The sequence below is a fragment of the Hydrogenophaga sp. RWCD_12 genome (genome assembly GCF_046604225.1).
Lineage (GTDB): Bacteria > Pseudomonadota > Gammaproteobacteria > Burkholderiales > Burkholderiaceae_C > Hydrogenophaga.
On record NZ_JBKIXC010000005.1, the window covers coordinates 1 to 56474 of the forward strand.

52 protein-coding genes (1 of these 52 running past the window's edge) are annotated in these 56474 nt (G+C 65.6%); 35 read left to right on the forward strand and 17 right to left on the reverse strand.

Features of this window, described 5'->3' with window-relative positions; translation table 11 throughout:
- The coding region (locus tag ACLIJ1_RS18550; RefSeq protein WP_411367039.1) for a hypothetical protein at positions 1 to 352 on the forward strand (352 nt) is incomplete at its 5' end.
- A gap of 26 nt (positions 353 to 378) precedes the next feature.
- Here the strand turns inward: ACLIJ1_RS18550 and ACLIJ1_RS18555 are convergent.
- From ACLIJ1_RS18555 to ACLIJ1_RS18565, 3 genes are read right to left on the reverse strand one after another with little or no spacing between them, the layout of a single operon-like run.
- On the reverse strand, positions 379 to 1317 hold the full coding sequence (locus ACLIJ1_RS18555) for a metal ABC transporter substrate-binding protein (protein WP_411367040.1): 939 nt from the start codon (positions 1315 to 1317) through the stop codon (positions 379 to 381).
- Positions 1318 to 1333: 16 nt separating this feature from the next.
- A complete protein-coding gene (locus ACLIJ1_RS18560) occupies positions 1334 to 2206 on the reverse strand; it encodes a metal ABC transporter permease (RefSeq protein ID WP_411367538.1) in 873 nt (290 codons plus the stop codon).
- Positions 2203 to 2889, reverse strand: coding sequence for a metal ABC transporter ATP-binding protein (locus tag ACLIJ1_RS18565; protein ID WP_411367041.1), 687 nt, complete (start codon positions 2887 to 2889; stop codon positions 2203 to 2205). The genes ACLIJ1_RS18560 and ACLIJ1_RS18565 overlap by 4 nt, the downstream gene beginning before the upstream one ends.
- A gap of 83 nt (positions 2890 to 2972) precedes the next feature.
- On the opposite strand from ACLIJ1_RS18565, the gene ACLIJ1_RS18570 reads away from it, so the two are divergent.
- The 5 genes from ACLIJ1_RS18570 to ACLIJ1_RS18590 are packed head-to-tail and all read left to right on the forward strand — an operon-like array spanning position 2973 to position 6191.
- Entirely contained in the window at positions 2973 to 3485 is a 513-nt protein-coding gene (locus ACLIJ1_RS18570) for a Fur family transcriptional regulator (RefSeq protein WP_411367042.1), read from the forward strand.
- Positions 3482 to 4144 (forward strand): ABC transporter ATP-binding protein, encoded by a 663-nt coding sequence (locus ACLIJ1_RS18575; protein ID WP_411367043.1) that lies wholly within the window; start codon positions 3482 to 3484, stop codon positions 4142 to 4144. The genes ACLIJ1_RS18570 and ACLIJ1_RS18575 overlap by 4 nt, the downstream gene beginning before the upstream one ends.
- Positions 4141 to 5352 (forward strand): FtsX-like permease family protein, encoded by a 1212-nt coding sequence (locus ACLIJ1_RS18580; RefSeq protein WP_411367044.1) that lies wholly within the window; start codon positions 4141 to 4143, stop codon positions 5350 to 5352. The genes ACLIJ1_RS18575 and ACLIJ1_RS18580 overlap by 4 nt, the downstream gene beginning before the upstream one ends.
- Positions 5353 to 5357: 5 nt before the next feature.
- The gene (locus tag ACLIJ1_RS18585) at positions 5358 to 5600 is read left to right on the forward strand and encodes a hypothetical protein (protein WP_411367045.1); all 243 of its coding nucleotides are present in this window, start codon (positions 5358 to 5360) and stop codon (positions 5598 to 5600) included.
- 6 nt (positions 5601 to 5606) lie between these two features.
- On the forward strand, positions 5607 to 6191 hold the full coding sequence (locus tag ACLIJ1_RS18590; protein WP_411367046.1) for a DUF3299 domain-containing protein: 585 nt from the start codon (positions 5607 to 5609) through the stop codon (positions 6189 to 6191).
- Here the strand turns inward: ACLIJ1_RS18590 and ACLIJ1_RS18595 are convergent.
- Entirely contained in the window at positions 6184 to 7404 is a 1221-nt protein-coding gene (locus ACLIJ1_RS18595; RefSeq protein ID WP_411367047.1) for an ABA4-like family protein, read from the reverse strand. The two genes, ACLIJ1_RS18590 and ACLIJ1_RS18595, sit on opposite strands and share 8 nt — an antisense overlap.
- A gap of 89 nt (positions 7405 to 7493) precedes the next feature.
- Between ACLIJ1_RS18595 and ACLIJ1_RS18600 the strand changes: the two genes are divergently transcribed.
- Positions 7494 to 8108, forward strand: a complete 615-nt coding sequence (locus ACLIJ1_RS18600) for a TetR/AcrR family transcriptional regulator (RefSeq protein ID WP_411367048.1) — start codon at positions 7494 to 7496, stop codon at positions 8106 to 8108.
- A 23-nt stretch (positions 8109 to 8131) separates the two neighbouring features.
- The gene (locus ACLIJ1_RS18605) at positions 8132 to 9088 is read left to right on the forward strand and encodes an AEC family transporter (protein WP_411367049.1); all 957 of its coding nucleotides are present in this window, start codon (positions 8132 to 8134) and stop codon (positions 9086 to 9088) included.
- A gap of 100 nt (positions 9089 to 9188) precedes the next feature.
- On the opposite strand, the gene ACLIJ1_RS18610 is transcribed toward ACLIJ1_RS18605, so the two are convergent.
- Positions 9189 to 9644 (reverse strand): NINE protein, encoded by a 456-nt coding sequence (locus ACLIJ1_RS18610; protein WP_411367050.1) that lies wholly within the window; start codon positions 9642 to 9644, stop codon positions 9189 to 9191.
- Positions 9641 to 10180 (reverse strand): N-acetyltransferase family protein, encoded by a 540-nt coding sequence (locus ACLIJ1_RS18615; protein ID WP_411367051.1) that lies wholly within the window; start codon positions 10178 to 10180, stop codon positions 9641 to 9643. Before ACLIJ1_RS18615 ends, ACLIJ1_RS18610 begins: the two co-directional genes overlap by 4 nt.
- Positions 10181 to 10346: 166 nt before the next feature.
- Here ACLIJ1_RS18615 and rpsP point away from each other — a divergent pair, with 166 nt between their 5' ends.
- From rpsP to ACLIJ1_RS18645, 6 genes are all read left to right on the forward strand, one after another.
- Positions 10347 to 10601 carry a 30S ribosomal protein S16 gene (gene rpsP / locus ACLIJ1_RS18620; protein WP_411367052.1) on the forward strand — a complete coding sequence of 85 codons (255 nt, stop codon included), beginning with the start codon at positions 10347 to 10349 and terminating at the stop codon, positions 10599 to 10601.
- A 48-nt stretch (positions 10602 to 10649) separates the two neighbouring features.
- Complete coding sequence (gene rimM, locus ACLIJ1_RS18625; protein ID WP_411367053.1) at positions 10650 to 11240, forward strand: ribosome maturation factor RimM; 591 nt, start codon at positions 10650 to 10652, stop codon at positions 11238 to 11240.
- A 12-nt stretch (positions 11241 to 11252) separates the two neighbouring features.
- A complete protein-coding gene (gene trmD, locus ACLIJ1_RS18630) occupies positions 11253 to 12029 on the forward strand; it encodes a tRNA (guanosine(37)-N1)-methyltransferase TrmD (protein ID WP_411367054.1) in 777 nt (258 codons plus the stop codon).
- A 123-nt stretch (positions 12030 to 12152) separates the two neighbouring features.
- On the forward strand, positions 12153 to 12509 hold the full coding sequence (gene rplS / locus ACLIJ1_RS18635; protein WP_411367055.1) for a 50S ribosomal protein L19: 357 nt from the start codon (positions 12153 to 12155) through the stop codon (positions 12507 to 12509).
- A 66-nt stretch (positions 12510 to 12575) separates the two neighbouring features.
- On the forward strand, positions 12576 to 13262 hold the full coding sequence (locus ACLIJ1_RS18640) for a CoA pyrophosphatase (protein WP_411367056.1): 687 nt from the start codon (positions 12576 to 12578) through the stop codon (positions 13260 to 13262).
- A 38-nt stretch (positions 13263 to 13300) separates the two neighbouring features.
- On the forward strand, positions 13301 to 14224 hold the full coding sequence (locus ACLIJ1_RS18645) for a CobD/CbiB family protein (protein ID WP_411367057.1): 924 nt from the start codon (positions 13301 to 13303) through the stop codon (positions 14222 to 14224).
- Between the two features lie 19 nt (positions 14225 to 14243).
- Here ACLIJ1_RS18645 and rsgA read toward each other — a convergent pair whose 3' ends face one another.
- Together rsgA and ACLIJ1_RS18655 are read right to left on the reverse strand one after the other, a co-directional pair.
- Positions 14244 to 15221 carry a ribosome small subunit-dependent GTPase A gene (gene rsgA / locus ACLIJ1_RS18650; RefSeq protein ID WP_411367058.1) on the reverse strand — a complete coding sequence of 326 codons (978 nt, stop codon included), beginning with the start codon at positions 15219 to 15221 and terminating at the stop codon, positions 14244 to 14246.
- The gene (locus ACLIJ1_RS18655; protein ID WP_411367059.1) at positions 15218 to 16486 is read right to left on the reverse strand and encodes a M48 family metallopeptidase; all 1269 of its coding nucleotides are present in this window, start codon (positions 16484 to 16486) and stop codon (positions 15218 to 15220) included. The genes rsgA and ACLIJ1_RS18655 overlap by 4 nt, the downstream gene beginning before the upstream one ends.
- Positions 16487 to 16558: 72 nt before the next feature.
- Between ACLIJ1_RS18655 and orn the strand changes: the two genes are divergently transcribed.
- A complete protein-coding gene (gene orn, locus ACLIJ1_RS18660) occupies positions 16559 to 17164 on the forward strand; it encodes an oligoribonuclease (RefSeq protein WP_411367060.1) in 606 nt (201 codons plus the stop codon).
- Positions 17165 to 17239: 75 nt separating this feature from the next.
- Here the strand turns inward: orn and ACLIJ1_RS18665 are convergent, their stop codons facing one another.
- Complete coding sequence (locus ACLIJ1_RS18665) at positions 17240 to 18250, reverse strand: anion permease (RefSeq protein WP_411367061.1); 1011 nt, start codon at positions 18248 to 18250, stop codon at positions 17240 to 17242.
- A gap of 16 nt (positions 18251 to 18266) precedes the next feature.
- Positions 18267 to 18914, reverse strand: a complete 648-nt coding sequence (locus ACLIJ1_RS18670) for a DUF47 domain-containing protein (RefSeq protein WP_411367062.1) — start codon at positions 18912 to 18914, stop codon at positions 18267 to 18269.
- Between the two features lie 456 nt (positions 18915 to 19370).
- Between ACLIJ1_RS18670 and ACLIJ1_RS18675 the strand changes: the two genes are divergently transcribed.
- Positions 19371 to 21200 (forward strand): DEAD/DEAH box helicase, encoded by a 1830-nt coding sequence (locus ACLIJ1_RS18675; RefSeq protein WP_411367063.1) that lies wholly within the window; start codon positions 19371 to 19373, stop codon positions 21198 to 21200.
- A gap of 83 nt (positions 21201 to 21283) precedes the next feature.
- Here the strand turns inward: ACLIJ1_RS18675 and ACLIJ1_RS18680 are convergent, their stop codons facing one another.
- From ACLIJ1_RS18680 to ACLIJ1_RS18700, 5 genes are read right to left on the reverse strand one after another with little or no spacing between them, the layout of a single operon-like run.
- Positions 21284 to 22420 carry a hypothetical protein gene (locus ACLIJ1_RS18680; protein ID WP_411367064.1) on the reverse strand — a complete coding sequence of 379 codons (1137 nt, stop codon included), beginning with the start codon at positions 22418 to 22420 and terminating at the stop codon, positions 21284 to 21286.
- Between the two features lie 30 nt (positions 22421 to 22450).
- Positions 22451 to 24379, reverse strand: coding sequence for a polysaccharide biosynthesis protein (locus tag ACLIJ1_RS18685; protein ID WP_411367065.1), 1929 nt, complete (start codon positions 24377 to 24379; stop codon positions 22451 to 22453).
- Positions 24380 to 24395: 16 nt separating this feature from the next.
- The gene (locus ACLIJ1_RS18690; protein ID WP_411367539.1) at positions 24396 to 24956 is read right to left on the reverse strand and encodes a sugar transferase; all 561 of its coding nucleotides are present in this window, start codon (positions 24954 to 24956) and stop codon (positions 24396 to 24398) included.
- Positions 24956 to 25897, reverse strand: coding sequence for a UDP-glucose 4-epimerase family protein (locus ACLIJ1_RS18695; RefSeq protein ID WP_411367066.1), 942 nt, complete (start codon positions 25895 to 25897; stop codon positions 24956 to 24958). Before ACLIJ1_RS18695 ends, ACLIJ1_RS18690 begins: the two co-directional genes overlap by 1 nt.
- A complete protein-coding gene (locus ACLIJ1_RS18700; protein WP_411367067.1) occupies positions 25894 to 26943 on the reverse strand; it encodes a hypothetical protein in 1050 nt (349 codons plus the stop codon). Before ACLIJ1_RS18700 ends, ACLIJ1_RS18695 begins: the two co-directional genes overlap by 4 nt.
- Positions 26944 to 27174: 231 nt before the next feature.
- On the opposite strand from ACLIJ1_RS18700, the gene ACLIJ1_RS18705 reads away from it, so the two are divergent.
- From ACLIJ1_RS18705 to ACLIJ1_RS18730, 6 genes are all read left to right on the forward strand, one after another.
- Positions 27175 to 29739 (forward strand): hypothetical protein, encoded by a 2565-nt coding sequence (locus ACLIJ1_RS18705; protein ID WP_411367068.1) that lies wholly within the window; start codon positions 27175 to 27177, stop codon positions 29737 to 29739.
- A gap of 8 nt (positions 29740 to 29747) precedes the next feature.
- The gene (locus ACLIJ1_RS18710) at positions 29748 to 30647 is read left to right on the forward strand and encodes a glycosyltransferase (protein WP_411367069.1); all 900 of its coding nucleotides are present in this window, start codon (positions 29748 to 29750) and stop codon (positions 30645 to 30647) included.
- Positions 30644 to 31642, forward strand: a complete 999-nt coding sequence (locus ACLIJ1_RS18715) for a GNAT family N-acetyltransferase (protein WP_411367070.1) — start codon at positions 30644 to 30646, stop codon at positions 31640 to 31642. Before ACLIJ1_RS18710 ends, ACLIJ1_RS18715 begins: the two co-directional genes overlap by 4 nt.
- A 34-nt stretch (positions 31643 to 31676) precedes the next feature.
- A complete protein-coding gene (locus tag ACLIJ1_RS18720) occupies positions 31677 to 32651 on the forward strand; it encodes a glycosyltransferase family 2 protein (protein ID WP_411367071.1) in 975 nt (324 codons plus the stop codon).
- A gap of 290 nt (positions 32652 to 32941) precedes the next feature.
- Positions 32942 to 34828: a hypothetical protein gene (locus ACLIJ1_RS18725; protein WP_411367072.1), complete on the forward strand. Its 1887-nt coding sequence runs from the start codon at positions 32942 to 32944 to the stop codon at positions 34826 to 34828.
- Between the two features lie 11 nt (positions 34829 to 34839).
- Complete coding sequence (locus ACLIJ1_RS18730; protein ID WP_411367073.1) at positions 34840 to 37473, forward strand: hypothetical protein; 2634 nt, start codon at positions 34840 to 34842, stop codon at positions 37471 to 37473.
- A 25-nt stretch (positions 37474 to 37498) separates the two neighbouring features.
- On the opposite strand, the gene ACLIJ1_RS18735 is transcribed toward ACLIJ1_RS18730, so the two are convergent.
- Positions 37499 to 37879 carry an EamA family transporter gene (locus ACLIJ1_RS18735; protein WP_411367074.1) on the reverse strand — a complete coding sequence of 127 codons (381 nt, stop codon included), beginning with the start codon at positions 37877 to 37879 and terminating at the stop codon, positions 37499 to 37501.
- A 15-nt stretch (positions 37880 to 37894) separates the two neighbouring features.
- The gene (locus ACLIJ1_RS18740; RefSeq protein ID WP_411367075.1) at positions 37895 to 38893 is read right to left on the reverse strand and encodes a glycosyltransferase family 2 protein; all 999 of its coding nucleotides are present in this window, start codon (positions 38891 to 38893) and stop codon (positions 37895 to 37897) included.
- A 195-nt stretch (positions 38894 to 39088) separates the two neighbouring features.
- On the opposite strand from ACLIJ1_RS18740, the gene rfbC reads away from it, so the two are divergent.
- The 13 genes in view from rfbC to ACLIJ1_RS18805 are tightly spaced (at most 59 nt apart) and all read left to right on the forward strand, a layout consistent with a single transcriptional unit that may run on beyond the window.
- Positions 39089 to 39634 carry a dTDP-4-dehydrorhamnose 3,5-epimerase gene (rfbC, locus tag ACLIJ1_RS18745; RefSeq protein ID WP_411367076.1) on the forward strand — a complete coding sequence of 182 codons (546 nt, stop codon included), beginning with the start codon at positions 39089 to 39091 and terminating at the stop codon, positions 39632 to 39634.
- 7 nt (positions 39635 to 39641) lie between these two features.
- Positions 39642 to 41120: a mannose-1-phosphate guanylyltransferase/mannose-6-phosphate isomerase gene (locus ACLIJ1_RS18750; protein WP_411367077.1), complete on the forward strand. Its 1479-nt coding sequence runs from the start codon at positions 39642 to 39644 to the stop codon at positions 41118 to 41120.
- Positions 41120 to 41911: an ABC transporter permease gene (locus ACLIJ1_RS18755; RefSeq protein WP_411367078.1), complete on the forward strand. Its 792-nt coding sequence runs from the start codon at positions 41120 to 41122 to the stop codon at positions 41909 to 41911. The genes ACLIJ1_RS18750 and ACLIJ1_RS18755 overlap by 1 nt, the downstream gene beginning before the upstream one ends.
- Before the next feature lie 17 nt (positions 41912 to 41928).
- On the forward strand, positions 41929 to 43173 hold the full coding sequence (locus ACLIJ1_RS18760; protein ID WP_411367079.1) for an ABC transporter ATP-binding protein: 1245 nt from the start codon (positions 41929 to 41931) through the stop codon (positions 43171 to 43173).
- A complete protein-coding gene (locus ACLIJ1_RS18765) occupies positions 43170 to 46244 on the forward strand; it encodes a glycosyltransferase (protein WP_411367080.1) in 3075 nt (1024 codons plus the stop codon). The genes ACLIJ1_RS18760 and ACLIJ1_RS18765 overlap by 4 nt, the downstream gene beginning before the upstream one ends.
- Positions 46241 to 47971, forward strand: a complete 1731-nt coding sequence (locus ACLIJ1_RS18770) for a glycosyltransferase (protein ID WP_411367081.1) — start codon at positions 46241 to 46243, stop codon at positions 47969 to 47971. The genes ACLIJ1_RS18765 and ACLIJ1_RS18770 overlap by 4 nt, the downstream gene beginning before the upstream one ends.
- A gap of 31 nt (positions 47972 to 48002) precedes the next feature.
- The gene (locus ACLIJ1_RS18775; protein ID WP_411367082.1) at positions 48003 to 49010 is read left to right on the forward strand and encodes a glycosyltransferase family 2 protein; all 1008 of its coding nucleotides are present in this window, start codon (positions 48003 to 48005) and stop codon (positions 49008 to 49010) included.
- Positions 49007 to 49654, forward strand: a complete 648-nt coding sequence (locus ACLIJ1_RS18780) for a class I SAM-dependent methyltransferase (RefSeq protein WP_411367083.1) — start codon at positions 49007 to 49009, stop codon at positions 49652 to 49654. Before ACLIJ1_RS18775 ends, ACLIJ1_RS18780 begins: the two co-directional genes overlap by 4 nt.
- Positions 49655 to 50557, forward strand: coding sequence for a hypothetical protein (locus ACLIJ1_RS18785; protein ID WP_411367084.1), 903 nt, complete (start codon positions 49655 to 49657; stop codon positions 50555 to 50557).
- Positions 50550 to 53204, forward strand: coding sequence for a hypothetical protein (locus ACLIJ1_RS18790; RefSeq protein WP_411367085.1), 2655 nt, complete (start codon positions 50550 to 50552; stop codon positions 53202 to 53204). Before ACLIJ1_RS18785 ends, ACLIJ1_RS18790 begins: the two co-directional genes overlap by 8 nt.
- 59 nt (positions 53205 to 53263) lie before the next feature.
- Positions 53264 to 54298, forward strand: a complete 1035-nt coding sequence (gene gmd / locus ACLIJ1_RS18795; RefSeq protein WP_411367086.1) for a GDP-mannose 4,6-dehydratase — start codon at positions 53264 to 53266, stop codon at positions 54296 to 54298.
- The gene (locus tag ACLIJ1_RS18800; RefSeq protein WP_411367087.1) at positions 54295 to 55143 is read left to right on the forward strand and encodes a GDP-mannose 4,6-dehydratase; all 849 of its coding nucleotides are present in this window, start codon (positions 54295 to 54297) and stop codon (positions 55141 to 55143) included. Before gmd ends, ACLIJ1_RS18800 begins: the two co-directional genes overlap by 4 nt.
- Positions 55144 to 55156: 13 nt before the next feature.
- Positions 55157 to 56474, forward strand: partial view of a hypothetical protein gene (locus tag ACLIJ1_RS18805; RefSeq protein ID WP_411367088.1) — the 5' portion only. It continues 863 nt past the right edge of the window; 1318 of the gene's 2181 nt are visible here — the first part of the coding sequence; the start codon lies at positions 55157 to 55159; the stop codon falls past the right edge of the window.

Here is a 56474-nt window from a genome sequence, read left to right on the forward strand (position 1 = left end):
CACGCCCGAAGGGGTCGCGGTGGCCAAGCAGACGGCAGAAATCGGTCTGATCGCACACGCGGACATCGCGACCAAGATGGCGCCGTCGGGTGGTGCTGCGGGCCCACTCGGCGGGAGCGGCGTCCTGGTGGCGTCGGGCGCCGTCCGGGCAGACGCGTCCGGCACCCACAGCATCCAGGCGGATCTCTGGGCTCTGGGCGACAGCCATTCGAGCTACTCGGCACTTGGCGCGGCCGACGACCTGGCCAACGGTGCCACCGGGGGGGCGGCGCTGGGCCTGCGGGCACAGCTCTCGCGCTGGTCCGCGGGCTTCGGCCAGCGGCCGCTGACCCGCGGCGCCCTGCGCGCCTGAGGCGGTTGCTGGACGGGCGCGGCTTTTCAGCGCCCGCGCACCGCCTGCACCAAGGCGGCGGTGTTGGTCCGCATCATGGCCACGTAGGTCGCGGCCGGGCCTTTTCCGTCGGACAGCGAGTCGGAAAACAGCTCGCCCGCGGGCTTCACGCCTGTCTCGCGACCGATCTGCTCGATCAGGCGGGGATCGGAGATGTTCTCGACGAACAGGGCCTTGATGTTTTCCCTTTTGATCTGGCGCACCAGCTGCGCCACGCCCTTGGCCGAGGCCTCGCTCTCGGTGTTCACGCCTTGCGGGGCGAGGAACTTCACCCCGTAAGCCTTGGCGTAGTAGCCGAAGGCGTCGTGCGAGGTGATGACCTTGCGCTGCGCGACCGGGACCGTGGCCCAGGCGGAACGGATGTCGGCGTCCAGTAGCTTGAGCTGGTTGATGTAGGCACCGGCATTGCGCTGGTAGGAGTCGCAACCTGCTGCGTCGGCTTCGCACAGGCCCTTGGCGATGTTGCTGACATAGACCATCACGTTGGACACCGACTGCCACGCATGCGGGTCGCTCTCATCGCGGTGGTGACCTCCCTCGGCCGTGTGGTCGTGCCCGCCTTCGGTGTGCATGGGCTGGATGCCCTGGCTGGCGACGAGCTGGCGGCCCTTGTAGCTGGCGGCGTTCAGCAGCCGGCCCATCCAGCCTTCGAAGCCCAGACCGTTGGAGAACATGATCTGCGCCTGGCCTACCAGCCTGGCCTGCGAGGGCGTGGGCTGGAACACGTGGGCGTCACTGCCCGGGCCGACCAGCACATCGACCACCACGCGATCTCCGCCCACCTGCTGGACCAGGTCTCCCAGGACGCTGAAGGAAGCCACCGCCTTGACCCGTGTCGTGGTCTGGGCCAGCAGCGCGGGGCTGAGGGACAGGGCGGCGAGGCCGATGGCCGTGGCGATGAAAGGGCGGCGCAGCGTGGCGTTCATGGAGCTTCCTTGTAGATCAGGCTTGTAGATGGGAATAGGCGGGGCGCTGGTGGCGCATGGCACCGTGCGGAGCGGCGATCAGCGACAGCAGGTAGGTCGCACCCAGGCTGAGCACGATGGCGGGACTGGTGGGCAGGTCGGCGTGGTAAGAGAGCAGCAGGCCGGTGAGGCTGGCGGCCAGCGCGAGTGCGGTGGCCAGCAGCAACAGGGGGCCGAGGCGGCGCACCCAGAAGCGGGCGGTGGCAGCGGGCAGCACCATGATGCCGACCGCCATCAGCGTGCCCAGCGCATGGAAGCCGGCCACCAGGTTGATCACCAGCAGGCCCAGGAAACCGTAGTGCGCCACCGGGCTCCAGCGGCTGACCTGCCGCAGGAAGCCCGGGTCGAGGCATTCGAGCACCAGCGGCCGGTAGAGCAGGGCGAGCGAGACCAGCGTCACCGCGCTGATGCCGCCGAGCAGGGTCAGCGCCGCGCCGTCCAGCGCCAGCACGGTGCCGAACAGCACGTGCAGCAGGTCCACGCTGTTGCCGCGCACCGAGACGATGAGTACGCCCAGCGCCAGCGACAACAGGTAGAAGGCAGCGAGGCTGGTGTCCTCGCGCAGCACCGTGTTGCGCGAGACCAGCCCCGAACCCACCGCCACCGCGAGGCCCGCGAAGATGCCGCCGATGGTCATGGCCGTCAGGGACAGGCCTGCGACCAGGTAGCCGATGGCGGCGCCCGGAAGAATGGCGTGAGCCATGGCGTCGCCGGTCAGGCTCATGCGCCGCAACATCAGGAACACGCCCACCGGCGCCGCGCTCAGCGACAGCGCCACGCAGCCCAGCAGGGCGCTGCGCATGAACTCGAACTCCAGCAGCGGACCCAGCAGAGGGCTTGCCAGGATCAGGTCGTGCATGACAGGACCTCGTCCGTGGCGCCGTATTCAAAACCCTCGGGCTGCAGCAGCAGGGTGTGCGGAAAGTGGCGGCGCACCTGGTGCTCGTCGTGCAGCGCGACGATCACGGTCTTGCCCTGCTGTTGCCAGCGGCGCAGCAGGGCCAGCAGGTCGGCACAGGTGCCGCTGTCGACGGCGGCGAAGGGTTCGTCCAGCAGCACCACCGAGGCGTCCTGCAGGATCAGCCGGGCAAACCGCGCACGCTGCAACTGGCCTCCGGAGAGCGTGTCGAGACCTCGCGACGCCAGGCCGCTGAGACCGACCACCGCCAGGGCGCCGTCACAGAGTCGGCGGTGTTCCTGGGAGAAGCGGCCGAGGGCACTCACCTGGTGCCACAGGCCCATGGACACCAGGCCGCGCACGTCGATGGGGAAGCTGGCGTCGAGACCGCTGTGTTGCGGCAGCCAGGCGATGCGCTGTCCTGCCAGGCCGCGGATGGCACCCCCGAGGGGGCGCAGTTCGCCCGCCAGACTCTTGATCAGCGTGCTCTTGCCTGCACCGTTGGGTCCGACCAGCGCCACCAGCGAACCCGGCGGGATGCACAGACTCAGGATGGGACCGACCGGGCGTTCATAGCCCATCGTGAGAGCGGTCAGTTCGATCGGCAGCGGAAGAATGGCGCGGGGGAGGGGCATGTTGGGTGTCGATTTACACTGTTGCAACTGAATTGCAGTTACTTGATATTAACGCAACTTTGTTGCGATAATGAGGTGTGACCATGTCCGTTCGCTCCAACAAAGAACCCGCGACCGTGCCACCGGAGATCCAGGCCCGCCTGGAGTCCGCGGGACTGCGCCGCACGCTGGCGACCCGCGCGGTGCTGGGGTTGTTCCTGGCGAATCCGCAAGGCACCGTCAGCCATGCGCAGGCGCTGGCGTCGCTGCAAACGCGCGGGCTGGACATCAACCGCGTCACGCTCTACCGGCTGCTGGACCGGCTGGCCGCCTGTGGTGTGCTGCAGCGCCACGCCGACGACGGTGCCCGCACCTGGCGTTACAGCCTCGCCGATACTGGCGAAGGGCTGGCGCCGCGCTTCGAATGCGATGCCTGCCATCGCCAGTTCCGGCTCACCGAAGCGAGCGCGCCGACCCAGGCCGTGGCCAGCGACCTGCTGCGCACACTGGCCGGGCTGGGCCATCAGGGGATGCGTGTGGATGTCGCGATCCACGGCACCTGCGCCAGCTGCGTGCCCGGCGCTGGCGCGACCACGGAACAGGAGCCTCGGCCGTGATCGAGGCGCGGGACCTGTGCCACGCCTATCCGGACGGAGCCACGCTGCGCTTTGGCGACGTGTCGGTGCCACAGGGCGGCACGCTGCTGCTGCGCGGCGCTTCCGGCAGCGGCAAGTCCACCTGGCTGGCGCTGGCGGCCGGTCTGCTGACACCGCAGTCCGGCGAGCTGGTGGTGGCCGGGCAGGCGGTGGCGGCGCTGCGGGCCGGCGAGCGCGACCGCTGGCGCGCGCGCTGCATCGGTTTCCTGCCGCAGAAGCTGTTTCTCAGCGAGGCGCTCAGCGTGGCCGACAACCTCGCGCTGGTGTACTTCGCCAGTGGCCTGGGCGTGGACCGGGCAGCCATCCACGGGGCGCTGGAGGCGCTGGATCTGGGGACCCTCGCCGGGCGCAAGCCCTCGCAGCTTTCGGGCGGCCAGGCCCAGCGGGTGGCGCTGGCCCGGGCACTGCTGTTGCGCCCCCGTGTGCTGCTGGTGGACGAGCCGACGGCGAGCCTGGACGATGCGTCCTGCGCCGCGGCGCTGGCCCTGTTGCAGGACGGTGCCCGCACGACGGGCGCCACGCTGGTGATCGCCACCCACGATGCGCGGGTGGTCCGGGCACTGCCGGACACCATGACGCTGGCCTTTCCCGCACCGGTGCCGGAGGCCGCAACCGCATGAATGTGTTCAGCCTGTCCTGGCGCTACCTGTGGTCGCGGCCGCTGGCCACGGCGCTCAATCTGCTGCTGCTCACGCTGGGCCTGGCGTCGATGGCCTTCGTGCTCATCGCCCGGGACCAGATCGACCGCGCCTTCGAGCGCGATCTGCAGGGCATCGACGCGGTGGTCGGCGCCAAGGGCAGCCCGATGCAGCTGGTCCTGGCGGGGGTGTTCCACCTGGATGTGCCGCCCGGCAACATTTCGCTCGAAGAAATGAAGAAGCTGCAGGCGCTGCCGCAGGTGGCACAGGTGATTCCGCTGAGTCTGGGTGACAACCTGCAGGGCTTTCGCATCGTCGGTACGACGGCGGACTATGCAGCGAACTACGGTGCCGTCGTGGCGCAGGGCTCGCTCTGGGCAAAGCCCATGGAAGCCGTGCTGGGCGCACAGGTGGTGCGCGCGACCGGGCTGGCCGTGGGACAGCGTTTTGCGGGCGCACACGGACTGGGCAGCGGTGGCGCCGTGCATGGCAATTCGCCGTACGTGGTGACCGGCGTGCTGGCGGCGTGCGGGTGCGTGCTCGACCGCCTGGTGCTGACCGCGACCGAGTCGGTCTGGAAGGTGCACGACGACATGCACGCGACCGAAGACATGGACGAAGAGGACCGCGCCGCCATCGAAGCCGACCGCGAAGTCACGCTGGCGCTGGTCCGCTATGCGAGTCCGCTGGCCGCGGCGACCTTCCCGCGCTACATCAACGACAGCACGGACATGCAGGCCGCGGTGCCGGCGGTCGAAATCACCCGGCTGCTCAGCATGGTGGGGGTGGGAACGCGCGTGCTGCAGGGACTGGGAGCGGTGCTGCTGGGTGTGGCCGGGCTGTCGGTGTTCATTGCCTTGTGGAGTGCCGTGCGCGAACGCCGCGCCGATCTCGCGATGCTGCGCATGCTGGGTGCGCCGCCGCTGAAGGTGGGTGCGCTGCTGTGGTGTGAAGCGCTGTGGCTGGCGCTGATGGCCTGTGCGCTGGGTCTGCTGGCGGCGCATGCCCTCACGGCGCTGACGGGATCGATGTTGATGGCCGAGCAGTCGCTGGCCATCTCGGGCTGGCAATGGGTGTCCACCGAGTGGTGGGTGCCGGTGCTGGCCTTTGTGGTGGCGGTGGTGGCGGCGCTGGTGCCGGCGGTCACTGCCTATCGGGTCGATGTGACCCAGCTGTTGAACTCAAGGTGAACCGGATGAAGAAATCTGCCCTGTGGCTTGCTGCCATCGCTTTCATGACCACCGCGGCCATGGCCCAGCACTCCGACAAGGAACTCAAGGAAGACATCGCGCGCCACCGCGCCATGGCCGCCGCGCACGAAGGTGCCGCGAAGTGCCTTGAATCGGGCAAGAAGGAAGAAGTGTGCGAGGCGGAACTTCTGAAGTCTTGCAAGGGTCTGGCCATCGGGAAATACTGCGGCATGAAGCACCAGCACTGATCCGACATGAACCTCTTGATCCGACCACTCTGTGCCGCCCTGGCGTGGCTGCTGCTGGCGCCTGCATCGGCGCAGGTGCTGACGTCCCCGCTGGGAACGCCATCAGCGCCGCCGGCGGCAACTGGTGGTGCTGCCGCTGGCGCCGCGCCGGCCGCCGTGCCGCAGTCACCGGCCCAGGGCCAGGGGCCTGGCGTGCACAGTCCGCTGTCGCCGTTTGCGCCGCTCAAGCCGCGAGACGACATCGTTGCGTGGCCGGTGCTCACGGATCTCAAGACCGAGGTGAAGAACCGGCGCATCGTTCCGGTGTACCCGGCGGCGGTGAATGCGCTGAACCAGAAAACGCAACGGGTCCAGGGCTTCATGCTGCCGCTGAGTCCGGGCGAGCAGCAGCGCCATTTCCTGCTCGCCTCGGTCCCGCCGACCTGCCAGTTCTGCACCCCGGGAGGCCCGGAGAGCATGGTCGAAGTCCGCACGCGCGAGCCGGTCAAATACAGCCTCGGCGCGGTGGTGGTCGAAGGCAAGTTCCACGTGCTGCAGAACGACCCCTACGGTCTTTACTACCGCATGACCGAGGCGGTCGGCGTCAAGTGAGGGCCATCGGCGGTGCGGTCAGTACCGCGCCGTGCAGGCCCTGCACCATGGCCCAGGTCCACAGCGCCGCGTAGACCGCGACAAACGACCACAACACGGTGCGGCCCCGCGAGGGCGCCCAGGCGACCAGCAGCGCCCCCATCCAGGGAAAGAACTGTTGTGTGTGCATGCCCAGGAAGTGCGCCGGCCGCAGGTCGCCGCCACCCAGGTGCCAGCCGAACACCGGCAGGCCGACACCCGCCGGTGGCTGGAACGAGCCGAGCAGGCCCCCCGCTCCAGCGCCCAAGACGAAGGTCGCCACCAGGCCGACCACCACCGCCTCGCGCCACAGCGGATTCAGGTCGCTGCGTCCTTGGCGCGCAATGCGCCAGGCCAGCACCGGCTGCGTCGCCGTCATTGCCAGTGCGCCCAGTCCCATCAGCGTGTACATGACCTGGTGCCCCAGGCTGCTGAAGTTGAAGTGCGAGGCCTCGCCGCGCGCGGCCTGCCAGGTGATGTAGACGATCTCGAACAGCCCGGCCGCAATGGCGACCGCGGCGAGCCGGCGCACCACAGGGTGGCGCCGCTGCTCGTCGGGCAGCAGACCGAAGAACCAGGCGGTGCTGATCCAGAACAGGCCGATCGAGGCCATGAACTTCAGCGGCTTGACCCAGACATTGACGCCGCGCACCAGACGTTCGTCCATGCCCCAGGCCAGCAGCGTGGGCAGCATCGCGGCCCAGATCAGCATGGCGGCGAGTGTGAGCGCGCGCTGCCGCGTGAGCGCCTCCCGCAGCCAGGCCATCGGCTGGAAGGAAGGGCTGCGCAGCGCCCGCAGAACCGCAAACGCCAGCAGCCCGAGCGGCCCGAACAGGAAACACAGCAACAGCACCGGCACCAGCAGCGCGTGCGGCCATTGCAGGCGGGTGCTCTCGCGGGAGATCCAGCTGCCGACGAACAGGTCGAAGGCCAGGTAGTGCACCCAGCCCGCGACCAGCACACCCGGCACGTCGAACAGCGCCCTGACTTCTGCGGGCGTCCCGAAGCCGCCTTCGCCCCGCCAGTGGGTCAGCAGCATCCCGCCGTACACCGCACTCAGCAGCACGGGCAGGACATACCCGGTCAACTGGCGCACACGGTCGCTCCAGCGGGTGCTGCCCGGCGACAGGATCAGCGCGATCCAGCCCATGAGGGCCAGGCTGTTGCACAGCCGAAATACGAGGTCGGGCGTCATTTCTGGTCCTCCGAAGTTGACTAGACACTGTCAAGTGGGCGAATGCTAAAGTCCGGAGTAGACAGTGTCAAGTCGCACGCACTCCAATCATGTCCCCGCGTTCCCCCAGCCCCACACCCGATCTGCGCCAGCGCATCCTTGACGCCGCCGAACGGCTGATCGAGACCGAGGGTCTGGCCGCCTTGTCCATGCGCGAAGTGGCGCGGCGCAGCGGCGTCACGCACCAGGCCCCGTACCACCACTTCGCCGACCGCGAGGCGATCCTGGCCGAGCTTGTGGTGCGGGGGTTTGACGAGCTGGCATCGCGACTGGCCAGGGCCAACGACCTGAGCCCGGCGGTGGGGCGCATGGAGGCGGGCATCGCGTCCGGTCTGGCCTACGTGGGTTACGCGATCGACCACCCCGGCGTGTTCCGGGTCATGTTCCGGCCCGAGCTCTGCGACGTGACGCGCTACCCCCAGGCGCAGCAGGCGGGCACCTCGGCCTATGCAGAACTGGAGCGCCTGGTGGCCGGCATCCACGGGCCGGCGCTGGTGGCCTCGCTCTCGATGGTGTACTGGTCGCAGGTGCACGGCCTGGCCTGCCTGATCGTCGACGGGCCGGTCGGCGAGCAGTTGCCGGACGCGGACGAGCGGCGGGCGTTTGCGCGGTCGGTGCTCGAGCCGTTCGCGCGGCAGATGCTGGCCACGCCGCCGCAAGGCTGAATGCGCGCGGTTAGCATCGGCCGGTGAATCTCGCCAGCCACCCCGTCGTTGCCTCGCTCACTCCGGTCTTCATCCTGATCGCGCTCGGCTATCTGGCCGGTCGCGTGAACTGGATCCGGGACGAGGCGGTCCGCGACCTCTCCAATCTCGTCTTCCTGCTGCTGATCCCGGCGCTGTTGTTCCGCACCATGAGCGCGGTGCATGTCGAGACGCTGGACCTGCGGCCGCTGGCCGCCTATTTCCCCGCCGCGCTGCTGCTGTTGATGGGGTCGATCGCCTGGCGCGGTTTCAACCGGGCGAGCGTGGTGATGGCGCTGGGCGGCGTGTTTTCCAACATGGTGATGATCGGTGTCACCCTGGTGGATCTCGCCTATGGCAAGCAGGCGCTGGTGACGCTGCTGACCCTGGTCTCGGTGCACGCGCTGATCCTGCTGACGGTGGGCTCGGTGGTGCTGGAGCTGGTGGTGGCGCGCGAGGCCCGCGAAGGCGGACAGCAGGCCCCCCATGTCCTCGCAACCGCCTGGTCGGCGTTCAAAGGGGCGCTGATCCATCCGATTCCCCTGCCGATCATGAGCGGCTTGCTTTATGCGCAGACCGGCTGGGGGCTGCCCGCAGTGGTCGACAAGCCGATGCAACTGCTGGGCAATGCGTTCGGTCCGATCGCACTGGTACTGGTGGGGGTGACGCTGGCCCGCACGCCGCTTTCAGGGCACCTGCGGGCATCGCTCTGGATCAGCCTGTCCAAGAACCTGCTGCTGCCCCTGATGGTGGGCATTTCAGCCTGGCTCTGGGGCATCACCGGGCTGCCGCTGACCGTCATGGTGGTGGCGGCGGCCCTGCCGATGGGAGCCAACGTGTTCCTGTTCGCGCAGCGCTATGAGGTGGCACAGGGCCTGACCACGGCGGCGATGGGCCTGTCGACCGTGCTGGCCCTGTTCACGCTCAGCATCGTGATGCTGCTGATGTCCTACGTCGGTTGAAGCGGGCTTGATGTCCGGAACACCGCGGAACCGGCTTTGCCGGGCCGCAGGTGTTGCCCCTTGAGGGGTGACGCGCGCAGCGCGGCGCGGGGTGGCTCAGCTACTGGCTGAGTTTCCTGGCTTCCTCGACCTGGTACTCGTAGTAGCGCTGAAAGCCGAACGCCAGGCTGCTCATGAAGGCGATGGTGCCGACCAGCAGGCTCAGGATCAGAGCGCCGATGGTGAACCAGTTGGTGGCACCTGCAGCGTGTTCGCCATCCAGCGCCGGGTTGAACCAGCCGTTCCAGCGTTCTCGCGGCGCCAGTGCGTAGACGATGCCGGCCAGACAGCTGATCGCGATGCTCATGCCCAGGAACGGAATCAGCACCCACGACAGCGGATCGTCCTGCCCGAGTTCGCGCACGCGCTCGATGCCCCACCAGCCCAGCGCCGAAGCGATGGGGTGCAGCCAGCCGATCCAGTCACCGAGCCCGCGCAGGTAGAAGCGGTGCAGACCCATGTGGCCGCCGAGCAGGGCCAGCCAGACCGTGAGGGTCTTGTTCTTGGGCCGGCTCATGCCTGGCCTGCGGTTTCTTCGGGTGGCGTGCGGTCGCCGTGTCCCAGGCTGCGCTGCATCATCACGATGTCCAGCCAGCGGCCGAACTTCCAGCCGCAGGAGGGCACCACGCCCACCAGTTCGAATCCCAGGGCCTTGTGCACGCCAACCGAGCCGGCATTCGCCGAGTCGCCGATCACCGCCATCACCTTGCGGATGCCGCCACGCTCCAGCGCTGCCAGCAGCTCGGCCAGCAACGCGCGGCCCAGGCCTTTGCCGGCGGCTTCAGGGGCCATGTAGATCGAGTCTTCAACGGAGAAGCGGTAGGCCGGGCGCGGTTTGAACCAGTTGCCGTAGGCGTAGCCGAGAACCTGTCCGCCATCCTCGACCACCAGCCAGGGAAGGCCTTTGGCAAGCACGTCGGCCCGGCGGGCGGTCATTTCCGCCAGTGGGGGCGGCGTGGTTTCGAAGGTGCCGGTGCCGTGCAGCACGTGGTGGCCGTAGATGCGGGTGATGGCGTCGAGATCGTGGTCGGTGCTGGGGCGGATCAGTGGCATGGTGCGGGCGGGCTATAATCGACGGTTTCGTGGCGTTTCGCTGATCGGGTGGTCAGTCGTGTGTCTCAAGCGCTGCAATGAGCCCCGGGTTGTTCATCCCAAGAAACCCGTCGAAGACCCGAGCCGGATTCCCCGTGTGCGGGCTTCATCCACCGAAGGATAAATCATGGTCGTCATTCGACTTGCCCGCGGCGGCGCAAAGGCCCGCCCGTTCTACAACATCGTGGTTGCCGACAAGCGCAACCGCCGCGATGGCCGCTTCATCGAGCGCATCGGTTTCTACAACCCGCTGGCCCGCGGTGGTGAAGAGCCCCTGCGCATCGCCCTGGACCGCCTGACCTACTGGACCGGCGTTGGCGCCGAGCCGTCGGACACCGTGGCCCGCCTGGTCAAGCAGCAAGCCGCCAAAGCCGCTGCCTGATCCCGCTTCGGCCAGCCCCTGCGGGCTGGCCAGCCGGTGCTCCCGCGCATGTCCAGCAGCCCATTTGTCGCCACGTCCTTGCCGGACGACGCCGTCGAACTGGGCCGCATCCAGGAAGCGTGGGGCATCAAGGGCTGGGTCCGCATCCAGCCCCACAGCGCCGATACCTCGGCCCTGTTTGAATCACGAGAATGGTTCCTGCAACCGCCCGAAGCCCGCTTCGCGCGCGGTTTTTCGTCGTTTTCCGGCCAAGTGCAGGTGCAGATTGCGGAAATCAAGACGCATGCCGACGGCATCGTGGCGCGCCTGGAAGGTGTGGACGACCGCAATGGCGCCGAAGCCCTCAAGGGTGTGCGCATCAGCCTGCCGCGCAGCGCCTTTCCGGCGGCCGCCGACGGCGAGTACTACTGGGTCGATCTGATCGGCCTGGAAGTTGTCAACCGCGAGGGTGTGTTTCTGGGTGTGGTGCGCGACCTCATGCCCACCGGCCCAACCTCGGTGCTGGTGATGGAATACAACGAAACGGTGGACGGCGTCGAAAAGGCTGCCGAACGCCTGGTTCCCTTCGTCGGCGCCTACATCGACGACGTCGACCTCAAGGCGCGCCGCATCACCGCCGATTGGCAACCCGACTACTGACCGGAGCGCGCCATGCGCTTTGATGTCATCACCCTGTTTCCCGAGCTGTTCGAGCCGTTCTTCGTCAGCGGCATCAACCGCCGTGCGTTCGAATCGAAGCTGGTCGACGTGCGTCTGTGGAATCCACGCGACTTCGCGGAAGGCAGTTACCGCCGCGTCGACGACCGGCCGTTTGGTGGCGGCCCAGGCATGGTCATGATGGCCGAGCCGCTGTGGCGTTGTCTCCAGGCCATCCGCACCGACCGCGCCGAGCCGGACCAGGGCAGGGCGCCCGTGGTGCTGTTCTCCCCCATCGGCCAACGGCTGGACCACGCCATGGCCACCGGATGGTCGGAAAGCGTGGGCGCTGTGCTGGTCTGTGGCCGTTACGAAGGCATCGACCAGCGCTTCATTGACGCCTGTGTGGACCGCCAGATCAGTCTCGGCGATTTTGTGCTGTCGGGTGGCGAGATCGCGGCTCTGGCGCTGCTGGATTCGGTCGCGCGCCTGATGCCGGGCGTGCTGGGCGACGAAAGCAGCCACCAGCAGGACAGTTTCAATCCGGCACTGGACGGCCTGCTCGACAGCCCACACCACACCCGGCCCGAAGTCTGGGTCGGCCCGCAGGGCGAGTTGCCGGTTCCCGAAGTACTGCTGGGCGGCCATCACGAACGCATCGCCCGCTACCGGCGCGAACAGAGCCTGTCGCTCACCGCCAGCCTGCGTCCCGACCTGCTGGCACAGGCGCGGGCGGACGGTCGATTGAGTCGGGTCGATGAAGCTTTCCTGCACTCGCAGAAAAAGCTATAATTCAAGGCTTTTCGATCCTCTGTCCGGCCGCTTCGACCGGTGATCGCACGACATTCGTGTCCATGCTGATCAGGGAATCGCAGCCTTTAGTGCAGCGCGGACACGATCGTTGAACAGGAAACCATGAACCTCATCCAGACCCTTGAGCAAGAAGAAATTGCTCGCCTGAACAAGACCATTCCGGCATTCGCCCCTGGCGACACCGTGATCGTCAGCGTGAACGTGATCGAAGGCACCCGCAAGCGCGTGCAGGCCTACGAAGGCGTGGTGGTGGCTCGTCGCAACCGCGGCCTGAACTCCAGCTTCATCGTGCGCAAGATTTCCAACGGCGAAGGCGTGGAGCGTACGTTCCCCCTGTACAGCCCGTTGATCTCCGCGATCGAAGTCAAGCGCCGCGGTGATGTCCGTCGCGCCAAGCTGTACTACCTGCGCGAGCGCAGCGGCAAGTCGGCCCGCATCAAGGAAAAGCTGGGCGCCTGATCGCCCGCTTCCAGGAAAGCCGCTCTACCGAGCGGCTTTTTTTTGCCCGATCCATACTCGCCCGTCATGTCCCAGCGTTTTCCGCCTGCTTTTGACCCACGCCAGATCCCGGTGCTGCCAGGTGCCGCATCGCAGGGACTGCGCGCCGCGCCGGCCGAGCGCCTGACACCGGATGGGCTGCGCATGCACTTTGCCCACCCGCCTACGTGGATGCCCGAACTGGTGAAGGAGCGGAGGTTCACCGACCGGGCGCCGGCCGAAGCCGCCGTGCTGTTGCCGCTGGTGCAGCGCGACCGCCTGAGCCTGTTGCTGACGCAGCGCACCGCGCACCTGTCGACACATTCGGGACAGATTGCCTTTCCGGGCGGCAAGGTCGATGCCGACGACCGGGATGCCACGGCGGCCGCCCTGCGCGAAGCAGAAGAAGAAACAGGCCTCCCGCCCTCCCATGTGGAGGTGATCGGAACACTGCCGCAGTACGTGACTGGCACGCAGTTTTTCATCACACCAGTGGTGGCGCTGGTGCGGCCTGGATTCACGCTGCAACCCAACCCGGATGAAGTCGACGACGTGTTCGAGGTGCCGCTGGAGTTCCTGATGGACCCCACCAACCACCGTCGGCACGGCTTCGAGTGGGACGGTGAACTGCGCGAGTGGTACTCGATGCCTTACCAGGACGGTGCGACGGAGCGCTTCATCTGGGGCGCCACCGCCGGCATGTTGCGCAACCTATACCGCTTCCTGAGTGCCTGAGTGGGTGCTTCTGTGGCGGCGCTGGCTATGATCGGACCATGAGCTTTTTTGCCATCCTGCTGGCCCTGATGATCGAACAGGCGCGACCCCTGTCGATCGGCAACCCGGTCTTTGCCGGTCTGCGCAGCTGGGCGCGCCTGGTCCGGCGCAACCTTGACACCGGGCAGGTCGCGCATGGCTGGCTGGCCTGGGTCCTGGCAACGGCGGTGCCAGCGTTGGTCGCGGCGCTGGTGTACTGGGGGCTCTGGCCGTTCAGCACGGTGCTGTCGTTCGCGTGGCTGGTGGCGGTGCTCTACGTCACGCTCGGGTTCAGGCAGTTCAGCCATCATTTCACCGACATCCGTCAGGCGCTGGAGGAGGGCAACGACAACCTGGCCCGCGAAAAGCTGGCGCAGTGGCTGCATGTCGACACGGCCAGCCTGCCGCGGGCTGAACTGCTGCGGCAGGTGATCGAGCAGTCGGTGCTGGCCGCACACCGTCACGTCTTTGGTGTGCTCGCGTGTTTCGTGGTGTTCTGGCTGTTGGGTCTTGGTCCTGCAGGCGCGGTGTTCTACCGCATGGCCGAATACGTCTCGCGCAACTGGCGCGGACGTCCGGATGGAACGCCCAGCGCGGCCCTTCGGCGCGCGGCAGCCAAGGGCTGGGAATGGGTGGACCATTTTCCTGCGAGTGCCACCGCGCTCGGCTTTGCCGTGGTTGGCAACTTCGAGGAAGCCGTCGCGAGCTGGCGCGGCGAGGCAGAGCGATTTGCCGAAGGCAGCGACGGCGTGGTGCTGGCGGCAACCTCGGGAGCGATCAATGTCCGGCTGAACGCCCGCGACGGGCTGGGGGAGGATGCCGTCTCGGCGCGCCCCGAGCCCCAACTGGCCCATCTGGCCAGCGCGGTGGGGCTGGTCTGGCGCAGTGTCGTCCTGTGGCTGCTGCTGCTGGCGCTGCTGACGCTGGCGCGCCTGCTGGCCTGAGTTCCGGCTTTGCGCCGCCTCAGTAGGTCCGCTTCGAGGACAGCTCGGCGAACAGTTCCTGGTAGATGCGGTAGCGGTTGGCGGCGATGCTGCCGACGGCTTGCGCGTCCGTCGTCCGCACTTGGGCGCGGACCGCGCAGCCGGGTTCGTGCAGGTGGGTGCAGTTGTAGAAACGGCATTCGCCCAGGTGCGCGCGCAGGTCAGGCATGAGCGCGGCCAGCTGAGCTGCGTCGATGTGGTTCAGGCCGAATTCCTGGAAGCCCGGAGAGTCGATCAGCGCGGTCGTGCGGGCGTCGTCCATCCAGTACCAGGTGGTGCTGGTGGTGGTGTGTTTGCCGGAGTTCAGCGCCTTCGAGATTTCGCCGGTCAGGGCTCTGGCCTGGGGCACCAGCCGGTTCACCAGCGTGCTCTTTCCGGCGCCGGACGGGCCGAGCACCAGCGTGGTCTTGCCGTGCAGGCGTTCGAGCAGCTCGTCCACTCCCGACTCCTCGCCATCGCCGCCTTTGAGGCACAGTGGCAGCACGGGCGCACCCATGTCGCGGTACGGCGTCAGGCGCTGCCAGGCGCGCTCGAATGGCGCTCCGAGGTCGGCCTTGTTGAGCACGATCAGCGTGGCGATGTTCTCGGCTTCCGCGGCGACCAGGGCCCGGGTCAGCTGGCTCTCGGAGAACTCGGGTTCGGCCGCCAGCAGCACCAGCACTTGGTCCAGGTTGGCGGCAAACGACTTGGTGCGCAGTTCATCCTGCCGGTAGAACAGGTTGCGGCGGGGATCCACTGCCTCGATGCTGCCTTCGTCACCGGTGGGCATCCAGCGCACGCGGTCACCGACGACCGACTGGCTCTTCTTGCCACGCGGGTGGCAGATGCGCCGCTGGCCATCGGGGCTCTCGACCAGGCAATGGCGCCCGTGGGCGGCAACCACCAGACCCAGGTCCAGCGCGCCTTCGGATTCCGGGGCCCGTCCGGCGGCCTGCGCGCGGCTGCGCGAATGGTTCATGCGGTGGCACCCTGCAGGCGCGCGATGCGCTCGCTGGCCGGCGGATGCGAGTAGTAGAAACGCGCGTACACCGGGTCGGGCGTCAGCGTGCTGGCGTTGTCCTTGTAGAGCTTGAGCAGCGCACTGGCGAGGTCTGCGCCATTGGTGTGGCTGCTGGCGTAGGCATCGGCCTCGAACTCGTGCTTGCGCGAGAGCTGGGCCAGCAGCGGCGAGAGGAAGTAGGTGAACAGAGGCACGACCATCATGAACAGCAGCAGTGCCAGCGCATCGTTGGGAGCGTCCAGCGAGGGCTGCACACCCAGGCCGGTGTAGAACCAGGCCTGTCTCGACACCCAGCCCAGCAGTGCAAAGCCGACCAGGCTCAGCGCGAACATCAGCACTGTACGCTGCAGGATGTGGCGGCGCTTGTAGTGGCCCAGCTCGTGGGCCAGCACAGCGTCGATCTCCGGCGGACTCAGCTGCTGCAGCAGGGTGTCGAAGAACACCACGCGCTTGGCCGCGCCGAAGCCGGTGAAGTAGGCGTTGGCGTGCGCGCTGCGCTTGCTGCCGTCCATCACGAACAGCCCTTTGGCCGCGAAGCCGCAGCGCTGCATCAGCGCATTGACGCGCGCCTTGAGGTTCTCGTCCGGCAGCGGCTCGAACTTGTTGAACAGCGGCGCGATGAGGGTGGGGTAGAGCACCAGCAGCAGCAGGTTGAAGGCCATCCAGGCGCCCCAGGCCCAGAGCCACCAGGCCGGACCGGCCGCGCCCATGAGCCAGAGCACCAGCGCCGCGATCGGCAGGCCAATCACGGCGCCGACCACGCCACCCTTGACCAGGTCGGCGAGCCAGAGGCCCAGGCTCATCTTGTTGAAGCCGAACCTCTCCTCCAGCCGGAACGTGGCCCACCAGCCCATGGGCAGCGTGAGCAGCGCGCCGATCACGGCAAATGCGCCGAGCAGCACCAGCTGCTGCGGCAACCCGGGCGCCATCCAGGACAGCAGGGCCCGGTTCAGGGCATCCAGTCCACCCAGCAAGGTCCAGCCCAGCAAGAGAGCGGCTTCGACGGCAGCCTCGACCATGCCGAAACGAGCCTTTGCGATGGTGTAGTCCGCCGCCTTGCGGTGCGCTTCGATGTTGATGGTGGCGGCGAACGGCGCAGGCACCTGTCCGCGGTGGTGGGCGACGTGGCGTATCTGCCGGCTGGTGAGCAGCGTACGCACCACGAGCCCTCCCACCAGAAGGGCACAAAAAACGTAAGTGAAGGCGAGAGAGCTGCTGTCCATGGCGAGAGTCTATCGAAGCGGCGCCATTCCCCGGCGCCCGAGGTCATGCAGGGCTTCGGCGAAAATCACGCCATGACTCCAAATTCCACCGACGAAACCGAACTTTCCGCCCCCACCGCGCCCGCGACGCTGACCCGGAGCGACCAGAACCTCGTCTGGCTCGACTGCGAGATGAGTGGGCTGGACCCCGAAAAGGAGCGTCTGCTGGAGATCGCCGTCGTGATCACCGGCCCGAACCTGGAGCCCCGCGTCGAAGGTCCGGTATTCGCGATCCACCAGAGTGACGCCGTGCTCAACGCCATGGACGCCTGGAACAAGGGCACACATGGCAAAAGCGGGCTGATCGACAAGGTCAAGGCCAGCACCATCGACGAGGAGCAGGCGCAGGCCGAGTTGCTGGCCTTCATCGGGAAGTACGTGCCGAAGAACGGCTCACCGATGTGCGGCAACAGCATCGGGCAGGACCGGCGCTTTCTCGTCAAGTACATGCCCAAGCTGGAGGCGTATTTCCACTACCGCAATCTCGACGTCAGCACGATCAAGGAACTGGCCAAGCGCTGGAAGCCGGCGGTGTACGACAGCTTCAAGAAGCACCAGAAGCACACGGCACTGGCCGATGTGCACGAATCGATCGACGAACTGGCCCATTACCGCGAGCACTTCCTGCGCATGGAATGAGTTGTGCTCTGGCGCCAATAGGGAAGGGGCCATGCGGCCCCTTCCCTATTCGGAACACTGAAACGGAACTGTCGGTCAGAACACCTTGAGACTGATCCAGTAGGCCACCGCTGCCACGAAGGCCGAAGCGGGAATGGTCAGCACCCAGGCCCAGACGATGTTGCCCGCCACGCCCCAGCGAACCGCGCTGGCACGCTGTACCGATCCGACGCCAACGATCGCGCCAGTGATGGTGTGCGTAGTGGAGACCGGGATACCCAGCGCTGTCGCCAGGAACAGCGTCATGGCACCGCCGGTTTCGGCGCAGAAGCCTCCCACCGGCTTGAGCTTGGTGATCTTCTGGCCCATGGTGCGAACAATGCGCCAACCACCGAACATGGTGCCCAGGCCGATGGCCAGATAGCAGCACACGATGGTCCAGGTGGGCGGTGACTTGTCGGCCGACGAGGCATAGCCGGTCGCGATGAGCAGCATCCAGATGATGCCGATGGTTTTCTGCGCATCGTTGCCGCCATGACCCAGACTGTAGGCGCCCGCAGATACCAGTTGCAGCCGCCTGAACCAGCCGTCGACCCTGAGCGGACGCGCGCGCCGGAAAACCCAGGCCACCAGCACCATCATCAGCGAGCCCAGCAGGTAGCCGAGCAGGGGAGAGACGAAGATGAAGGAGACGGTACGGAAAACGCCGGTCGCGATGAGGGCTCCCGCGCCTGCCTTGGCGATCACGGCACCCACGATGCCGCCGATCAGTGCGTGCGACGAACTGCTGGGAATGCCGTAGTACCAGGTGATCAGGTTCCAGGTGATGGCGCCGGTGAGGGCGCCGAACACCACGTGTGTGTCGATCACCGACGGGTCGGCGATCCCCTTGCCGACGGTGGCCGCCACGCTGAGCTTGAAGATGAAGATCGCGACCACGTTGAAGAAGGCCGCGAACACCACCGCCTGGGCCGGCTTGAGCACCCCGGTGGAGACGATGGTCGCAATCGAGTTGGCGGCATCATGAAACCCGTTCATGAAGTCGAAAATCAGCGCCAGCGCCACCAGCATGACCACGACCCAGAGGGCCGTCTGAACGGTCGTCATGAGAAGACCCTTCCGATCAGGAGTTCTCGAGGACGATGCCCTCGATCAGGTTGGCGACGTCCTCGCACTTGTCGGTGATGGTTTCCAGCAGCTCGTAGATGGCCTTGAGCTTGATCACTTCGCGGACCTCGGGCTCTTCGCGGAACAGCTTGCTCATGGCCGAGCGCATCACGCGGTCGGCGTCCGATTCGAGGCGGTCGATCTCTTCGCAGGTCTTGACCGCGGCTTCGGCGGTCTTGGGATCGTTGACGTCCTTGAGCAGGCTGACGGCGTGCTTCAGGCGCTCGCAGCACTTGACACCCAGGTCGGTCAGGCGCGTGATCTCTTCGGTCATGTGGCGAACGTCGTACAGCGCCATGGTTTCGGCCGAATCCTGGATCAGGTCGGCCACGTCGTCCATCGTGTTGATCAGCGAGTGGATCTGCTCGCGGTCGATCGGGGTGATGAAGGTCGTGTGCAGCAGGCGGTTGACCTCGTGGGTGATCCGGTCCGCAGAGCGTTCGGCGTGGTCGACTTCCTGGTTGTATTTGTCCCGAAGGTGGGGGTCTGCGTAGTGGGCCACCAGTTGCGAGAAGGCGTGGGCGGCCTTGACGATCTGCTCGGCATGCTGGTTGAACAGCTCAAAAAAATTGCCCTCTTTGGGCAACAGCTTGCCAAAAAACATGGCGTCTCCAGTACGGAATGTTGAAGTTTTGATGACAGTAATGTGTCAAGTCGTCGGATTTTATCCCCCGGCACCTGAGGTTTTCGCCCGGCTCGGTGTGTCTGGCCCCAGCCCCGAAATCAAAACTTGGGGAAAACCCGGATCTGTGTGATAATCGCAGGCTGCTCTTCAAACGAAGGGCAGTTTTTGTGCATCTGCCTCACACAAGAGGTCTCCCGAATGCCTTCGGTCGCCAGTCAAGGCGCCTGGTGCAAAAGCCCAAACAGCTTTTGCCGGCACGGATGAGATCACTCGCTGAACCGGACAGGGTCTTCCCTGCGGAACTGCGCGGACCGTTTGTGGTTGATGTTTTGTAACCACGAACGGACCAGACGCCAGCGGGTTCCAGCTTTCAGGCTGGGGAGCCTCCCTGCGTTTGTTCTGCTCAATGACGCCTTTGATGGCGCCAGGACGAACATGAGCGACGCTTTTGAAGATCGCGGCGAATTCACGCCCGAGACCCTTTCCCCCGAACAGGTGACCGACCAGACGGTCGCAACCGAACCCAATGCCTTCGAGGTGCTGGGTCTGGCTCCCGAACTGATCCAAGCCACAAGCGACCTGGGCTACACCCAGCCGACCCAGGTGCAATCCCTGGTCATCCCCAAGGCCATCCGCCTGGAACACCAGGCCGACGAGCGTTACGCCGACCTGATGGTGTCCAGCCAGACCGGCAGTGGCAAGACCGCAGCGTTCCTGCTGCCGGTGCTGCACACTCTGCTCAAGCAGCAGGATGCGCGCGCCGAAGCCGAGCGCGTGGCCTTCGAGCAGGAGACCGCCGAGGCCCTGGCCGCCGGCAAGCCTGCACCCAAGCGCAGCAAGCGCAAGGACCCGACCAATCCGCGCAACTTCAAGGCCGCCACACCGGGCGCCCTGGTGCTTTGCCCGACGCGCGAACTGGCGCAACAGGTGGCGCACGACGCCATCGACCTGGTGCGTCATTGCCGCGGCCTGCGCATCGCCAGCGTGGTGGGCGGTATGCCTTACCAGCTGCAGATCGCGAAGCTGCAGAACGCCGACCTCGTGGTGGCCACGCCCGGCCGCCTGCTGGACCTGCAGCGCTCGATGCAGATCAAGCTCGACCAGGTGCAGTTCCTCGTGGTTGACGAAGCCGACCGCATGCTCGACCTCGGCTTCTCCGACGACCTGGCCGAAGTCAACCAGCTGACCAGCCAGCGTGACCAGACCATGATGTTCTCGGCGACCTTCGCCCCGCGCATCCAGCAACTGGCCATGCGCGTGATGCACGACGGCGGCAAGCACGTCCAGAAGGTGCAGATCGATTCGCCCCAGGAAAAACACGCCAACATCAAGCAGGTGCTGTTCTGGGCCGACAGCTCCGAGCACAAGCGCAAGCTGCTGGACCACTGGCTGCGTGATGCTTCGATCAACCAGGCGGTGGTGTTCTGCAGCACCCAGGTGGAATGTGACGGTCTGGCCACCGATCTGCAGCAGACCGGATTCCATGCAGTGGCCCTGCACGGCGCCCTGAGCCAGGGCCTGCGCAACCGCCGCCTGATGGCGCTGCGCAGCGGTCAGGTGCAGATCCTGGTGGCCACCGACGTGGCCGCCCGCGGCATCGACGTGCCGACGATCACCCACGTGTTCAACTTCGGCCTGCCGATGAAGGCCGAGGACTATACCCACCGCATCGGTCGCACCGGACGTGCCGGCCGCGACGGCCTGGCTGTCACTTTCGCCGAGTTCCGCGACCGTCGCAAGATTGGTGATATCGAGGCCTACACCCACCAGCGCCTGACGGCAGAAGTGGTGCCTGGTCTGGAGCCGCGTCAGCGTCCGCCGCAACCGGAGTTCAATGGCCGTGGCCGCCCCGGTGGCCGCCCGGGCGGTGACCGCTTCCAGCGCCCTGGCGGCGACCGTTTCGGCGACCGCCCGCCCCGTGGTCCTCGCGTCGAAGGCCGTCACGAAGCACCCCGTTTCGAGGGTCGCCATGACGCCCCCCGGTTTGAAGGTCGCCAGGATGCGCCCCGTTTCGAAGGTCGCCGCGAAGCACCGCGTTTCGAGGGCCGCGATTCGTTCGCGCCCCGCGGCGATGTGCGCTTCGAGCAGCGTCCGGACGCACGCCGTGACCGCGACACCGCGCGTCCGGCCGGTCGGTTCGGTGATGACCGTGGTCCCCGCAGCGCTGCTGCGCCCCGTCCGCACCAGGGCAACGGTGGTGGCAGTTGGTCGAACAGCGAACGTGCACCCGGTCGGCCGGCTGGTCCGCAGCGCCGTCCCCGCTAAGGCAGACAGCCAATAAGAAGCCCCCGCACTGCGGGGGCTTTTTTCATGGCGCCGTCTTCACGCCGTGTGACGTGGAGGTGGGCTCAGGCGTAGAGTTCGCGCGCGATCTTCAGCGCCAGAGTGTCCGGCAGTTCGACGTCGTCGAAGCTCAGCGTCTGCCCGGCGCTGACGGGGCGCGTGATCACGGCATCCTGGATCAGACCGATTGGCACGTGTCCCTTTGCATCGGCGATGCGGGCGGCCTCACCGCGCACCTGGAAGCCGCCGATGGCGCGGTCGACGCGGGTGCCCACCGGCAGGTCGGTCTTGGCAATGCCGACAATGGAAATGGTCGGTTTGCTGGAGTTGTTCAGCAGGACGCCGCCTCCACCCAGGACACGGCGGACCGTCTTGATGATCTCGTACTGGCACAGGTGGAACGGGCGCACCAGTACATAGTACGGACCGTCGCCGAGCTTCAAGTAGTTAAGTGCCTTCCATTCGGATTTGTCGTGCGTGCCGACCACGAACACACCGGCATTGCCCGGCGCGAGCACGTAGTCGGAGATCGCCTGGCCGCGCTCGGCGGCAGTGCGCGCCAGTTCGATGGCGGCCTTGGTCACGTCGGTGGCCTTGGGTCCTTCCATGCCCTGGCGGGTGATGGTGCCGCCAAAGCCGTTGGCCACCAGCGCCTGCTCGATCTGGATCTTGGTGCCGTCGGTGAAGGAGGTCGTCTGCTCTACGCTGATGCCTTGCTTGCCGGCCCAGTACGCCATTTCTTCGGGCGTGGGGTGGTGGTTGAGGAAGCCCTTCATGTTGCCGTAGACGAGCGGCTTGAAGCCCATCATCACCGCCTCTTCGCGCAGCGCGGCGATCGAACCGGGCTGGTCGCCCTCGGCCTCGGTGAGCAGACCCTTGTCGGCGAACCAGGAGCCGGTGGTCACGTGGAACTCGGAGTTCATCGTGACCACGGGTTTGCCGGCGCGCAAGGCGATGTCGATGATGCGCGTGGCGTGCAGCACGTCACCGCTGCACTCGACGATCAGGTCCGACTTGTCCAGCAGCTCCTGTTCGGAGTGGGTGAAACGGTCGGTCCAGGGGAAGAAGTCGACGCTGCCCTGGCGGCGGGTGAGCACGACACTGAGTTCCAGGTCGGGGGCATGGTTGTGCACCAGCCGGGCGAAGCCGCTGGCGATGAATCCTGTGCCGACGAGGCCGATCCGTTTTTTCGGGCTGTTCATTCGATGTGACTTTCTGGGGGAGCTTGCGTATCAGACGCTGTAGCGCAGCCGGCTGTCCGCGGCTTCAAAGTTCTGGTCCTGCGGGGCATAACCGGACACCAGCTCGACCAGCAGCAGCTTGGTGCCGTCCACGTCGCGGTGGTCCAGCACGGCTTCGAGCTGGCGCAGCTTCTCCTGCAGGACTGGCCAGGCGAGGAATTCCTCGTGGGCCTTCATGATCCGGGGATGCGAAGTCGGCCGCGGGTTGTTGCCGATCAGCAGTTCCTCGAACAGCTTTTCGCCCGGACGCAGGCCGGTGATCTCGATGGCGATGTCGCCTTCCGGATTGGTTTCGTCCTTCACGCACAGACCCGAGAGTTCGATCATGCGGGTCGCCAGATCGAGGATCTTCACCGGATCGCCCATGTCCAGCACGAACACGTCGCCGCCCTTGGCCATGGCACCTGCCTGGATGACCAGCTGCGCGGCTTCCGGGATGGTCATGAAGTATCGGGTCATGTCCGGGTGCGTCAGCGTGATCGGCCCGCCATCGCGGATCTGGCGCCGGAACTTGGGCACGACCGATCCCGACGACCCGAGCACGTTGCCAAAGCGCACCATCGAGAAGCGCGTCCGGGGCGAGGTGTCGGCCAGGGCCTGCAGTGCCATCTCGGCCAGGCGCTTGCTCGCGCCCATGATGTTGGTCGGACGCACCGCCTTGTCGGTGCTGATCAGCACGAAGTCGGCGACAGCGAATTCGGCGGCGATCTGGGCAGCGGTCAGCGTGCCCAGCGTGTTGTTGCGGATGCCCTCGATCGGGTTGTGTTCCACCAGCGGCACGTGCTTGTAGGCGGCGGCGTGGTAGACCGTGTCGGGTTTCCAGTCGGCCATGACTTCGCGCAACCGCTGGCCGTCCCGCACGGACGCAAGCACTGGGACGATCAGGACACTTTCCGATTCCAGCCGCTCCTGCAGTTCCTGCTGGATCTCGTACAGCGCGAACTCGCTCTGTTCGACCAGCACCAGGGTGCTGGGGCCGACCGCAAGGATCTGGCGGCACAGTTCGCTGCCAATGGAGCCACCGGCGCCGGTCACGAGCACGACCTTGTCGGTGATGTTCTTGCCCAGCAGGATGTGGTTGGGGCTGACCGCTTCGCGACCCAGCAGATCGTCGATGTCCAGCTCGCGCAGGTCCGAGGTGCTGACCACGCCCTGCGCCAGTTCGCTCACGGCCGGCAGGGTGCGCACCTGCACATGGGCACGCTGCATCTGGGCGATCAGCTCGTTGCGGCGGTGGCGGCTGAGCGACGGGATCGCCAGCAGCACGGTGCTGACCTGCAGCGAACTCACCAGGCCCGGCAGGTCGGCCGGGCTGTAGATCGACAGGCCGTTGAGCACGTGGCCGTGCAGGCGGTCGTCATCGTCCATGAAACCGACCACACGCATTTCATGGCTGTTGGCCATCGCAGCCGCAAGCTGGCGCCCGGCATTGCCAGCGCCATAGATCAGCACGCGGGGCAGGGCGATCAGGCGCAGCTGGTTGCGGTACAGGCCACCCAGCCAGAAGCGGGCGAGCATGCGCGACGCGCCGACGGTGAACAGCAGCAGCAGCGGCTGGATCAGGCCGACGGTGCGGGGCACACCGTCGATACCGAAGGCGGTGAACACGGTTGCGAACAGCAGGGCGTAGACCGCGCAGGCCTTGAGCACCGTCATCAGCGCTGCCATGCCCGAGTAGCGGAAGATGGCGCGGTAGAAGCCGTTGACGATGAAGATCGGCAGGGCCAGCACCAGCGAGACGCCGACCGCCGACATCGGCTGCCAGAAGCTGTCGCCGGACAGCTTGACCCATTCACCCAGCCGCAGGTAGTAGGCCAGCCAGACGGTCAAGACACACAGCGCGGCATCCACGGAGAGCACCACCACGCGCTTGGCGGGGCGGGGCATGGCCAGGATCGGAAGGGCAACTCGGTTGAGCATGGGTGTCGGAGGCGCCTCAGTGGGTCACGCCATCACGGCGCAGCACGCGCCACGCCGTGAGGAAGATGATCTTCAGGTCGAACCAGAACGACTGCTTCGCGAGGTACTCGGCGTCCAGTCGAACCTTCTGCGGGATGGGCAATTCGTCGCGTCCGTTGATCTGGGCCCAACCTGTGAGGCCCGGTGGCAGGCGGTGCACGCCAGCCTGAGTACGGGCTTCGATCAGATCGGTCTGGTTGAACAGCGCCGGCCTGGGGCCGACCAGACTCATGTCGCCTTTGAGGATGCTCCACAGCTGCGGCAATTCGTCCAAGCTGGATTTTCGCAGAAAGGAGCCCGCAGAAGTCAGATACTTTTCAGGATCTGAAAGAAGGTGGGTGGCCACGGCGGGGGTGTCCAGCCGCATGCTGCGGAATTTGGGCATCTTGAACAGCTGGTTGTCCCTTCCGACCCGGTCACTCCAGTACAGGGCAGGGCCGGGGGAGGAGCGGCGCACCCACAGCGCGATCAGCCCGATCGGCAGCAGCAGCACCAGTCCCACGAGCAGCGCAAAAGTCACATCGAAGGCACGCTTGATCACCGGACGTCCCGTGTCGCTGATTGCAGGCCCTGTTGCACCGTGCAAACAGGCGCCCACTGCAAAACCCGGCGAGTATGCCCGATGTCCGCCTGCAGGCTGCCGATCAGGCGCTCGATCTGGTCGGCGCGTCCCGTCAGGCGGCCGGCCAGCCGCAGCCCGGCTGGCGGGAAGGGAATCAGTCGGGCGGGGCGTCCCAGCGCCAGGGCCATGCCGCGGATCAGGTCGGGTGTCGACAGGTCCTGTCCGTCGGAGACCAGGAAAGTCTCGCCCGCAGCGGCCGGGCGCACGGCACAGAGCGCCAGCAGGTCCGTCAGGTTGTCCAGTGCCACCATGGAGCGCAGATTCCGGATGGAGCCCAGGGGCAGCGGAACGCCCCGGTGAACGGCCTGCATGAGGCGCAGGAAGTTGGCCTTGACGCCCGGGCCGTAGACCAGCGGCGGGCGCACGATCACCGTCTGCAGCGAGCTTTGAGCCGCCACGGCTAACAGTGCCTGCTCGGCTTCCCACTTGGATATCCCATAGGCATCCTCCGGGGCGGGCGGGCTGTCGGCGCGCAAGGGTTCACCGGGCCGCGACCGCTCGCCCAGCACCTTGATGGAGCTGACATGCACCAGGCGTTGCACGCCGCAGCGCACCGCCGCCTGCGCGAGGGACCGGGTGCCCTCGACGTTGATGCGCCGGCAGATCTCCAGATCCTGCGGGCCGGGACGCAAGGCAATGTGCGCGCGCGCCGCGCAATGGACGACGACATGGACACCTTCCAGAGCGTTCGTCCAGTCTGTGTCCGGTCCGAGCTCACCCACGATCCGGGCCTCGGGCCATTCAGGACGTGGAGTCCGCAGCATCGGGACCACAGGGTGCCCGAGGGCCTGCAGGTGGCGGCACAGGGCGCTGCCCACAAAGCCGCTGGCGCCGGTGACCGCAATCACCGGCTTCATGCGGTCAAAGGGCCCGCCAGGCCGGACAGCTGGTCGGCATACCAGGTGATGTGCTGCTCCGACACCCTGTGGTGCGTCGGCAGGAAGCTTGCTTCCATGACCGCACGGGCACCTGGGAACGTGCGCCGTGAGGACTCTTCCGCGCGCTGCACGACCTTCTCGTACATGCGCCCAGAGCTGATGCCCGGCCCTTCGAGGCTGGCACGCACGGGGTATCTCAGATAGGGAAGCACGGCCGGCATGTCGAACCGGAGGGCTTGGGGAATGCTGCGGTGGTAGAGGTCCGAGATGCGGGTCCGACCGGCACCGTCCCAGGTCTGCAGGCTGTGGGTGATCCAGCGGGCGCGGTCTTCGCACAGGGAGCGGATGTCGATGGAGCGCGATTCCTTGTCGATCGCATTGGCCGAATGGCGTCGCGTCACCTTCTGTCCGACCAGCGACCAGGCGGGGCCGAGCAGCACGCTGCCCACCAGCGACAGGGCCACCTGCCGTACCGCACCGCATTCCATGTCGAGAGCCGAGTACCCGCTGCGGAAGGCCTCACCGCCCAGCAGGGCGCCGCCGCCCATGCCGGACGCCTGCTTGCCGGGACCGAAGCTCAGCACCTGGAAATCCGCCCTGCTGTCCCGGTCGGGCAGGGTCTGGGCACGGTCCTCGATCACGAGGCAGTCCGGAAACAGCTGTTTGTAGGGGCGCACCGGGGCGCCGAACAGTGGCGTCGGCACCAGCGCGATCTTTCTGCCCGCCGACCGTTCAAGCCAGCCGCTCACGGCGGCCAGATCGAGATCCAGGTCGGCAGCGACGTCGACAAACACCATGTCCGCCCCGGCTTCGTCCAGCGCCTGCACCACGGAGTCGCAGGTGTAGGCAGGAACGATGAACAACAGGGACGGGTGCTGGCGCAGCAGGTTCTGCGCCAGGAACTTCATGGCCTGACGGCCCGCTCCGAAGAACAGCCATCCGGGCTCGCTGGGCCGGCTGCCATAGCGCACGTGGGGAATCAGCGGGGGAATGGGCAGGGGCGGGTGCATGGTGGGGGACGACATACAATTTGCCGTTTGTCCGCCCGGTCACCCGGCGCGTGCTTCACAGCGTCTGTCCACGCCGATTTTCCCCCATCTCCTGCGGGTGCCTTTTTCCGCAGGACCTCGGGCGATCCGGTTTCCAGTATTCACAGTCCTTTGCGCCACTCTCGCCCGCTTTCCCTGTTATTGCGCTCACAAGCGCTCCTGGCGTGGTGCCTGACGGTGCTGCCCCGGTGGAGGGGTGCGCTCCAGGTGCTCCGGCTGGTGCTGCTCAGCGGCCTGCTGACGTTCAACCTGGGCCTGCGTTCCAAGCCCTACCAGCTCGATGTGGTGCTGGACGCCAGCATTCCCGTGACCGCCACCGCGCAGGTGTTCTATTCGCTGGACGGGCTCTCGTATTACCCCGAGAACAGCCAGATCATGGCGCACAAGGTGGTCGACGGCCGCATGGCCATCGTCTTCCGGCTGCGCAGCGCCAGGCCGGTCAAGACCATCCGGCTGGACCCGCTGAACGAGGTGGGTGCGCTGACCTGGTCGGGCCTGACCCTGCATGGCAACGCCGGGACCTGGACACGCCGGGGTGCCGAGCTGCAGGGCCTGTTGCACCACCTGGACCAGTTGAAGATCGTGTCGTCGGACGACACTGGCCTGCGGCTGGAAGCCACGGGCATCGACTCGAAGCTGCTGATCGATGTGCCGGACGGACTGATGCGTCTTTCGTGGGGCCAGCGCGCGCTGCCCTGGCTGAAGTCGCTGGGGGTGAGTCTGCTGTTGGCCGGCCTGCTGGAACTGCTGATCTGGCTGTTGCGCCCCGGACACCGGTTCCGCCGCGCGGTCGATGCCGGGTTGGGCCGGGTGGCGAAGGCGGTGAGCGATCCCTCGGTGCTGACCGTCCCGGCGTCGGCCATCGGTGTCTATGCCGTGCTGCTCCTGCTGGCCAGCGTCTGGGTGGGCGGTAAGCTGCACCAGTCCTCGATCGGTCTGTGGGATGGCATGTACCCGCCCGAACACGTGGAGCGCACGGTGAGCCTGGGGTCGCCCAAGCCCATCCGCAGCGACGAATGGGGGACGCTGACGCCCTGGATCCTGAACCAGGCCCAGACGGGCATGAAGAACGACAACGCCAACATCGGCGCGCCCGGTTCGCCCATGCTGGCGGGGGCGCCGGTGCTGTCGCCGGTGATGGTGGCGCAGCCCAAGTACTGGGGCTTCGTGTTGCTGGACATCGAGCGCGGCTTCTCCTGGTACTGGGCCTACAAGTCGTTCGGTCTGGTCGCCGCGTTCTTCACCTTGCTGCTGCTTCTGACCCGGGGCGATACCGTCGTTTCTTTGGCGGGAGCGCTGGGCATGTTTGGCGCGTCCTATGTCCAGTGGTGGTACTCCAGCGTGCCCTCCGAGGTGATTTCCGGCTTCGTGATGGCGGTCGTGGGCAGCGTCTATCTGCTGCAGGCGCGCGGGGCCAAAGGAATGGCGGTCGGTGCCGTGCTGGCGGCGCTGTCGGTGCCCAATCTGCTGCTGCAGCTGTACCCGCCGTTCCTGCTCCAGATGGGCTATCTCGCGGCTTTCCTGCTGTTGGGGCTGCTGGGCAACAAGGCCGCACTGGAGAACTTCCGGTTCCGCCAACCGCAGCGCTGGGTAATCATGGGCCTGTCGGTGCTGATCGTGGCGCTGCTGGTGGGTTCCTGGTACCTGCAGGTGCGCGACGCGGCGCAGGTCATGATGAACACTGCCTATCCAGGCAAGCGCGTCAACCTGGGCGGCGACTATCCCTGGTACGCGATCTTCTACGGTGTGTTCGAGTCCTGGAAGATCGACGACTCGGTGATTCCGTTCCCGCCGGTCAATCCGTCGGAAGCCAGCACCTTCTGGATCCTTTTCCCGCTGGTGGCTGTGATGGTGCCGTGGCAACGCTGGCGGCAGCCGACCCTGCGCGTCGTGGCGTTGCTAATGGCCTACTGTCTGCTCCTGCTGGCCTGGACCTGCCTGCCTCTGCCGCATGTGCTCAAGTCGCTGCTCTCCAGCCTGGGCTGGTCGCTGGTGCCGGCCTCGCGCACGCAGATCGGATTTGCCGTGGCCTCGGCCCTGATGATGGCCATGCTGGTGTCGGCAACGGCACGGGGGGAACTGAAGCTGGTGAAGGTGCCGGGGGCGGTGCTCGCCGTCGGGCTGGCGCTGGTGGTGGCTGTGTATGGCAAGTACCTGGCGACCCACGATCCGGTGTTCTTCTCCAACGGCCGGATCGCGCTGGGCGCTTCGGTGGTCGGTCTGCTGGTCTATGCGGTGCACCGCGGGCTTCGCTGGATGTATCTTGTGCTGATGGTGCTGGTGGCCTTGCCGACGATGTACGTCAACCCTGTGCAGAACGGCCTGGGGCCGTACCTCAACAAACGCAGTTTCCAGCTGGCCAAGCAGTTCGGCGGTGAAACGCAGGACAAGTGGGCGGTGTTTGGCAATCTCCGCCTGGCACAGGGCTACCGTTCGCTGGGGCTGAGGGTCATCAACGGGACGTACTATTCGCCGCGGGCCAACCTGCTGGAACAGCTCGATCCGGACGGCCAGTACAAGGAAGTCTGGAACCGGTACGCACACGTGGAGCTGGTCAGCGGCGAGCCAGGCCTGGAGCCGCGGTTCGACCTGAAGTACGCCGACCACTACCGGATATTCCTGGACGTCTGCGGGCCCCACATCCGCGCTGCGGGAGTGACCCACGTGGCCTACACCTACGCGCCCAGTGCGCGCGAAACAGCCTGCATGGAGCCGTTGATCGTCAACGACTTCAGTGGCGAGAGTCTGTACCGCCTGCGGGCGCTGAACTGAGGACAATCTTGACTTCTCTGGACATTCTGGTTCCCTACTGGGGCGATCCGCGCCTGATGCGGGAGACCGTGGAAAGTGTGCTGGCGCAGGACTGCGACCGCTGGTTCCTGACCGTGCTGGACGATTGCTATTCCGATCCGGCCATCGGCGACTGGATGAAGACCCTGAACCACCCCCGGGTCAAATACCTGCGCAACGAAAAGAACCTGGGCATCGTCGGCAACTACCAGAAGATGCTGACCATGGCCACGCGCGAGCTGGTGATGTGGCTGGGTTGTGACGACGTGCTGCTGCCCAACTACGTGAGCACGGTGCTCAATGCACACGAGAAATTCCCCGACGCAGCCGTGATCCATCCCGGCACGCAGACCATCGACGAAAACGGCAAGGTGGTGTCGACGCTCACCGACTGGGCCAAGACGAAACTGGTCATGCCGCAGAGCAAGGAGCCGCAGCTGCTCAGCGGCGAATCGCTGGCGACCAACCTGCTGGTGGGTGACTGGATGTACTGGCCGGCGCTGACGTTCCGCGCCGACCGCCTGCACAAGGCGCAGTTCAACCCCGAGCTGAAGATCACCCACGACCTGGCCTTCGTTCTGGAGCTGGTGTTCTCCGGCGAGTCGCTGCTGGTCGATCCGACAGTGTGTTTCTCCTACCGCCGACATTCCAACAGTGCCTCGACCAACAGTCTGTTCGACGGGCGCCGCTTCAAGGAAGAGCGCCAGTACTTCGCGATCGCGCGTGCGCAGGCCGAGAAGGCCGGCTGGAAGAAGGCCGAGCGCGCGGCTCGATGGCACCTGACCTCGCGCGGCAATGCGCTGTGGATCCTGTGCAATGCCGTCGTGCAACGTCGCTGGTCGTCGGTGCCGATCCAGCTCGAACACATCTTCAACCGGGTGGGACCGTGAACGGCTTCGTGACCGAATTGCCACCGCTGCCGCCACCCCGGAACGTGCGTTCCCGGGCCGCGCGGCACCGCTCGCAGACGCAGGCCGACGTGGTGCCGGAGTCGCAGGTGTCGACCGCGCTGCACAGTGCCGATTTCGTGGCCCGCTGGCGCAACATGCTGGTCGAGCTCTATGGCTACCAGCAGCGCGAGGGTGTGCTGCTGGTGCCGGGTGTCACCGGCGGGCGCACGGCGGTGCATGTGCCACTGCTGAGCTACTCGGAGCTGTCGATGGACGAGGCCCGGGCGCTCCAGGGCCGGCTGGACAGCGGCAGCTTCCAGATCCGTGTGCTCGACGGCAGTGTCCAGTCGTTCCAGCCGAACGAGACGGTGACCATGCGCCTGAACCTGGCGTCGGGCTCCGAAGACGAGGTCTTCAATGGGCTCATTCCGTCCAAGTGCCGCAACCACATCCGCAAGTCGGAGAAGTCGGGCATCCAGATCCGCGTGGGTGTGGACGAAGACCTGATCGACGACTTCTACCGGGTCTGGGGCACGACCATGCACCGGTTCGGCACGCCGGTGTTCGCGCGGCGCCTGTTCTCGCTGCTGCCCAGACACGTCGACACCCGCTACCTGGTGGGTTACCTGGACGGCAAGCCGGTGTCTGGTGTCTGCCTGGTGCTGGATGAGAAGGTGGCGTGGGTGCCGTGGGCCGGGTCGTTGATGGAGTACCGCAACGTCAGCCCCAACCACATCCTGTATTGGCACGCGATCCGGATGTCGCTGGAGGCCGGTCGCCCGGTGTTCGACTTTGGTCGCTCGGGTTATCAGGCGCCGACCTTCGTCTTCAAGGAAGAGTGGGGCGCCGAGCCGGTGCGGGTGGTGACCCTGTCTTCGAGCCAGTCGGACGTGTATTCGAAGTACACGCTGGCGGCCAATGTGTGGAAACGCCTGCCGCGCGTGCTGGTCGATGCCGTGGGGCCGCGACTGTGCCGTTTTCTGCCGGACCTCTGACGGGCCGGTGCGGATTTGAATTGAGGTGATGTGAATGCAGGATTCTCTGAACAGGCCCTCGGGTGATCGCAAGGACGTGGCGGTCGTCTTGCCGGCGTACAACGAAGAGCTGACCATCGAAGCGACGGTCCGCGACTTTCATTCGGCGTTGCCCGAGGCCAGCATCTGGGTGATCAACAACCGGTCGGCCGACCGGACCGAAACCATTGCGCGCGAGACGATCGCCTCGCTGGGTTGCCGTGGTGGCGTGATCAACGAGATGCGACCGGGCAAGGGCAACGCGGTGCGGCGTGGTTTCCTGGAAATCGATGCCGACGTCTACATCCTGGCCGATGCGGACATGACCTATCCGGCCAGCGAGGTCGTGACCCTGATGGAGCCGGTGGTCTCGGGCAATGCCGACATGGTGGTGGGTGACCGCCACTCGGCCGGACACTACGCGGCCGAAAACAAGCGTGCCTTCCACGGTTTTGGCAACAAGATCGTGCGTGATCTGGTCAATGTGCTGTTCCGCAGCAAGCTGGCGGACATCATGAGCGGCTACCGCGTCTTCAGCCGCCGCTTCGTCAAGAACTACCCGATCCTGGTCGAGGGCTTCGAGATCGAGACCGACATGACCCTGCACGCGCTGGACAAGCGCTTTCGCATCATCGAGCTGCCGGTGAACTACAAGGACCGGCCCGATGGCAGCGTGTCCAAGCTCAATACCTTCAGCGACGGTCTCAAGGTGCTGTTCACCATCGGGAACATCCTGCGCTACTACCGCCCGATGCTGTTTTTCGGCGCCGTCGGATGCCTGATGGCGCTGGCCGGTCTGCTGGCTGGCCTGCCGGTGCTGCTGGAGTTTCTGGAGTACCGCTACATCCTGCATGTGCCGCTGGCCATTCTGGCGACCGGGCTGGAGATCGTGGCGGCCGTCGTGTTCGCCATTGCGCTGTTGCTCGATTCGATCGCGCACCAGGACCGCCGCAACTTTGAGCGCCAGCTGCTGAACCAGGAACAGCACTGAGCGATGCGCGGACTCCACCCCTGTCGGCTCGGCGGGTCATGAGCACTCCGGCGTTTCCGCGGTCTGTGCTCCGGGCGGGGCTGGCCGCAGGCGCGCTGTTTCTGCTGACGCTGCTGCTGTTGCGGGGGCTGTCCTTCGGTTGCAGCAACACCGTTTGCCATCCCTGGGGTTACCGCTTTGGCGCAGCCCTGTTGCTGGGGGGTCTTGCACTCGCTCTGCCGGGGTGGGTGCTTCTGAACCACTGTTGGCCCCGGGGTGGCCAGGGGCTTGGGTTCCCTTTGTTCACGTCCATGGCCGCCGGGCTGGTGACGGTGATGGTCTATGTGTACGTCCGGTCGCTGTTCAACCAGCTTGTGCGGGATGTGCCGGTGACGCGCTGGGAACTGGTGGGACTGGTCATGGTGGCGGGAGTCCTTGCGCTGCGAGGTGCGAGGCAACAGTGGTCTTCCCGTGGTGAGGGCGCGCGGGACGTCTGGCACCTGGTCCTGGAAGTGGTGCTGCTCGCGGTGGTCTGCGTGGTGATTGCCGGCCGGGAACTGCCGCGCACTGTGTTGCTGTCCAGCGATCCCGACTACCACGTGTTCTTCGGTCTGCAGGTCGAGCGCTTTGGCGGGGTTCCCTACCACCAGCGCGACTGGGGCGACCAGCCCTTCAACTATCCGGCCGGTTCGGGTGTGCTGCTTTTCGTCTGGCGCCAGATCAGCGGGCTGGACCTGCGCAATCTGGTGACGGCCCTGCCGATCCTGTTCCAGGTGGTGGCGGCCTTCGTGGTGGTCGAGCAGTTCATGACCCGGGTCGAGAGGACCTCCCACCGGGTCATCCTTCTGTTGTGCGCGCTTTGCATGACCGTGGCCGGATTCCTGTTCCCGCTGTTTGTCCAGTACGCCCACATGGAAAGCGGTGCGCGGCAGATGGCCATCCTGGTGGTGGCGCTGTTTCTGGCCTGGGTGATTGCCAGTGTGCGCGAACCCGGTGCGGGAACAGGCCGCTGGCTGGTGCCGCCAGCGCTCGCCTTCTTTGTCCTGATGGCGCTGAATCCGGCCCATGCGGCCTTGCCCGCCTGCGTGCTGGTGGCACTGGCGGTGTACGGCTTCTTCACCGGCAAGAGAAGCTGGATCCTGCTGCTGGTCCTGCTGGGTGGTTTGGCCATGGGCGTGCTCGACCCGTTCTATCAGACGATGGTGGGCTACACGCAGGGCGCGCGCACCGACACCGTCATCTACGGCCCGGCGCTGACCATCAAACCCTTGCCCGTCATCGTGCGCGACACGGTCGATGTCCTGTTGCACGGCTATCCGGGATTCTTCCGCCAGCTCTCCGTGCTGCTGACCGAGCAGCAATGGAAGATCTTCCTGTCCCTGCTCGTGTTCTATGCCGCCTGCCTCTTCGGGTTGTCGCCCGGGGCCAGGGTCTCCAGGGCGGCATTCCTGTCGCTGCTGGCGCTGCTGCTGTCGATGTACGGGGTATATGCCTTCACACAGGCGCTGGCGACCGACATCCGCACCTTCCTGCTGGCGCCCTACATCTTTTTCAATCTGGCCCAGTACAAGGCCTTGCTCCTGACCTTCATGGCCGCTTGCGTGCTGGGCACCCTGATGCAGGCCCGACGCCATGTGGTCTGGCTGGTGCTGGCCGGCGTCTGCCTGGTGTTGCCGGTCTGGTGGCTGGTGCGCGGTGCGCAGCCGATGGTGCTGGAGCCGCGGCGGGATGACTGTGGCGCCCTCGGCTGTATTGAAGACGATGACCTGGGGCTGCTGCGCCAGTTCGAACAGCTGGTGGCACGGGGCGAGCTGACGCTCCCGTCCGGAAAGACACCCAAGGTGCTGATTCCGAACGCGGTCGCCAAGATGGAGCTGGAAACCTGGATTTTTCCGGTCTCATCTGCACGGGTCTTGCCCTACTTCAAAGTGCTGCCTGCGGCCTTCTATTACTTTCAGGGCGATGCGCAATACGGCACAGCGTCGTATCTGGCGCATGTCTGTGAGCGACTGGACCGCGCGTGGCTTCTGTCCAAGGGCATTGCCTACGTGTATCTGCCGTCCGAGCGCGAGCAGGCCTGTGTGGCGGGCAGGGAGGCGCTCATTGGGACGGAGCAGGTGGTGCTGAACGAGGGTGGAGCCTATCTGCTCAAGTTGCGGGAACCGCTCGGGGAGCTGACGGTCCCAGCTGGACATTGAAAGACATTGGCATGGCTCGGTTTGGTGGTTTTCTGGTTCGTCTGACGAACCTCTGGTCGGCGGTCATGGCGCGCAGGTGGGTCCGCGTGCTGCTGACGCTGCTGGTGTTTGCCCTGCTGGGGGCGGCGGCACACCGGGCGCTGCCCAACCGCTACGTCCTGGATGTCGAGCTGAAGGCCGATACGCCGGCCGGCAGTTCGGCCCAGATCTACTTCTCCCAGGACGGCAAGAGCTTCTATCCGCAGAACATCGTCGGCATGGTCCGGATCTTCGAGGCGGGGCAGCAGAGCTTCGTCGGACGGATCTATTCGCGCAAGCCGGTCAAGGCCCTGCGGCTGGATCCGGTGGACCGCGTGGGAGCACTGGAGTGGCATTCGCTGACCATGCAGGGCCCGGGGGCCAGGCTCGATCTCCAGGGAGATGCGCTCCTGGCCCGTTCGCCGACGCTGGACCAGCTGGAATTGCAGAGTGCCAACCCGCAGCGACTGTCGTTCCTGTCGACCGGCGTGGACGCGAAGGTCGGGCTGGTGGTGCCACCCGAACTGGTGTCGCAGTCCGATCCGAACCGCAAGGCGCTGCGTCTGGAGGTCTTCTCGGCGCTGGCGGGCTTGTGTCTGTTGGTGCTCGTGCTGGACCTGCTGAAAATCCGTTTGTCGGTCCTGGGCCGGACCGTGCATGGGTGGGCTGCGCGGATGGCGAACTGGCTCAGCGATGAGGCCACGATCGTTTTTTCAGCGTGGGCCGTGATGGTCTATGCGGTGCTGCTCGTGCTGTCGGTCGTCTGGGTGGCACTGGGTCTGTACCAGTCGTCGATTGGTGTGTGGGACGAGATTTACAGTACCAGACCGGCGGAGCGGTCGATTTCCGTGGGCTATCCCAAGGAGATCCGCAGCGACGAGTGGGATGTGCTCACGCCCTGGATGCTCAACCAGGTGCAGACCGGCATGAAAGTGGACAACCCGAACATGGGCGCGCCTGCCGCGACCATCCTGGCCGGTGTCCCGGTCGACGGCCCCCTGATGCTGGCGCAACCCAAGTACTGGGGCTTCGAGCTGCTGGATGTCGAGCACGGCTTCTCCTGGTACTGGGCTTTCAAGACCTTCGGAATGATCGCGGCCGTGTTCACGCTGCTGCTGGCCCTGACACGTGGCGATGTGGTGGTGTCGCTGGCCGGTGCGATCGCGCTGTTTGGCTCTTCCACTGTTCAGTGGTGGTTCTCGGGTTTTGCTCCCGAGATGATCATTGGCCTGTCTGTGGCGGTGGTTGGGAGCCTGTACCTGCTGTGGGGCCGCAAGTCCGGGGGCATGGTGTTCGGTGCTGTGTCGGTGGCGCTGGTGGTGCCCAACCTGCTGATGCATCTGTACCCGCCACACCTTCTGCCCGTGGGGTATCTGGGAGTCTTCCTGTTGGGCGGCCTGATGCTGCGGCCTGGCGCTTTGGCAGGCGTTCTGGTGCGCTGGCGACCGCGGCTGGTCATGATGGTGATGGCGCTCGTGCTGATGGGGTGGCTGGTGTCGGTCTGGTATGCGGCGACCGCCGACACCGTGCGGCTTGTGATGAACACGGTGTATCCGGGCAAGCGCTTCTTTCTCGGTGGCGATCTGCCGCTGTACCTGGACTTCCACGGCATCTTTGAGTCCTGGAAGATCGAGGAGTGGCCGGTACCGTTTCCGCCCACCAACCAGACCAAGGCCAGCCGCTTCTGGGTGCTGTTTCCGCTGGTGCTGCTGATCGTGCCGGTCTGGCACTGGCTGAAGCCTTCGTACCGGGTCAAGGTTTCATTGCTGGCTTACTGTCTGCTGGTGCTGTGCTGGGCGTCGGCACCGCTGCCGGCGTTCGTTCGTCTGGGTCTGGCGCACCTGGGCTGGTCCATGTCCGATCCCTGGGACAGCGCGTTCGGCATGGGGGTGGCGTCAGCCCTGTTGCTCGCGGTGATGGTGGCCGAAAGGGCGCGTGGCGAGTTGACGGTGCTGCGGCCGTCCAGCTGGTTGCTGGCATTGGTGGCGTTTGCCCTGGTGCTTTCGTACGGCTTGTCGCTGGCGTCCTTGGATTCGGAATTCTTCGACATCAACCGGATCCTGCTGGCTTCGGTGGTCGTGTCGGCGGTGGTCTGGGCGGTTCACCGGGGCAACCGCTGGCTGTACCTGGGTCTGATGCTGATGGCCGCGGTTCCGCCGCTGCACGTCAATCCGGTGCAGAACGGCCTGAGGCTCTATCTGGACAAGGACCTGTTTTCCAACGGGCGGCACCTTGGCGGCGATGGCGCCATGTGGGCCGTCTACGGAGACCTCCGTGTGGCGCAGGGCTTCAAGGCCGAGGGGCTGCGCGTGGTCAACGGAACCAACTACGCCCCGCGGATGCAGGTGCTCGATGTGCTGGATCCGCAGAAGAACGGCCAGGACATCTGGAACCGGTACGCACACGTGGAGTACGTCTCCGGGAAGACCGGAGCCGAACCTTCCTTCGACCTGGTGTTCCCGGACCACTACCAGATCGCTCTGGATGTGTGTGGTCGGCACATCCGGGCGATCGGCGTGACGCATGTGGCCTACACCTTTGCACCTTCGGCCGCGGAACTGTCGTGCCTGGAACCTCTGCAACCACCGGTCTCCGATGGCGCTGTGCGCTACTTCCGCCTGAAGTGAGGGCGCACGAAGACGGGCAGGGCGTTCAGGTCCCGGCCTTGTCGGCCAGGTTGATGATCACCACACCAAAGCTGATCAACACAAGGCCAAACCACTGCCACCCATTCAGGCGCTCGTCGAAGAACACCCAGCTGGCCGCGGCCACCAGCAGATAGAAGAACGAGCCGTTGATGGCGAAGGCCACCGAAAGGCGTTCCTGCGCCAGCACGAAGAACCACAGCACGTAGCCGCCCACCTGCAGGGTCAGGGCTGCGTACACCCAGGGAGAGCTGATCGCGGCCAGCAGGAACTGGACGATGCCTTCGTTCTTGAGGATCGGCGAGATGCCATTGACGGCATTCTTCAGCACCAACTGGCTCGTGATGGTGAACGTGGTCGTCAGGATGATCAGCAGGATGACTTGCATGGCAGGAGGGAAAAATCAGACGGGTGTCTGGGAAAGCGCTTTGCGCTTGCGGTGCAGCCGGCGGTGGATGGCCACCTTGGGGACCGACTGCATGTCGTGTGAGAGGAAGGCCAGGATCAGCTGGAAACCCATGAGCACCGGCAGCGCGGCCAGCATGACCGTTCCTGGCGCCGTCATGACGTTCTGCTGGGCCGAGGACTGCCACTGGGTCGCTCCGTACACGGTACCCATGAGCAGCAGCAGGGGGCCGGCCAGCAACTCCAGCGACGCCGGAGACAGATCGCGAAGGAAATAGTTGTAGAAGATCCGCTTGAAGAAGTTGCGGATGTGCTTGAAGAGGAAGTCGAAAACGATCGACTTGATCTTGAGGTTGCTCTCTTCGTCGCCGTAGTTGGCGTCCATCGGCACGTCCAGCACCACGCAGCGAAGCGTGTTGAGCCGGAACAGCATGTCGCTTTCGAAAAAGTAGCGGCGGCTGATCTTGTCCAGGGGAAGGTGCTCGACGATCCGGGCGTGGATGGCCGTGTAGCCATTCGTGGGGTCAAACACGTCCCAGTAGCCGCTCGAGATCTTGGACATGAAGGACAGCACCGCGTTGCCGAACAGGCGCACGGCCGGCATCTGGCTGATCTCGCTCAGGTCAAAGAAGCGGTTTCCCTTGGTGTAGTCCGCATAGCCTTCGAGGATGGGGTCGATGAACTGCGGCAGCAGCTCGGGTGCCATCTGGCCGTCGCCATCGATCTTCACGATGACGTCGCAACCATCGTCCACGGCCACCCGGTAGCCATGCATGACCGCACCACCAACACCCAGATTGACTTCGTTGAAGACCACCTTGACCCGCGGGTCGCGGCAATGTTCCTGCACGAATCTGCCCGATCCGTCCGGACAGGCATCGTCCACGACATAGATCGCGTGACACCGTGGACCGACCCGCGTGACCACGTCCAGGATGTGGGCCGTCACCCGGTAGCTTGGAATGACAACCCCCACTTTGGCGTTGACAGGGCTCATGAATGGCAGGGCGAAACGGTGTGTTTTGGGGCAGCGCGCTAGTTTAACAGCGTGTAAACAGTCGCCTGTTTGGCCTTCTTATAATGCTCGATTGCTTCCGTTTTGCGTTGCCCCGTCGCCCATCGACGCTTCGTCTTCATGGGTGCCAGAACCCCCACCTGCGCCGGTCGGACCACCCGCGGCGGCCATCTTCAAATGAACTTCACCCCCCTGCAGATCCCGGATGTCATCGTGTTCGAGCCCAAGGTGTTCGGGGACGAGCGAGGTTTCTTCTACGAGAGCTTCAACCACGCCCGCTTTGAGGCCGCCGTGGGCTACCCGGTCAGCTTTGTTCAGGACAACCACTCCAAGTCGGTGCGAGGCGTGCTGCGGGGCCTGCACTACCAGATCCAGCAGGCCCAGGGCAAGCTGGTGCGCGTCGTGCAGGGCGAGGTCTTCGACGTGGCGGTGGACCTTCGCAAGTCTTCGCCGACGTTCGGTCGCTGGGTGGGCGAGCGTCTGAGCGCCGAGAACAAGAAGCAGCTCTGGGTGCCGGCCGGCTTTGCCCACGGCTTCATCGTCCTGAGTGAGACCGCCGAGTTCCTCTACAAGACCACCGACTACTACGCGCCGGCCCACGAGCGCAGCATCCTCTGGAACGATGCGGACCTGGCCATCGACTGGCAGTTCGCCGGCCAACCGGCGCTGTCGGCCAAAGACCAGGCGGGCGTCACCTTCCGACAAGCCGAAACCTACGCCTGAATCCGCGATGAAACTCGTTTCAGTTGTCCTTTCCGGTGGGGCTGGCACCCGCCTGTGGCCGGCCTCCCGCCAGGCGCTGCCCAAGCCATTCATGAAGCTCGGCGGCGGGAGTGCCTTGCTGGAGCAGGCGATTTCACGCGGCCAGGCCTGCGGCACCGACGACCTGTTGATCGTTACCAACCAGGATCACCTGTTCCTCACACAGGGCTTGCTGGGCGAGATGACCGATCCGCCCCATGCGCATTACCTGCTTGAGCCGAAAGGGCGCAATACCGCTCCAGCCATCGCCCTGGCGGCGCTGGCTTGCCAGAAGTCGCATGGCGATGATGTGGTGATGCTGGTGCTGCCTGCCGACCATCTGATTCCCGACACGGAGAGCTTCGTGGCCAACGCGCTGGAGGCTGCCCGGCGGGCACAGGAAGGCCATCTTGTGGTGTTCGGCATCCATCCGACGGGGCCGGAAACGGGGTTTGGCTACATCGAGGTGCCCAAGGTCGGGCGCGAGGTGCAGCCGGTCCTCAAGTTCGTCGAGAAGCCCGATCTGGCCACCGCCCAGGAATACCTGGCGACCGGGCGTTTCTACTGGAACAGCGGCATGTTCTGCTTCACGGCTGGCGGACTGCTGAAGGCACTGGCCGAGCATGCGCCAGATGTGCTGGCCGCGGCGCAGCACGCGATGGCCTCGGCCGACACCAAGGCCTTGCCCCTTCCCGACGCCACCAAGGCCCCGATGGTGACCCGTTTCGATGCGCACGCGTTTGGCCGCCAGCCCGACATCAGCATCGACTATGCGGTGATGGAGCGCGCCACCAATGTGGTGCTGGTGCCGGCCCGTTTCGGGTGGAGCGACGTCGGCGCCTGGCCGGCGGTGGCTCAGGCGCATACCCCCGACGCCAGCGGCAACACGCTGGGCTCGTCCGAAGGCACCGACTGGGTGGCCGTCAAGACCACCGGTACCCATGTGCACGTGGACAGCCATGGTCCCAAGGTTGTGGCCACGGTCGGCGTGTCCGACCTGGTGATCGTGGACACGCCCGACGCCTTGCTGGTCGCCAGCAAGCAGGAGGCACAGAACGTCAAGAAGGTGGTGGACGCCCTCAAGGAGCGGCACGCCAACAGCCACCAGCACCAGAGCACGGTGCAGCCAGCCACCGTGCACCGGCCCTGGGGTACCTACACCACGCTCAAGGAAGAAGAGGGTTACAAGGTCAAGCGGATCACGGTCAGGCCCGGACAGAGCCTGAGCCTGCAGTACCACCACCAGCGCGCCGAGCACTGGGTGGTGGTGCATGGCCGTGGCTTGGTGCAGGTCGGTGACAAGGAATTTCCGACCCGTCCCGGTGAGTACCGCTACATCCCGCTGCAGGAAAAGCACCGCCTGACCAACACCGGTCACGACGAGCTGGTGCTGATCGAGGTGCAGTGCGGCGACTATCTGGGCGAGGACGACATCGTGCGCCTGGCCGATACCTACGGACGCGTCTGATGAATGCATTGATGGCGCTGTGGCGCTACAGGGGATTCATCCTGGGCAGTGTCCAGCGGGAGTTCCAGAGCAAGTACCGCAATTCGCTGCTCGGCGCGGCCTGGAACATCGTCAACCCGCTCTCGATGATCATCGTCTACACGGTGATCTTCGCGAACCTGATGCGGACCCGCCTGCCCGGTGCGCAGGACCATTTCTCTTTCAGCATCTATCTGTGCGCCGGCATCCTGACCTGGGGCCTGTTTGCCGAGATCACCAACCGGGCGACCGGGATGTTCATCGAGAACGCCAACCTGATCAAGAAGCTCAGTTTCCCGCGCCTGTGCCTGCCGGTGGTGGTGGTCGCGAATTCGCTGCTGAACTTCGGCATCCTGTTCGGCCTCTTCCTGCTGTTTCTGGTGATCTCGGGGCACTTCCCCGGATGGGTGATCCTGGCGGTCATTCCGCTGCTGGTGCTGCAGGTGCTGTTTGCCATCGGGGTGGGGATCAGCCTGGGGGTGCTCAACGTGTTCTTCCGGGACGTCGGGCAGTTTTTTGCGCTGTTCCTGTCCTTCTGGTTCTGGTTCACCCCGATCGTCTATCCGGTCAGCGTGCTGCCGGAAAGCGTGCAGTCGTTGATGCGTTACAACCCGATGGCGCGCCTGATCGAGGGGTACCAGCAGGTGTTGCTGCACGCCAGCATGCCCAACTGGTACAGCCTCTGGCCGGTGGTCGTGCTGACGGCGCTGCTGTGTGTCTACGGGCTGTGGCAGTTCCGCCGCCATGTCGGCGAAATGGTCGACGAGCTTTGAAGGGTTGACGGGCATCCATGGGAACGATTTCGGTCAACAATCTGGGCAAGGCCTACAAGCAGTACCCCACACGCTGGGCCCGCCTGCTGGAGTGGCTGAGCCCGTTTCACCAGCAACGCCACACGCTCAAGTGGGTGTTGAAAGACATCCACTTTTCAGTCGGGCAGGGCGAAGCGGTCGGCATCATCGGCATCAACGGTGCCGGCAAGAGCACGCTGCTCAAACTCATCACCGGCACGACGCAGCCCACCACCGGCAGCGTGCGCATGTCCGGTCGCGTGGCCGCGATGCTGGAACTCGGCATGGGTTTCCATCCGGACTTCACCGGCCGCCAGAATGCTTTCATGGCCGGGCAGCTGCTGGGTTACACGGTCAGCGACATCGAGAAGCACATGCCGGAGATCGAGGCGTTTGCCGAGATCGGTGATTACATCGACCAGCCGGTGCGCGTCTACAGCAGCGGCATGCAGATGCGTCTGGCCTTCAGCGTGGCCACGGCGATCCGCCCCGACGTGCTGATCGTCGACGAGGCACTGTCGGTGGGTGATGCCTACTTCGTGCACAAGAGCTTTGCGCGCATCCGCGCGTTCCGGGAGCAGGGCACGACGCTGCTCATCGTCAGCCACGACAAGGGCGCCATCCAGGCAATCTGCGACCGCGCGATCCTGCTCAACGAAGGCACCATCGCCATGGAGGGCGAGCCCGAGGCGGTGATGGACTACTACAACGCCATGCTCGCCTCGCATCAGAGCCAGAGCGTGCGCCAGGACGTCGTTTCCGGCGGCAAGATCCAGACAGTCTCCGGGACCGGTGAGGCCAATGTGACGGAGATTGCCCTGCTCGATGCCGCAGGCCAGCCGATCGAGCACGTCAATGTCGGACAGAGCGTCACGTTGCGGGTGGAAGTCGCGGCCAGGGAACCCATCGAGCGGCTGGTGCTGGGCTTTGGCATCAAGGACCGGCTCGGGCAGATCATTTTCGGATCGAACACCCACCACACCAACCAGGCGGTCGAGGATGTGCCGGCGAGCAGCGTGGTCCGGTTCGACATCAGCTTTCCCGCCAACTTCGGGTTCGGAACCTATTCCATCCAGACCGCACTGCACAGCACGGACACCCATCTGGTGAACAACTACGAGTGGCGGGAGCGCTCGCTGGTGTTCAACGTCATCAACACCAGCAAGCCCCATTTCGTCGGCGTGTCCTGGCTCGATCACAAGGTGAACGTGACATCGACGGCCCCGGCGCCGGTGCGTTCATGAGCACCACCGTCCCTTTTTACCGGGCCTTCGAGGACCGTTACCGAGGCAGCCGCGATGTCATCAAGGCGCGTCTGGCGATTTACCTGGATTTCCTTCGGCCGCTGATCGGCCAGGGTGTGGGTGTGCCGAAGGCGGTCGACCTCGGTTGCGGACGTGGCGAATGGCTGGAACTGCTGGTCGAGAGCGGGTTTGATGCCACCGGCATCGACCTGGACGAGGGCATGCTAGCCGCCAGCCGCGAACGTGGGCTGGCGGTGGTGCGGGGCGATGCGCTCGCGCACCTGTCTTCTCTCCCGGACAACAGCCAGGCGGTGGTCTCCGCGTTTCACCTGGTCGAGCATCTGCCGTTCGATGCGGTGCAGACCCTGATTTCCCAGAGCCTGCGGGTGCTCCGGCCCGGGGGGCTGCTGATCCTGGAGACGCCCAATTCGGAAAACCTGGTCGTTGGTACCAGCCATTTCTATCTGGACCCGACGCACCAGAAGCCGATACCGCATCAGCTGTTGGGTTTTCTCGCCGAATACCACGGTTTTGTCCGCAACAAGATCCTGCGGTTGCAAGAGGCCGAGGCCACGGCGATCAGCCCTTCGCCCACGCTCTGGGAGGTGCTGGTCGGCGCGAGCCCGGACTATGCGGTGGTGGCCCAGAAGGGCGGGGCAGAGGAAGACCTGGCGCGATTCAACGACGCGTTTGGCCGTGAGTACGGTCTGTCGCTGGAGGCACTGGCCCACCGCCATGAAGTGCATGTCCGCGGGCTAGGTGAGCAGATGCAACGGGGCTTGCATGCCCTGGATGCAGAGCTCACGCAGACCGGCGAGGTGTTGCGTCAGGCCGCGCGGAAGGTGCAGCAGCTGACGGCTTCGGTCGAGCAACTGAACGCCGAAGTGGAGCGGCTGCAGTCCGAGCTGTCGTCGCAGCGCGAGGCGTCCAGCCGTGGGGTGGAAGACCTGTCCTCGCAGCTGCAACAAAGCCGGGAGATGGTTGAATCGCTGTCCCATCAACTGGCGGCATGGCGCGCAGGTACCGACGCCAGCATGGCGAATGCGGTGGAGCGCCTGAACCGGCTCGAACGCAGCGGTCTGTCGGCCTGGATCAAGTATGGACTGGTGCGCCCTGTTGTCGGCGCCAGTCTCGCACTGGGGGCTGCCGTGCTGGCGCCATTCCCTGGTGTGCGGCAGCGCAGCGGACAGTGGCTGGCTTCCCGTGTGCCGGGGCTGCACCGCCGGCTGGCTTTGTTGCGCAATGGCGGGGTGGAGCAATCTGCGCAGCCCGCAGTTGCCGAAGTGGTGATGCCTGTGCCAGAGGTTCCCCGGGGCGCTTTCAAGCGCGCCGCTGCCGTGGCACCGGCCGTGCTGCTTGCGGACCCTTCGCTGTCGACGATGGCGCGCCCCGTCGATCTGGAAAGCTGTCTGTCTCCCATCAGTGTCAAGCGCGAGCATGAGTCCCTGGAGACCGTGACCACGCTGGGTCAGATGCGGCGCAGCGCCACTTCGTTGGCGTTTGTGTTGACCATTCACGACGGTGACCGTGCTGCACTGACCCGCAGTGTCCAGTCGGTGCTGCGCCAGACCGATCCGGCCTGGGAACTGCTGTTGTGTGCACCCGCCGAGCTGCAGCCATTGGTTGACGAGTGGCTGGACATCGACTGGCGCATCCGACGCGTCACCGGTACTTCGGACGACGAGGTGCAGAACCTGCTCAAGGCCAGTGCCCAGTGCACCACGGCCTTCATGGGGCTGCTGACACAGGGCGATGGTGTCGACGACGACCTCGTGAAACACCTCAGCCAGGCACTGGCCGCTGATCCCGGCCTGGACCTTGTGTATTCCGACGAAGCGACGCTGCTCGACGACGGGTCGGTCGTATCGCCCTTCTTCAAACCCGACTGGTCGCCCGAACATCACCATTCGGTGAATCTGCTGGGCCGCTTCCTGGCGGTTCGAAAGGCGCTGCTGCTCAATCTCGCTGTGCCAGGCAGTGGCTCGCCGGAAGCCGACGAATATGCGCTCTCCCTGGCGGTATCGGCCAAGGCGCGTCGATTCGCTCACCTGGAAGACCTGCTGTACGTGCGTCGGCGTGAGAGCGATGTGCCTGCCGGAGGTTTCTTTTCGCCCGAAGCGCTGGAGCCTGCAAGGACGGTGCTTCAGGCGCACCTGTCGGCGACCGACCCGGGTGTGCAGGTGATGGCCCATGCGAGTCCGGGCTGCCTGCAGGTCCGCTGGCCAATCCCCGAGGGTCTGGAAGTGACCCTGCTCATCCTGACCAACATGCAGGAGCGTGAGTTGCCGGGGCGTGGCAAGCTGGTGCTGGCGACCAATTTCGTCGAATCCATCATCGCCAAGTCCACCTACCCGGGCTACAAGATCATCGTGGTCGACGACGGCCATGTGCCCGACGACCTGCGTGACCTGCTGGCACGGCACGGTCACTCCACCGCGACCTTCGTCAAGGATGGTGACTTTTCATTTGCAGCGAAGTCCAACTTTGCAACGTCGCTGGTGAAGTCGGGTGTGGCGCTGCTGCTCAACGACGACCTTGAAGTCATTGCCCCCGACTGGATCGAGGCGCTTGTGAGTCACGCTGCGAGACCCGATGTCGGGGTGGTCGGTGGCAAGCTGCTGTTCCCCAACAACCGCATCCAGCACGCCGGCATTTCGACCGGGCTCAATGGCTCGGCCGGCCACGTGTTCATGAACAGCCCTGCGGACGCGCTGGAATACGGTGGTTACGCCTCGGTGGACCGCAACTACGGCGCGGTGACGGGCGCGGTGATGGCCTACCGCAAGGAGTTCTTCGACCGCATGGGCGGCTTCGACGAGTTCTTCCGGGTGGACTACAACGATATCGACTTCTGCCTGCGCTGCGTGCGCGACGGCTACCGTGTCGTCTACACGCCGCACGCCTTGCTTTACCACTTCCACAACTCCAGCTTCAAGCGCAAGCACGACAAGAGCGCGGAGCGGCAGGAATTCCTTTCGCGCTGGCAGCACCTGGTGGAACGCGATCCCTATTGCGGCCTGCACCTGCGCACCATCAGCGCCGAACAGGCACACGCCGAGGTCACAGCATGACGACCGCGACCAACGACAAATCCAGGACCGTGGTCGACCCCTACGACGCGGTTGCCTACGACCAACTGCTGGACCGGCTCGAACAACTGGCCCGCGACGAAGCGGAGCGCCGTGGCGCTGACTGGAACGTGGCGATGGGTGCTGCCGATGAAAGCCATCCGGTGATGCGCCAGGCGCTGACACTGGTGATGTGGGGCCTGTTCGATCTCGATCACTACCTGACCACCTACCCGGACATCGCGGCTTGCGGCGCCGATGCGCTGATGCACTACGTGCAGTACGGCGACCGGGAAGGCCGGTGGCCGAACGCCCATTTCAACCCGAGCACCTACCGCCACCACTTCGCGCCAGGGGCGCTGGATGATGTGTGTGCGCTCTATCACTACGCCGTGTTCGGCGAAGACCTGGGGCTGGACTCTCCCACGGCTTTTGCGCCCCGGCGCTACCTGTCGTCCAACCCCGAATTGCAGGGCTGGGTGGACCGGCCAATGACGCACTTCCTGCATCTGGGCAAGCCGGCCGGTCTGGTCCTGCACCACCGCATCCGCCTCTCCAGCGACCAGAACGTGGCCGTGCCGGAACGCCTGGCGCTGCCAGTGCCTCTGCCGCTGCAACCGGAGCAGGGCATCAACGTCGTTGGCCCGCTGGACAAGATCTCCGGCCTGGGCGTCAGTGCGCGCGGCTATCTCGAAGGGCTGACGCGGGCCGGCGCACCGAAGCTCGGTACGCGCGCCCAGCAACGGGAGTTCCCGCGCCAGACCAGCCTGGGCAGTGACCAGCTGGTGCTCCCGGCGTTCATCGATGGCGCCAGGGTCAACGTCGTGCACATGAACGGCGACACCTTGCCGATGATGCTGGAGCTGGGTGGGGACGCCCTGTTTCGCGACACCTACAACATCGCGGTCTGGTACTGGGAGCTGCCCACGCTGCGGCCCGAGTGGCAGGTGTCGATGAAGTACTTCCACGAGTTCTGGGCACCGACGCCCTTCATCGCCGAAACGCTGCAACGATCCACCGCCAAGCGGGTCACGCTGCTGCCACCGTACCTCGCCTACCTGGATGGCATCCGTCCGGAGTCGGAAGCCTCCGGCACGCACAACTTCGTCTATTGCTTCGACGCCAACAGCATTCTCGAGCGCAAGAACCCGGGTGCGCTGCTTGACGCGTTCTGGCAGGCCTTTCCGGCCGACCAGGGCCATGGCGACGTCCGCCTGACCTTCAAGATCACTTACCCGGACCACAGCAATCCCGAGGTCAAGCGGCTCTACGAAGCCGCCGCGGCCGATTCACGTGTGCAGATCATCGACTACCTGCTCAGCGACGAGGAACTGCATCGACTGATCGGCACGGCGTCCGCCTATGTCTCTCCCCACCGCTCCGAAGGGCTGGGGCTCACGGTGGTGGAGGCGATGGGGGCGGAGGTCCCGGTGATCACGATTTCTTTTGGCGGACTGAGCCATTTCATCTCGCCGGAAACCGCGTTGCCGGTCCGCTTCGACCGGGTCGAACTGCCGGTCGACTACTTCCCGTATCCGCAAGGCTTCGTGTGGGCCGATCCCGATGTCGATTCCCTCGCCGAGAACCTGAGATTCGTGCTCGAATCGCCTGCCGAGGTGCGACGCCGCGCGGTCGCTGCCCGTGCGCATGTGCTCGACTTCTTCTGTTCGGAGCGCCTGGTCGCCGCCTACCGGGCGGAACTGGATCGCCTGACGGAACTGGAGCCGTGAGGCCGCTGCCTCGGACCAAGGGAGGCGCCACATGAAACTGTTCATTCAGATCCCCTGCTACAACGAGGGTGCGACCCTCGCGGTGGCGCTGGCCGCGCTGCCCCGGCAGGTGCCTGGGTTCGACGCCGTGCACTGGCTGGTGATCGACGACGGTAGCAGCGACGACACGGTGGAGGTCGCTCGCGCCAACGGGGTGGACCACATCGTTCGCCACTCCGGCAACCGGGGCCTGGCACGGGCCTTCATGACGGGCATCGAAACCGCGCTCTCGCTGGGCGCCGACGTGATTGTCAACACCGACGCCGACAACCAGTACAACGCCGCCGACATTCCGTCACTGACCGGCCCGATCGTCCGGGGGCAGGCGGAAATGGTCATCGGCGCCAGGCCGATCAGCGACATCACTCATTTTTCCCCTGTGAAGAAGGCCTTGCAGAAGCTGGGCAGCTGGGCTGTGCGTGTTGCCAGCAAGACCTCCATTCCCGACGCGCCCAGCGGGTTCCGGGCGATCAGCCGGGCCGCCGCCAGCCGCCTGATGGTGTTCAACGACTACACCTACACGCTGGAGACCATCATCCAGGCGGGACAGAAGAACATCCGCACGGTGTCGGTACCGATCCGCGTGAATGCAGACCTGCGTCCCTCGCGGCTGGTCAAGAGCATTCCTTCGTACATCCGGCGCAGTGTCATCACGATCATCCGCATCTTCGTGATCTACCGGCCGTTCCGTTTCTTCTTCACCATCGGCATGGTGCTGTTCCTGGCGGGGCTGCTGCTTGGTCTGCGTTTCCTCTGGAAATACCTCACCGGGGATGGCAACGGACACATCCAGTCGCTGATCCTGGCGTCGGTGTTGCTGGGCATGGGGTTCCAGACCTTTCTGGTCGCCTTCGTCGCCGACATCCTGGCGGCCAACCGCATGCTGCTGGAAGACATCCGCTACAAGCTCAACGTCTCCGACCAGCGGATCAGCCCCACCGTTTGGTCCGCCGACAGCACGCCAGCGCCCGTCGCGCCTGAGGAGCAACAGGCTTCATGAACACACGCGTCACGGGCGGCACCAGCGAAGGAGGGGTGGTTGTCGGCAACACCTTCGACAAGTACGGCAGCCGCAACCCTGTTGTCCGCTATCTGATGAACGGATTCACGCAGTCTCTGGAGGGATTCATCCGGCAGGCTGCACCCGAATCGATCAACGAGATCGGTTGCGGCGAAGGGCACTGGGTCATCCGATGCCAGGAAATGGGCTATCGCGTGAGGGGATGCGACTACTCCAGCACCGCCATCGGGATGGCGCGAGAGAACGCGGCCAGGCATGGCGTCGACCCGTCGTGCTTTGCCGTGAAGAGCATCTATGAGCTGGACCCGCAGCAGGAGGCGGCCGATCTGGTGATGTGCTGTGAGGTGCTGGAACATCTCGAACACCCCGAGCAGGCCTTGCAGAAGCTGCGGCAGATCCCCGCGCGGCACTACATCCTCAGCGTACCGCGGGAGCCGCTGTGGTGCGCCCTCAACCTGGTGCGCGGCAAGTACGTGGGTGCGCTGGGCAACACCCCCGGCCACCTGCAGCACTGGAGCAAGGCCGGATTCGTCCGTGCCGTCTCGGCACACTTCGACGTGCTGGCGGTGGCTTCGCCATTGCCGTGGACGATGCTGCTCTGCCGCCCCAAAGCGGGCCGCTGAATGGCCAGGCCGCTCAAGCCGATCCTGGCCCGCCTCGGCTCGGTGCTGGCGGTGGCGGGACTGGCGTTTGTCGGTGTCCGCCTGGTCGACTACTGGCCGCAACTGAAGGCTGCGCCGTTGTCCGGCACGCTGGTATTCCTGCTGGTGTTGCTGGCCGTGGGCTACGGGCTGGCGAACGTGCTGCTGGCGCTGGCCTGGCGGGATATTCTGCGTGAGCTGGGCGCGCCGCTGTCCGTGGTGCGGAGCGTCGCGGTCTACGGACGTTCGCAGATCGCCAAGTACGCTCCGGGCAATGTGTTCCACCTGGCAGGTCGCCAGGTGCTGGGCATGGCCGAAGGTGTGCCGGCGCAGCCGCTCGCAAAGTCGATCGGACTGGAGCTGGGGCTGCTGGTCGTGTGCGCCATCGGGCTGATCGGCCTGCTGCTGCAGCGCTGGCTGGCATCGCAGGTGGGAGCCCTTGCCTGGGTCGTGCCGGCTGCGTTGGCGGTGGTGGTCGTTGGTGCGGTGTGGCACTGGCGCTGGTTCCGCGCTGGCAGGGCCTTGGTCGCGCAATCGCTGTTCCTGCTGTTCTCGGCCGGCGTGTACTGGGCGGTGCTGGCCAGCCTGGCGCCCGAGGCGGTGTCCCGGGTGCCGGCAGGTGTGGTGCCGGGAGCCGCGATCGCGGCATGGCTGATCGGGCTGGTGACTCCCGGGGCGCCCGCGGGGCTGGGCGTGCGTGAAGCCGTGATGCTGCTGATCCTCGGGGTCTGGGTGCCGCAGGCCGATCTGGTGCTGGCTGTGCTGCTGGCGAGGCTGGTCAACATTGCCGGGGATGTGGGCTTCTTCCTGGTCGCGCTGTGGCTGGCGCGCCGGTCGGTCGGGCAGGTCACCGCAATGCGAACCCCCGAGCGACCCCATGGCTGATCCCCGCCTGTTCGGGAGGTCACAGTGGTGGCCTGATGCGCTGCTGGCGCTGTGCGGGCTGTTGCTGGCCTGTTCGGTGCATGGTGCGCTGCCCAGGTGGATGGTGCCGGTGCAGTGGCAGATGGTCTGGAGCGGTGGCTTCGCCGAGTCGCTGGCAAACCAGGGCTGGTTTTCTCTGTATGCGAACAACTTTGGCGCGCCGGCGCGAGCGCCGATTTCGTTTGGCCTGAGCGGAGTCTGGCCCATGGCGGTGCTGATCCGTCTGGGGCTTGCGCTGCCGGATGCCTATGCGATGACCGTGGCGCTGTGGCTGGCGGTCGCGTTTGCCGGGGCCGCCGCACTCGCCCTCCGCCTGGGGGCGCACCGGAGGGTGGCCCTGATGCTCGCCACCTGCTGGCTCACTCTGCCCATGGTGTGGGGCCACGCCTGGTACAGCATGTTGGCGCTGGGCATCGCTTTGTTGCCAACGTATCTGCTGGTGACCCTGGGCCTGCTGCAGTCGCAGCGCGGCAGCCTGAACCTGAAGGTGAGGTGGACGGTTCTGACGCTGGTGGTGGCGGGCGTGGCCGTGTTCATGGATGGCTACACCTTTGTCATGTATGGCGTCGGATCGTTGCTGCTGGTGGCGACCGCATTCGTGATGGCGCCCGGGGCGCGCAAGCCTGCGCTGAGGGCACTGGCGGTGCAGCTGATGGCGCTGGCAGTGGCCTACCTGGCCTACAGACGCTACGTGGGCGAACTGCCGCTGGAGTCCACGCCGCTGGACATGTTCCGGGGGATGGCGTTGGACCTGCATTACCTCGTGGTGCCGACGCTGCGAGCCTATCCGCTCTGGGATGTCATCGGTTGGTCGAGCGCCCGCAGTGCCCTGGACCAGTTCGGCGACGCCTCGGTCTGGACCACAACATTCGCGTTGCCGCTGGTGGTCACGGGCCTGGTGGCGTGGGTGGGCTGCCGATCGAGGTCGGTCGTCACGGTGGCGGCCAGTGTCATTGTGGTGCTCGCGTTCTACCTGGCTCTGGGGCCATCGCTCAAAGTACTGAGCGCCGCCAGCTTTGCACTCCATCCTTCCGCGCCTGGCCAGATGCTTGCCGCCGCCGGACGGGTCGAGACGGGCAATGCATGGCTCTTCTCTTTGCCTGGTTTCTCGTCCATGCGTGCCACCTACCGTTGGCTGGCGTTGGCATTGCTCGGTCTATGGATCCTCATCGCGGTCTGGATGGGGCGCCGATGGCAGGGCCGGCAGACGGTGCCACTATTGATCGTGTCGGCGGTGATCGCGCTGCAGCTGCCAGACCTTACCGGGCAATGGCGACAGAAGCGAGACCTTCGCAAGATGTTCGTAGCGATGGAGCAGGCAATCGCACAGGACATGGCCTCCCTGCACCTCGGCAACGAACGCACGGTATTCCTGCCGACGGGCAATGATTTCCTGGTCAACCACATCGCAGCCAGGTACTGGCTTGCCACCTACAACATCGGTGGCGACAAGAATCTGGAGCTGGCCCGCCGCCAGTGGCCAGCGTCGGTCCGCAACGCGCGTGCAATGCCCGGACCCGGCATGGCGCTGGAAATCCGCAACATCCTGCTCAGGGGGGACGCCCAGACGGTGGTGCTGCCACATTTCGGGCTGCTGGACGCTTCGCACGAGTGGCCGTGTCAGGCCTTGAGTCCCCTGTCTGGCGTGCAACCCTGGTCCAGATACGGCCGGGACGCGGGACCTCTGGGTCTGCAGGTGAGTGTGCCGATTGACATGGTGCGGAATGAACAAGCGATCTATCTGAGCAAGGCCCCGTCGGCGACCGATGTCCAGCTGCCAGCGCTTTCGCTGCGGTCGGCGCCGGTGGGGTCCGTGTTGCAGCAGCGCTCGGTGAACGGTGGATGGGAGAGCGTTGCATCTCTTCGACTGGGGGCAGCGCCAGAGGCGCGGCTGTTGCTGTCCACTCCACAGGCCTGCCGAGTCGGCATCTGCGAGCAGGAAGTGACACTGGGTTGGCGCGGCGGCGGCGCTGTGCCGGCCGACAGGGTGGTGTTCACCAATGTCGGACCCGAATGTCCGCAGCCCATGCACGAGGCGCTCCGGCCGGTGCTGCTGGAACTGCGTGCCGATCCCTGGTTTGAGGTGCAGGAGGCAAAGTTCTTCTCGGTGATCCGGCCGTCGCTCAGGCTGCGGAACACCGCCGTGCAGGAACGCAACGCTGCTCTCGCCGACTTCCTGGCCTTCCCTTTGCAGACCAGCAGCTCGGAGCCGCGGCTGGGCATGGTGCTGCTCGATGGCTGGCACGATCCGGAGCCGGCGCACATCTGGTCGAAAGCAAACGCTTCTCTGTCTTTGCCGGTGCCGACGCATTGCCGTGTCACCGCTTGCGAGATCCGGCTGAGGTTTTCGGCCTTTGGCGCGAGTTCCGCACAGCCACTGACGGTGACCGCCACCCACGTGCGCAGTGGAGCAGCTGTGACCTGGAACGTGAGGTCGCCGGATCGGTTCGTCGGCCGACTGCCGCTGGAGGCCGGCGAGGGCGTTGACGACATCCGGCTGTCCATCCCGCAGGCGGCGTCACCTCGCCAGCGGGGTGTTTCCCCGGACGACAGGGTGCTCGGTATCGGCCTGATGCAGATCGACATCCAGCCCGCGCCGGAACCCTGAGGCGGGATGGAGCAGGGCGCCTAAAATCAAGGATTGCCTCAGCGACACCCACTCGACACATGAAAACTGCACTCCTCACCGGCATCACTGGTCAAGACGGCGCCTACCTGGCAGAACTCCTGCTGGGCAAGGGCTACACGGTGTACGGCACCTACCGCCGCACCAGTTCGGTCAACTTCTGGCGCATCGAAGAGCTGGGCATCCAGAATCATCCCAACCTGCACCTGGTCGAATACGACCTGACCGACCTGGGCTCCAGCATTGCCCTGGTGCAGAAGGTCCAGCCCGACGAAATCTACAATCTGGCGGCGCAGAGCTTCGTGGGCGTGAGCTTCGACCAACCGACCACGACGGCGCAGATCACCGGGGTCGGCGCGCTGAACCTGCTCGAAGCCATCCGTCTGGTCAACCGCAAGATCCGCTTCTACCAGGCCAGCACCTCCGAAATGTTCGGCAAGGTGCAGGCCATTCCGCAGGTCGAAGACACCCCGTTCTATCCGCGCAGCCCCTATGGTGTGGCCAAGCTGTACGCGCACTGGATGACGGTGAACTACCGCGAGAGCTACGACATCTTCGGCAGCAGCGGCATCCTGTTCAACCACGAAAGCCCGCTGCGTGGCCGTGAATTCGTCACCCGCAAGATCACCGACTCGGTCGCCAAGATCAAGCTGGGCAAGCTGGATGTGCTCGAGCTGGGCAACATCGACGCCAAGCGCGACTGGGGCTTTGCCAAGGAGTACGTCGAGGGCATGTGGCGCATGCTCCAGGCCGACCAGCCCGATACCTTCGTGCTGGCGACCAACCGGACCGAAACCGTGCGCGATTTCGTGCGCATGGCGTTCAAGGGTGCTGGCGTCGACGTCGATTTCCGTGGCCAGGCTGAAGGCGAGACCGCGGTCGATGTCGCCACCGGCAAGACGGTGATGCGCGTCAATCCGCGCTTCTACCGCCCGGCGGAGGTCGAGCTGCTGATCGGCAATCCCGCGCGCGCCAAGGACAAGCTGGGCTGGGAGCCCAAGACCACGCTGGAACAGCTGTGCCAGATGATGGTCGAGGCCGACATGCGTCGCAACGAAGCCGGGTTCTCGTTTTGAAGATTCTGCTGACGGGCGCGGACGGTTTCACCGGCCGCGCGTTCGCCCGCCTGGCGCAAACCGCCGGGCATGAGATCGCTGCGCTGGGCTGCGATCTGACCGATGCCGCGGCGGTGGCCGAGCAGGTGGACGCGATCCGACCCGAGGCCGTGGTCCATCTCGCCGCCATCGCTTTCGTGGCCCATGAGGATGCGACCGCGCTGTACGCCGTGAACGTCGTGGGCACGATGAACCTGCTCGATGCGCTGTGCCGCCTGCCGCAGCGGCCCCGGCGCGTGCTGGTGGCCAGCAGCGCCAATGTGTACGGCAACTGCGAGACGTCGCCGATCGCCGAGACCACGCCGCCCGCGCCAGTGAACCACTACGCGGCCAGCAAGCTGGCCATGGAGCACATGGCGCTGACGTGTGCGGACCGGCTGTCGCTGGTGCTGGCGCGTCCGTTCAACTACACAGGCCCGGGACAGGCAGGGCAGTTTCTCATCCCCAAGCTGGTCGACCATTTCGTGCGCCGCGCGCCCCGCATCGAGCTGGGCAACCTGCATGTCGAGCGCGAGTACAACGATGTGCGCATGGTCTGTGAGACTTACCTGCGGCTGCTGGTCGCAGACGCTGCGCCAGCCATTGTCAACGTCTGCACCGGCCAGACCCATTCGATCCGGCAGGTGCTTGATGCCCTGACCGACATCACCGGGCACACCATCGAGGTGGCGGTCAATCCGGCCTTCGTGCGCGCCAACGAAGTACACCGTCTCTGCGGGGATGCCGCACGCCTTCGGGCCGCAACCGGTCCTTTGCCCGCCTACACCCTGAGCGACACCCTGCGCAGCATGCTGGGCGCTGCGTGATCGCGGCGCAAGCATGAAGGCTGCGATCGTGCGGGTGGTCTGGGCCTTGCTGGCCCTGGCCGTCAGCGCTTCGCTGCTGTCAAACAGGGTCCCCGACCGGGAGTGGGTGCCGTTTGGCGACCAGTCGGCGCACCTGCTGGCCACCATGAGCCTGTGGAACGACCAAGACCTGCGTTTCGATGCAGGGGATCTGCATCGGTTCGATGCGCAGTTTCCCCAGGCGGGTGGCCCCCGCGGCGCCTATTTCAAGCAGGTGGGCGAGCAGCGGTTCTACTTCGCCAAGCCGGTGCTGTACGCCGTGTTGGCTGCCCCGCTGTATGGGCTGCTTGGAACCGCCGGTTTCATTGTCCTCAACCTCGTGGCGCTGGGGATCCTGGTCTTTGTGACGGTCCGCTGTGCGACCCCGGTGTTTGGATCGCTGGCGGGGCAACTGTTGGCCGCGGGACTGTTCCTGATCGGGCCTGCGGTGGTCTGGGCCGGGGTCATCCATCCGGACCTGTTCGCAGCGGCGCTGCTGGCCATGGGCAGCTTCATCGTCTTGCGGCCTGGAGTGGCCTGGCGGCTATGCCTGGGCGGATTGCTGCTGGGCATGGCGTTCTACGAGCGCCCGCCGCTGCTGGCGGTGTTCCCCTTCTTGCTGTTCGTCGCCGCCCCAGTGCTTGGGCGCCGGCTCGGTTGGGCACTGCTCGGTGCTTCGATCGGATGGGCCGGGCCGTCCTTTGTCAACCTCTTGCAGGACGCTCACCTGCTGGCGTACCAGGGCAACCGATTCGGCGTCTGGGCCCGGCCCTTTCCATTCGAGGCCGGTTGGGTATTGCCGACGGGGCGCGACTACAACCACATCTTCGACCTGCGCCACCTGTGGGGGGCCGTTCGGACGAACTGGCCGTTGTTGCCGGAGAAGCTGCTGGACTTCCTGATTGGGCGCCAAACAGGAATCCTGCTCTACTTCCCCGTGGCCCTGCTGTTTCTCGCGACAGCGTTGTGGCGCGGAAACCGGGCAGCGCGATTGTTGTGCGCCGGGGTGGGGGTCTACTGGCTGCTCAACACCCTCGCTTTCCCCACCAACGGCTTCGGCGGTGCGCAGAGCTACGGTTCGCGCTACCTGCTGCAGGTCATTCCGGTGTTGATCGTGGCGTTGCTGTTCGTGCGGCGCGAACCGTCAGGGCAGACCGGGCCGTGGCGCCATTGGCCGGTGATCGGTGCGCTGGGCCTTGCTGCTCTGTTCCAGCACGGAACCCTGCCGCCTTCGGCGGCGCTCGTGGCCCGGCCTGCCATGTTTTTGACGCAGGCGCCTGCGATATGGTTTCCCCTGGAAACCTCGCTGCTGC

Bases quoted from the DNA above. Each gene is read 5' to 3' on its own strand.
- ACLIJ1_RS18595 (WP_411367047.1), bottom strand. From the start codon at position 7,404: ATGACGCCCGACCTCGTATTTCGGCTGTGCAACAGCCTGGCCCTCATG.
- ACLIJ1_RS18695 (WP_411367066.1), bottom strand. From the start codon at position 25,897: ATGAAGCCGGTGATTGCGGTCACCGGCGCCAGCGGCTTTGTGGGCAGC.
- ACLIJ1_RS18555 (WP_411367040.1), bottom strand. From the start codon at position 1,317: ATGAACGCCACGCTGCGCCGCCCTTTCATCGCCACGGCCATCGGCCTC.
- ACLIJ1_RS18610 (WP_411367050.1), bottom strand. From the start codon at position 9,644: ATGAGCCGGCCCAAGAACAAGACCCTCACGGTCTGGCTGGCCCTGCTC.
- ACLIJ1_RS18760 (WP_411367079.1), top strand. From the start codon at position 41,929: ATGGGAACGATTTCGGTCAACAATCTGGGCAAGGCCTACAAGCAGTAC.
- ACLIJ1_RS18770 (WP_411367081.1), top strand. From the start codon at position 46,241: ATGACGACCGCGACCAACGACAAATCCAGGACCGTGGTCGACCCCTAC.
- ACLIJ1_RS18580 (WP_411367044.1), top strand. From the start codon at position 4,141: ATGAATGTGTTCAGCCTGTCCTGGCGCTACCTGTGGTCGCGGCCGCTG.
- ACLIJ1_RS18735 (WP_411367074.1), bottom strand. From the start codon at position 37,879: ATGCAAGTCATCCTGCTGATCATCCTGACGACCACGTTCACCATCACG.
- ACLIJ1_RS18765 (WP_411367080.1), top strand. From the start codon at position 43,170: ATGAGCACCACCGTCCCTTTTTACCGGGCCTTCGAGGACCGTTACCGA.
- ACLIJ1_RS18780 (WP_411367083.1), top strand. From the start codon at position 49,007: ATGAACACACGCGTCACGGGCGGCACCAGCGAAGGAGGGGTGGTTGTC.
- ACLIJ1_RS18600 (WP_411367048.1), top strand. From the start codon at position 7,494: ATGTCCCCGCGTTCCCCCAGCCCCACACCCGATCTGCGCCAGCGCATC.
- ACLIJ1_RS18790 (WP_411367085.1), top strand. From the start codon at position 50,550: ATGGCTGATCCCCGCCTGTTCGGGAGGTCACAGTGGTGGCCTGATGCG.
- ACLIJ1_RS18665 (WP_411367061.1), bottom strand. From the start codon at position 18,250: ATGACGACCGTTCAGACGGCCCTCTGGGTCGTGGTCATGCTGGTGGCG.
- ACLIJ1_RS18785 (WP_411367084.1), top strand. From the start codon at position 49,655: ATGGCCAGGCCGCTCAAGCCGATCCTGGCCCGCCTCGGCTCGGTGCTG.
- ACLIJ1_RS18640 (WP_411367056.1), top strand. From the start codon at position 12,576: ATGTCCCAGCGTTTTCCGCCTGCTTTTGACCCACGCCAGATCCCGGTG.
- ACLIJ1_RS18645 (WP_411367057.1), top strand. From the start codon at position 13,301: ATGAGCTTTTTTGCCATCCTGCTGGCCCTGATGATCGAACAGGCGCGA.
- ACLIJ1_RS18725 (WP_411367072.1), top strand. From the start codon at position 32,942: ATGGCCGCCGGGCTGGTGACGGTGATGGTCTATGTGTACGTCCGGTCG.
- ACLIJ1_RS18590 (WP_411367046.1), top strand. From the start codon at position 5,607: ATGAACCTCTTGATCCGACCACTCTGTGCCGCCCTGGCGTGGCTGCTG.
- ACLIJ1_RS18700 (WP_411367067.1), bottom strand. From the start codon at position 26,943: ATGTCGTCCCCCACCATGCACCCGCCCCTGCCCATTCCCCCGCTGATT.
- ACLIJ1_RS18775 (WP_411367082.1), top strand. From the start codon at position 48,003: ATGAAACTGTTCATTCAGATCCCCTGCTACAACGAGGGTGCGACCCTC.
- ACLIJ1_RS18755 (WP_411367078.1), top strand. From the start codon at position 41,120: ATGAATGCATTGATGGCGCTGTGGCGCTACAGGGGATTCATCCTGGGC.
- ACLIJ1_RS18730 (WP_411367073.1), top strand. From the start codon at position 34,840: ATGGCTCGGTTTGGTGGTTTTCTGGTTCGTCTGACGAACCTCTGGTCG.
- ACLIJ1_RS18720 (WP_411367071.1), top strand. From the start codon at position 31,677: ATGCAGGATTCTCTGAACAGGCCCTCGGGTGATCGCAAGGACGTGGCG.
- orn (WP_411367060.1), top strand. From the start codon at position 16,559: ATGACTCCAAATTCCACCGACGAAACCGAACTTTCCGCCCCCACCGCG.
- rfbC (WP_411367076.1), top strand. From the start codon at position 39,089: ATGAACTTCACCCCCCTGCAGATCCCGGATGTCATCGTGTTCGAGCCC.
- trmD (WP_411367054.1), top strand. From the start codon at position 11,253: ATGCGCTTTGATGTCATCACCCTGTTTCCCGAGCTGTTCGAGCCGTTC.
- ACLIJ1_RS18680 (WP_411367064.1), bottom strand. From the start codon at position 22,420: ATGAACAGCCCGAAAAAACGGATCGGCCTCGTCGGCACAGGATTCATC.
- ACLIJ1_RS18750 (WP_411367077.1), top strand. From the start codon at position 39,642: ATGAAACTCGTTTCAGTTGTCCTTTCCGGTGGGGCTGGCACCCGCCTG.
- ACLIJ1_RS18670 (WP_411367062.1), bottom strand. From the start codon at position 18,914: ATGTTTTTTGGCAAGCTGTTGCCCAAAGAGGGCAATTTTTTTGAGCTG.
- rplS (WP_411367055.1), top strand. From the start codon at position 12,153: ATGAACCTCATCCAGACCCTTGAGCAAGAAGAAATTGCTCGCCTGAAC.
- ACLIJ1_RS18615 (WP_411367051.1), bottom strand. From the start codon at position 10,180: ATGCCACTGATCCGCCCCAGCACCGACCACGATCTCGACGCCATCACC.
- ACLIJ1_RS18740 (WP_411367075.1), bottom strand. From the start codon at position 38,893: ATGAGCCCTGTCAACGCCAAAGTGGGGGTTGTCATTCCAAGCTACCGG.
- ACLIJ1_RS18585 (WP_411367045.1), top strand. From the start codon at position 5,358: ATGAAGAAATCTGCCCTGTGGCTTGCTGCCATCGCTTTCATGACCACC.
- ACLIJ1_RS18675 (WP_411367063.1), top strand. From the start codon at position 19,371: ATGAGCGACGCTTTTGAAGATCGCGGCGAATTCACGCCCGAGACCCTT.
- rsgA (WP_411367058.1), bottom strand. From the start codon at position 15,221: ATGAACCATTCGCGCAGCCGCGCGCAGGCCGCCGGACGGGCCCCGGAA.
- ACLIJ1_RS18565 (WP_411367041.1), bottom strand. From the start codon at position 2,889: ATGCCCCTCCCCCGCGCCATTCTTCCGCTGCCGATCGAACTGACCGCT.
- gmd (WP_411367086.1), top strand. From the start codon at position 53,264: ATGAAAACTGCACTCCTCACCGGCATCACTGGTCAAGACGGCGCCTAC.
- ACLIJ1_RS18570 (WP_411367042.1), top strand. From the start codon at position 2,973: ATGTCCGTTCGCTCCAACAAAGAACCCGCGACCGTGCCACCGGAGATC.
- rimM (WP_411367053.1), top strand. From the start codon at position 10,650: ATGTCCAGCAGCCCATTTGTCGCCACGTCCTTGCCGGACGACGCCGTC.
- ACLIJ1_RS18655 (WP_411367059.1), bottom strand. From the start codon at position 16,486: ATGGACAGCAGCTCTCTCGCCTTCACTTACGTTTTTTGTGCCCTTCTG.
- rpsP (WP_411367052.1), top strand. From the start codon at position 10,347: ATGGTCGTCATTCGACTTGCCCGCGGCGGCGCAAAGGCCCGCCCGTTC.
- ACLIJ1_RS18685 (WP_411367065.1), bottom strand. From the start codon at position 24,379: ATGCTCAACCGAGTTGCCCTTCCGATCCTGGCCATGCCCCGCCCCGCC.